Origin of the sequence: Alloalcanivorax marinus (assembly GCF_016906305.1) — a bacterium.
GTDB classification, from domain to species: domain Bacteria; phylum Pseudomonadota; class Gammaproteobacteria; order Pseudomonadales; family Alcanivoracaceae; genus Alloalcanivorax; species Alloalcanivorax marinus.
This window is the reverse complement of sequence record NZ_JADDOL010000021.1, coordinates 1-55,703: the sequence shown is the minus strand read 5'-3', so window position 1 is coordinate 55,703 and position 55,703 is coordinate 1. Positions and strand designations below refer to the sequence as shown.

55 protein-coding genes and 1 pseudogene (1 of these 56 running past the window's edge) are annotated in these 55,703 nt (G+C 65.0%); 27 read left to right on the top strand and 29 right to left on the bottom strand.

The window, feature by feature from the left end; translation table 11 throughout:
* The 4 genes from IM760_RS15590 to IM760_RS15575 all read right to left on the bottom strand — a co-directional run.
* Positions 1 to 621, bottom strand: partial view of a Bug family tripartite tricarboxylate transporter substrate binding protein gene (locus IM760_RS15590; protein WP_204431128.1) — the 5' portion only. It extends 342 nt beyond the left edge of the window; only the first 621 of its 963 coding nucleotides appear in the window; its start codon is at positions 619 to 621; its stop codon lies beyond the left edge, outside the window.
* A gap of 38 nt (positions 622 to 659) precedes the next feature.
* Positions 660 to 1,814, bottom strand: a complete 1,155-nt coding sequence (locus IM760_RS15585) for an acyl-CoA dehydrogenase family protein (RefSeq protein WP_204431127.1) — start codon at positions 1,812 to 1,814, stop codon at positions 660 to 662.
* A gap of 19 nt (positions 1,815 to 1,833) precedes the next feature.
* The gene (locus IM760_RS15580) at positions 1,834 to 2,811 is read right to left on the bottom strand and encodes an IclR family transcriptional regulator domain-containing protein (protein ID WP_204431126.1); all 978 of its coding nucleotides are present in this window, start codon (positions 2,809 to 2,811) and stop codon (positions 1,834 to 1,836) included.
* 226 nt (positions 2,812 to 3,037) lie between these two features.
* Positions 3,038 to 4,264, bottom strand: coding sequence for an ATP-grasp domain-containing protein (locus tag IM760_RS15575; RefSeq protein WP_204431125.1), 1,227 nt, complete (start codon positions 4,262 to 4,264; stop codon positions 3,038 to 3,040).
* Between the two features lie 212 nt (positions 4,265 to 4,476).
* On the opposite strand from IM760_RS15575, the gene IM760_RS15570 reads away from it, so the two are divergent.
* The gene (locus IM760_RS15570) at positions 4,477 to 6,450 is read left to right on the top strand and encodes a hypothetical protein (RefSeq protein ID WP_204431124.1); all 1,974 of its coding nucleotides are present in this window, start codon (positions 4,477 to 4,479) and stop codon (positions 6,448 to 6,450) included.
* On the opposite strand, the gene IM760_RS15565 is transcribed toward IM760_RS15570, so the two are convergent.
* Together IM760_RS15565 and cspE are read right to left on the bottom strand one after the other, a co-directional pair.
* Positions 6,447 to 7,544 (bottom strand): histone deacetylase family protein, encoded by a 1,098-nt coding sequence (locus IM760_RS15565; RefSeq protein ID WP_204431123.1) that lies wholly within the window; start codon positions 7,542 to 7,544, stop codon positions 6,447 to 6,449. The genes IM760_RS15570 and IM760_RS15565 overlap by 4 nt on opposite strands.
* Before the next feature lie 160 nt (positions 7,545 to 7,704).
* Positions 7,705 to 7,911, bottom strand: a complete 207-nt coding sequence (gene cspE, locus IM760_RS15560) for a transcription antiterminator/RNA stability regulator CspE (protein WP_204431122.1) — start codon at positions 7,909 to 7,911, stop codon at positions 7,705 to 7,707.
* A gap of 380 nt (positions 7,912 to 8,291) precedes the next feature.
* Between cspE and IM760_RS15555 the strand changes: the two genes are divergently transcribed.
* Positions 8,292 to 9,332: a cache domain-containing protein gene (locus tag IM760_RS15555; RefSeq protein WP_204431121.1), complete on the top strand. Its 1,041-nt coding sequence runs from the start codon at positions 8,292 to 8,294 to the stop codon at positions 9,330 to 9,332.
* Here the strand turns inward: IM760_RS15555 and IM760_RS15550 are convergent.
* Complete coding sequence (locus IM760_RS15550) at positions 9,319 to 10,626, bottom strand: short-chain fatty acid transporter (protein ID WP_204431120.1); 1,308 nt, start codon at positions 10,624 to 10,626, stop codon at positions 9,319 to 9,321. The two genes, IM760_RS15555 and IM760_RS15550, sit on opposite strands and share 14 nt — an antisense overlap.
* 191 nt (positions 10,627 to 10,817) lie before the next feature.
* Here IM760_RS15550 and IM760_RS15545 point away from each other — a divergent pair, with 191 nt between their 5' ends.
* The 3 genes from IM760_RS15545 to IM760_RS15535 all read left to right on the top strand — a co-directional run bounded on the left by IM760_RS15545 (position 10,818) and on the right by IM760_RS15535 (position 14,274).
* Positions 10,818 to 11,933: an AI-2E family transporter gene (locus tag IM760_RS15545; protein ID WP_204431119.1), complete on the top strand. Its 1,116-nt coding sequence runs from the start codon at positions 10,818 to 10,820 to the stop codon at positions 11,931 to 11,933.
* 93 nt (positions 11,934 to 12,026) lie between these two features.
* Positions 12,027 to 12,539, top strand: coding sequence for a methylated-DNA--[protein]-cysteine S-methyltransferase (locus IM760_RS15540; protein WP_204431117.1), 513 nt, complete (start codon positions 12,027 to 12,029; stop codon positions 12,537 to 12,539).
* Positions 12,540 to 12,615: 76 nt separating this feature from the next.
* The gene (locus tag IM760_RS15535; RefSeq protein WP_204431116.1) at positions 12,616 to 14,274 is read left to right on the top strand and encodes an FAD-binding dehydrogenase; all 1,659 of its coding nucleotides are present in this window, start codon (positions 12,616 to 12,618) and stop codon (positions 14,272 to 14,274) included.
* A 76-nt stretch (positions 14,275 to 14,350) separates the two neighbouring features.
* On the opposite strand, the gene IM760_RS15530 is transcribed toward IM760_RS15535, so the two are convergent.
* Positions 14,351 to 14,614 carry a DksA/TraR family C4-type zinc finger protein gene (locus tag IM760_RS15530; RefSeq protein ID WP_204431109.1) on the bottom strand — a complete coding sequence of 88 codons (264 nt, stop codon included), beginning with the start codon at positions 14,612 to 14,614 and terminating at the stop codon, positions 14,351 to 14,353.
* A 107-nt stretch (positions 14,615 to 14,721) separates the two neighbouring features.
* On the opposite strand from IM760_RS15530, the gene IM760_RS15525 reads away from it, so the two are divergent.
* The 7 genes from IM760_RS15525 (at position 14,722) to IM760_RS15495 (ending at position 22,501) form a co-directional block, all read left to right on the top strand.
* Complete coding sequence (locus IM760_RS15525) at positions 14,722 to 15,948, top strand: putative DNA modification/repair radical SAM protein (RefSeq protein WP_204431103.1); 1,227 nt, start codon at positions 14,722 to 14,724, stop codon at positions 15,946 to 15,948.
* 13 nt (positions 15,949 to 15,961) lie between these two features.
* Positions 15,962 to 16,825 carry a TIGR03915 family putative DNA repair protein gene (locus IM760_RS15520; RefSeq protein WP_204431101.1) on the top strand — a complete coding sequence of 288 codons (864 nt, stop codon included), beginning with the start codon at positions 15,962 to 15,964 and terminating at the stop codon, positions 16,823 to 16,825.
* 37 nt (positions 16,826 to 16,862) lie between these two features.
* Entirely contained in the window at positions 16,863 to 18,077 is a 1,215-nt protein-coding gene (locus IM760_RS15515) for an MFS transporter (RefSeq protein WP_204431098.1), read from the top strand.
* A 90-nt stretch (positions 18,078 to 18,167) separates the two neighbouring features.
* Positions 18,168 to 18,908 (top strand): DUF3348 family protein, encoded by a 741-nt coding sequence (locus tag IM760_RS15510; protein ID WP_204431097.1) that lies wholly within the window; start codon positions 18,168 to 18,170, stop codon positions 18,906 to 18,908.
* On the top strand, positions 18,905 to 21,196 hold the full coding sequence (locus IM760_RS15505) for a DUF802 domain-containing protein (protein WP_204431096.1): 2,292 nt from the start codon (positions 18,905 to 18,907) through the stop codon (positions 21,194 to 21,196). Before IM760_RS15510 ends, IM760_RS15505 begins: the two co-directional genes overlap by 4 nt.
* Complete coding sequence (locus IM760_RS15500) at positions 21,196 to 21,822, top strand: OmpA family protein (protein WP_204431095.1); 627 nt, start codon at positions 21,196 to 21,198, stop codon at positions 21,820 to 21,822. Before IM760_RS15505 ends, IM760_RS15500 begins: the two co-directional genes overlap by 1 nt.
* A complete protein-coding gene (locus IM760_RS15495) occupies positions 21,815 to 22,501 on the top strand; it encodes a DUF2894 domain-containing protein (protein ID WP_204431094.1) in 687 nt (228 codons plus the stop codon). The genes IM760_RS15500 and IM760_RS15495 overlap by 8 nt, the downstream gene beginning before the upstream one ends.
* Positions 22,502 to 22,534: 33 nt before the next feature.
* Here the strand turns inward: IM760_RS15495 and hxsA are convergent, their stop codons facing one another.
* The 8 genes from hxsA to IM760_RS15460 form a co-directional block, all read right to left on the bottom strand.
* Positions 22,535 to 23,095, bottom strand: a complete 561-nt coding sequence (gene hxsA, locus IM760_RS15490; protein WP_204431093.1) for a His-Xaa-Ser repeat protein HxsA — start codon at positions 23,093 to 23,095, stop codon at positions 22,535 to 22,537.
* Complete coding sequence (gene hxsC, locus IM760_RS15485) at positions 23,076 to 24,221, bottom strand: His-Xaa-Ser system radical SAM maturase HxsC (protein ID WP_204431091.1); 1,146 nt, start codon at positions 24,219 to 24,221, stop codon at positions 23,076 to 23,078. Before hxsC ends, hxsA begins: the two co-directional genes overlap by 20 nt.
* Positions 24,218 to 25,648: a His-Xaa-Ser system radical SAM maturase HxsB gene (gene hxsB, locus IM760_RS15480; protein ID WP_204431089.1), complete on the bottom strand. Its 1,431-nt coding sequence runs from the start codon at positions 25,646 to 25,648 to the stop codon at positions 24,218 to 24,220. Before hxsB ends, hxsC begins: the two co-directional genes overlap by 4 nt.
* Before the next feature lie 167 nt (positions 25,649 to 25,815).
* Positions 25,816 to 26,292, bottom strand: coding sequence for a nucleoside deaminase (locus tag IM760_RS15475; RefSeq protein WP_239549888.1), 477 nt, complete (start codon positions 26,290 to 26,292; stop codon positions 25,816 to 25,818).
* Between the two features lie 34 nt (positions 26,293 to 26,326).
* Complete coding sequence (locus IM760_RS18940) at positions 26,327 to 26,842, bottom strand: hypothetical protein (RefSeq protein ID WP_228234467.1); 516 nt, start codon at positions 26,840 to 26,842, stop codon at positions 26,327 to 26,329.
* 7 nt (positions 26,843 to 26,849) lie between these two features.
* Positions 26,850 to 27,719 carry a glutathione-dependent disulfide-bond oxidoreductase gene (gene yghU / locus IM760_RS15470; RefSeq protein WP_204431085.1) on the bottom strand — a complete coding sequence of 290 codons (870 nt, stop codon included), beginning with the start codon at positions 27,717 to 27,719 and terminating at the stop codon, positions 26,850 to 26,852.
* 144 nt (positions 27,720 to 27,863) lie between these two features.
* On the bottom strand, positions 27,864 to 28,202 hold the full coding sequence (locus tag IM760_RS15465; protein WP_204431083.1) for a zinc ribbon domain-containing protein YjdM: 339 nt from the start codon (positions 28,200 to 28,202) through the stop codon (positions 27,864 to 27,866).
* A 79-nt stretch (positions 28,203 to 28,281) separates the two neighbouring features.
* Positions 28,282 to 28,737: a nucleoside deaminase gene (locus IM760_RS15460; protein WP_204431081.1), complete on the bottom strand. Its 456-nt coding sequence runs from the start codon at positions 28,735 to 28,737 to the stop codon at positions 28,282 to 28,284.
* Positions 28,738 to 29,032: 295 nt separating this feature from the next.
* Here IM760_RS15460 and IM760_RS15455 point away from each other — a divergent pair, with 295 nt between their 5' ends.
* The 4 genes from IM760_RS15455 (at position 29,033) to IM760_RS15440 (ending at position 32,079) form a co-directional block, all read left to right on the top strand.
* Positions 29,033 to 30,145, top strand: coding sequence for a ferredoxin reductase (locus tag IM760_RS15455; RefSeq protein ID WP_204431079.1), 1,113 nt, complete (start codon positions 29,033 to 29,035; stop codon positions 30,143 to 30,145).
* A gap of 10 nt (positions 30,146 to 30,155) precedes the next feature.
* Positions 30,156 to 31,343 (top strand): fatty acid desaturase family protein, encoded by a 1,188-nt coding sequence (locus IM760_RS15450; RefSeq protein WP_204431077.1) that lies wholly within the window; start codon positions 30,156 to 30,158, stop codon positions 31,341 to 31,343.
* Between the two features lie 74 nt (positions 31,344 to 31,417).
* A complete protein-coding gene (locus IM760_RS15445; RefSeq protein ID WP_204431075.1) occupies positions 31,418 to 31,663 on the top strand; it encodes a FitA-like ribbon-helix-helix domain-containing protein in 246 nt (81 codons plus the stop codon).
* A complete protein-coding gene (locus IM760_RS15440) occupies positions 31,660 to 32,079 on the top strand; it encodes a PIN domain-containing protein (protein WP_204431073.1) in 420 nt (139 codons plus the stop codon). Before IM760_RS15445 ends, IM760_RS15440 begins: the two co-directional genes overlap by 4 nt.
* An 8-nt stretch (positions 32,080 to 32,087) precedes the next feature.
* Here the strand turns inward: IM760_RS15440 and IM760_RS15435 are convergent, their stop codons facing one another.
* From IM760_RS15435 to katG, 4 genes are read right to left on the bottom strand one after another with little or no spacing between them, the layout of a single operon-like run.
* Positions 32,088 to 32,789, bottom strand: a complete 702-nt coding sequence (locus IM760_RS15435) for a HipA domain-containing protein (protein WP_204431071.1) — start codon at positions 32,787 to 32,789, stop codon at positions 32,088 to 32,090.
* Positions 32,746 to 33,171 (bottom strand): HipA N-terminal domain-containing protein, encoded by a 426-nt coding sequence (locus IM760_RS15430; protein WP_204431069.1) that lies wholly within the window; start codon positions 33,169 to 33,171, stop codon positions 32,746 to 32,748. Before IM760_RS15430 ends, IM760_RS15435 begins: the two co-directional genes overlap by 44 nt.
* A complete protein-coding gene (locus IM760_RS15425; RefSeq protein WP_204431067.1) occupies positions 33,164 to 33,484 on the bottom strand; it encodes a helix-turn-helix domain-containing protein in 321 nt (106 codons plus the stop codon). Before IM760_RS15425 ends, IM760_RS15430 begins: the two co-directional genes overlap by 8 nt.
* A gap of 24 nt (positions 33,485 to 33,508) precedes the next feature.
* On the bottom strand, positions 33,509 to 35,677 hold the full coding sequence (katG, locus tag IM760_RS15420) for a catalase/peroxidase HPI (RefSeq protein ID WP_204431065.1): 2,169 nt from the start codon (positions 35,675 to 35,677) through the stop codon (positions 33,509 to 33,511).
* Between the two features lie 207 nt (positions 35,678 to 35,884).
* Between katG and IM760_RS15415 the strand changes: the two genes are divergently transcribed.
* A complete protein-coding gene (locus tag IM760_RS15415; RefSeq protein WP_204431057.1) occupies positions 35,885 to 37,522 on the top strand; it encodes an FAD/NAD(P)-binding protein in 1,638 nt (545 codons plus the stop codon).
* Here IM760_RS15415 and IM760_RS15410 read toward each other — a convergent pair.
* Positions 37,502 to 37,786 (bottom strand): hypothetical protein, encoded by a 285-nt coding sequence (locus IM760_RS15410; protein ID WP_204431056.1) that lies wholly within the window; start codon positions 37,784 to 37,786, stop codon positions 37,502 to 37,504. The genes IM760_RS15415 and IM760_RS15410 overlap by 21 nt on opposite strands.
* Before the next feature lie 93 nt (positions 37,787 to 37,879).
* Between IM760_RS15410 and IM760_RS19035 the strand changes: the two genes are divergently transcribed.
* Positions 37,880 to 38,455: a TetR/AcrR family transcriptional regulator gene (locus tag IM760_RS19035; RefSeq protein WP_204431055.1), complete on the top strand. Its 576-nt coding sequence runs from the start codon at positions 37,880 to 37,882 to the stop codon at positions 38,453 to 38,455.
* 75 nt (positions 38,456 to 38,530) lie between these two features.
* The gene (locus IM760_RS15400; RefSeq protein ID WP_204431054.1) at positions 38,531 to 38,935 is read left to right on the top strand and encodes a PaaI family thioesterase; all 405 of its coding nucleotides are present in this window, start codon (positions 38,531 to 38,533) and stop codon (positions 38,933 to 38,935) included.
* A gap of 34 nt (positions 38,936 to 38,969) precedes the next feature.
* Here the strand turns inward: IM760_RS15400 and IM760_RS15395 are convergent, their stop codons facing one another.
* Positions 38,970 to 41,156: an OsmC domain/YcaO domain-containing protein gene (locus IM760_RS15395; RefSeq protein WP_204431053.1), complete on the bottom strand. Its 2,187-nt coding sequence runs from the start codon at positions 41,154 to 41,156 to the stop codon at positions 38,970 to 38,972.
* Positions 41,157 to 41,615: 459 nt separating this feature from the next.
* Between IM760_RS15395 and IM760_RS15390 the strand changes: the two genes are divergently transcribed.
* Both IM760_RS15390 and IM760_RS15385 read left to right on the top strand, forming a co-directional pair.
* A complete protein-coding gene (locus IM760_RS15390; protein WP_204431052.1) occupies positions 41,616 to 42,044 on the top strand; it encodes a DUF2231 domain-containing protein in 429 nt (142 codons plus the stop codon).
* Position 42,045: 1 nt separating this feature from the next.
* Positions 42,046 to 43,350, top strand: a complete 1,305-nt coding sequence (locus tag IM760_RS15385) for a PQQ-dependent sugar dehydrogenase (protein WP_204431051.1) — start codon at positions 42,046 to 42,048, stop codon at positions 43,348 to 43,350.
* 268 nt (positions 43,351 to 43,618) lie between these two features.
* Here the strand turns inward: IM760_RS15385 and IM760_RS15380 are convergent, their stop codons facing one another.
* From IM760_RS15380 to IM760_RS15370, 3 genes are all read right to left on the bottom strand, one after another.
* Complete coding sequence (locus IM760_RS15380; protein ID WP_204431049.1) at positions 43,619 to 43,960, bottom strand: hypothetical protein; 342 nt, start codon at positions 43,958 to 43,960, stop codon at positions 43,619 to 43,621.
* Between the two features lie 58 nt (positions 43,961 to 44,018).
* Entirely contained in the window at positions 44,019 to 44,453 is a 435-nt protein-coding gene (locus tag IM760_RS15375) for a hypothetical protein (protein ID WP_204431047.1), read from the bottom strand.
* Positions 44,454 to 44,666: 213 nt separating this feature from the next.
* A complete protein-coding gene (locus tag IM760_RS15370; RefSeq protein WP_204431045.1) occupies positions 44,667 to 44,945 on the bottom strand; it encodes a DUF3601 domain-containing protein in 279 nt (92 codons plus the stop codon).
* A 366-nt stretch (positions 44,946 to 45,311) separates the two neighbouring features.
* On the opposite strand from IM760_RS15370, the gene IM760_RS15365 reads away from it, so the two are divergent.
* The 4 genes from IM760_RS15365 to IM760_RS15350 all read left to right on the top strand — a co-directional run bounded on the left by IM760_RS15365 (position 45,312) and on the right by IM760_RS15350 (position 50,557).
* Positions 45,312 to 45,878 (top strand): sigma-70 family RNA polymerase sigma factor, encoded by a 567-nt coding sequence (locus IM760_RS15365; RefSeq protein WP_239549887.1) that lies wholly within the window; start codon positions 45,312 to 45,314, stop codon positions 45,876 to 45,878.
* Positions 45,866 to 46,783, top strand: coding sequence for a FecR domain-containing protein (locus IM760_RS15360; protein ID WP_204431043.1), 918 nt, complete (start codon positions 45,866 to 45,868; stop codon positions 46,781 to 46,783). Before IM760_RS15365 ends, IM760_RS15360 begins: the two co-directional genes overlap by 13 nt.
* A 242-nt stretch (positions 46,784 to 47,025) precedes the next feature.
* Entirely contained in the window at positions 47,026 to 49,353 is a 2,328-nt protein-coding gene (locus IM760_RS15355) for a TonB-dependent siderophore receptor (protein WP_204431041.1), read from the top strand.
* Between the two features lie 13 nt (positions 49,354 to 49,366).
* Positions 49,367 to 50,557, top strand: a complete 1,191-nt coding sequence (locus tag IM760_RS15350; RefSeq protein WP_204431039.1) for a PepSY-associated TM helix domain-containing protein — start codon at positions 49,367 to 49,369, stop codon at positions 50,555 to 50,557.
* Here IM760_RS15350 and IM760_RS15345 read toward each other — a convergent pair.
* The gene (locus tag IM760_RS15345) at positions 50,554 to 51,111 is read right to left on the bottom strand and encodes a hypothetical protein (RefSeq protein ID WP_204431037.1); all 558 of its coding nucleotides are present in this window, start codon (positions 51,109 to 51,111) and stop codon (positions 50,554 to 50,556) included. The two genes, IM760_RS15350 and IM760_RS15345, sit on opposite strands and share 4 nt — an antisense overlap.
* A gap of 120 nt (positions 51,112 to 51,231) precedes the next feature.
* On the opposite strand from IM760_RS15345, the pseudogene IM760_RS18930 reads away from it, so the two are divergent.
* A pseudogene (locus tag IM760_RS18930) lies at positions 51,232 to 51,760 on the top strand (helix-turn-helix domain-containing protein); the annotation flags it as partial.
* A gap of 74 nt (positions 51,761 to 51,834) precedes the next feature.
* Here the strand turns inward: IM760_RS18930 and IM760_RS15340 are convergent.
* The 3 genes from IM760_RS15340 to IM760_RS15330 form a co-directional block, all read right to left on the bottom strand.
* Positions 51,835 to 53,064: a hypothetical protein gene (locus IM760_RS15340; protein ID WP_204431035.1), complete on the bottom strand. Its 1,230-nt coding sequence runs from the start codon at positions 53,062 to 53,064 to the stop codon at positions 51,835 to 51,837.
* Between the two features lie 446 nt (positions 53,065 to 53,510).
* Positions 53,511 to 54,215, bottom strand: coding sequence for a toll/interleukin-1 receptor domain-containing protein (locus IM760_RS19130; protein ID WP_204431033.1), 705 nt, complete (start codon positions 54,213 to 54,215; stop codon positions 53,511 to 53,513).
* A gap of 580 nt (positions 54,216 to 54,795) precedes the next feature.
* Positions 54,796 to 55,101, bottom strand: a complete 306-nt coding sequence (locus tag IM760_RS15330) for a hypothetical protein (protein ID WP_204431031.1) — start codon at positions 55,099 to 55,101, stop codon at positions 54,796 to 54,798.
* A 376-nt stretch (positions 55,102 to 55,477) separates the two neighbouring features.
* Between IM760_RS15330 and IM760_RS15325 the strand changes: the two genes are divergently transcribed.
* Complete coding sequence (locus IM760_RS15325; protein ID WP_204431029.1) at positions 55,478 to 55,651, top strand: SymE family type I addiction module toxin; 174 nt, start codon at positions 55,478 to 55,480, stop codon at positions 55,649 to 55,651.
* Positions 55,652 to 55,703: the final 52 nt, after the last annotated feature.

The following is a 55,703-nucleotide window of genomic DNA, read 5'->3' as shown; positions in this document are numbered from 1 at the left end:
CATGGTCATGTAGAGGTCTACGTGGCCGCCCATCAGCGCGGTCACGCCCGGGCCGTCACCGGCGAAAGGCACGTGGGTGATGTCCACCTTGGCTTTTTCCAGAAACTGTTCCATGGCCAGGTTGGGCAGGGAGCCCGGGCCGGGGCTGCCGTAGGTAAGCTCACCCGGGTGCGCCTGGGCGTAGTCCACCAGTTCCTTCAGGTTGGAGAACGGGGAACCCGATTTTACCGCCAGGGCCTGGGGGCTTTCGAAGAACTGGCAGACGTAGTCGAACGCATCCAGGTCATAGGGTGTGCGGTGCATGTGCGGCTGGTTGACCAGCGGCGCCGCCGGCACCACGCCGATGGTGTAGCCGTCGGCGCGGGCGCGGGCCAGAGCCGCCAGCCCCACCGTGCCGGCGCCGCCGGAGCGGTTGTCCACCACCACATTGGTGTTCAGGCTGTCGGTGAGCTCCTGGGCGATGGCCCGGGCCATCAGGTCGGTGCTGCCGCCGGCCGGGAACGGCACCATGGCGGTGACCGGACGCTCCGGGTAATCGGCCGCCCAGGCCGGGTTGAGACAGACCAGGGCCGCGCCGATCACGGCCAGACCACGGATACGACGGGTGATTGTTGTAAGCATGTCGTCTTTCCTCTTGGTTTCAGGGAGAACGGCGGCGTTCAGGACGCCTGCCGAAGAGTGAGCTTGGCGATATTGAGCTGATGGATCTGACTGGTGCCTTCATAGAGGCGGAACAAACGCACGTCGCGGTAGAGCCGCTCGATGCAGCTGTAGTCCGCCACGTAACCGGCGCCCCCGAAAATCTGCACCGCCCGGTCGGCCACCCGGCCGCACATCTCCGAGGCGAAGTACTTGCACATGGAAGCGTCCAGTTTCACGTCGCCGCCGGCGTCCCGCTTGCGCGCGGTTTCCAGAATCAGGGCGCGCGCGGCATGAATCTCGGTCTGCATGTCGGCGATCATCGCCTGCACCAGCTGGAACTCCGCCACCGGCCGGCCGAACTGGCGACGCTGGCTGGCATGGGCCAGGGCCTCGTCGCGCATGCGCATGGCCGGGCCGGTGCACAGGGCGCTCAGGTGCAGCCGCTGCTTGTTGAGCACCTTCATGGCGGTGGCGAAGCCCTGCCCTTCCACGCCGCCGATCAGGTTGGCGGCGGGCACCCGGCAATCCTCGAAATAGACTTCCGACACCGGTGAACCGGCCTGGCCCATCTTTTTGTAGGCCGCCCCCACGCTCAGCCCCGGCGTGCCCGCTTCCACCAGAAAGGCGCTGATGCCGCCGGCGGTCCGGTTGTCCGGGTCGGTGCGCGCCATCACCGTGAACAGGCCGGCGATGGGGGCATTGGTGATGTAGCACTTGGTGCCGTTGAGCACGTAATGGTCGCCGTCCCGGCGCGCGCTGGTGGTGAGCGCGGTGGCGTCGGAACCGGCCTCCGGTTCGGTGAGCGCGAAGCAGCCGGTGATCTCGCCCCGGGCGAGGGCCGGCAGATAGCGGTTTTTCTGTTCCTCGGTGCCGTCCGCCACCAGGGCCTCGGAACCGATGCCGGTGTTGGTGCCGACCCGGGCGCGGAAGGCGGTGGCGGCCTGGGACAGCTCCATGGCGCCCAGCACCAGTTCTTCACAGGTCAGGCCGGCGCCGCCGTACTGCTCGGGGATGCTCCAGCCGAAATAGCCCCGGCGGCGCATGTCCTCGACCAGTTCCTCCGGCACTTCGTCCCGGGCTTCCACCGTGTCCTCGGCGGGAATCGCCACCTCGCGGACCCAGCCCCGAACCTCTTCCAGCAGTGCCGTCAGGCCCTCCTGATCACGAATCATGGTGTTCTCCTTATTAATGTCAGGCGCCGCGACCGCGCTCGCCGGCGGGCAGGTACAGCGATCGCAGCGCTTCGGAAAGTCGTTCGCCGAGCCGCTGCAGCTCGGCATCGGAGGTGCGGAAGCTGGGCATCATCAGCCCCAGCACCGCCGCCGGCCGCCCGTCCTCCCGCAGGATCGGCAGTGCCACCGCGCTGGCGCCTTCCACCCGCTCGCCGTTGGAAATGGCGAAGCCACGCTGACGGATCAGCGCCAGCTCCTTGCGCAGTACGGAGACCTTGGGGACATAGCGGGTCAGGGCATCGAGATGGCCGGCCTTGATCAGGGATTCCCGTTCCGCCTCGGGCAGAAACGCCAGCATCGCCTTGCCGCCGGCACCCAGGTACAGCGGGAAGGCACTGCCCACCTCCAGGGCGTAACGCACCGGATGCGGGCTGGGCAGCGCCGCGGTGACGATCTGCTGGTTACCGGCGCGATGGAACAGGGACACGGTCTCGCCGGTTTCCGCGTGCCATTGCTCCATCAGCGGCCGCACGCGCACCAGCACGTCGTCACTGTTCAGGAAGGGGCGGGCCAGTTCCATGACCGCATGGGACAGGTGCCAGCGCTCGCTGTCGGCGTCCCGGCGCATCAGACCCTTTTCGCTGAGCGGCACCAGAATCTCCTCGGCGATGCGCGGGTCCAGGCCCACGCCGGCGGCCAGCCGCTCCAGGGAAGCGCCCTCCGGTACCGCCGCCGAGGCCGCCTGCAGCACGTCCACGGCCCGGCTCACGGCGCCGGCGCCGGTGGACCGCCCGGTGTAGCTGTAGCGCTTGTCCTGGGGCCGCCGATACAGGTAACCCCGGGCCTCCAGGGTGTGCAGGATGCGATAGACGATGGCCGTGGCTTCGCCCATGGCATCGGCGATCTCGGTCAGGGACATGGGCTCGGGGGTGCGTTCCATCAATTCCAGAACGTCGAGAGCACGGGCCAATGTTTGTAATTGGTAGCTGCTGGCCATTTTTTCTTTCTCCGAAACTGTTATCTATTTAAGAAAAAGCGCGGGAAGCTGTCAACCCCACGCCCGCCCGGCGCACAGCATGACGCGGCGGCACCGGAAGGGCACGCCTGGAGCGAACGAAAAAGCACGGCGAGGCGCACCGGCGGGAAGCCGGTGGAGGGCGGGCGGGTCGGGAGCGGTGCCGGGCGGGCGCGCCGGTCAGGTCGGCGCGCCCGGGTTCAGCGGATCAGACGTAGAAGTCCAGTTCTTCCTGGTGCTTGAGCAGGTCGCGCAGGCGGTAGGGGTCGTCGCCGTGGAAGTACACCAGCCCCCAGTGGGTGCCGAAGGCGGTGCGCTTGGTGACGGTTTCCTCCAGGGGCGCGGTGAGCTCGTGGAAATCGAAGTAGGGGTGGTCCAGCGTTTCTTCCGGAATCTCCAGCTGGCTCACCACCCGGCGGCGCGGGTACACCCCGAAGCAACCGGCGTGGCCCTTGGCGTCCACCACTTCCCGGGGGAAAAAGGCCGTGATTTCCTCTTCCGTGGTCTTCGGGTCGAACACCAGCACCATGGCCTGGTAGGCGTTGAAGCCGTAGACCTTCTCCAGCAGTTCGAACACCTTGAAGCCCGGGGGCCGGTAGGCCACCTCGCCGAAGTACATGGTGCCGTCGCTGGTGACGAAGTATTCCGGATGGATAAAGCCGGACTTCAGGTCGAAGGTTTTGATCAGCTTCTCGATTTCCTGCTCGATGCGCGGCCGCCAGTTTTCCAGCTCGGGGCTGGCGGGGACGAACACCGAATACCCCAGGGTCACGTACTCGGAGATGTTCAGGAAGCGGATCTTGCCGTCATGGATCCAGGCCTCGACGGCGAACTCCCAGCCGTCCAGATGGCTTTCCATCAGCACCGGAAATTCCTCGTCGGGAATGGTATCCACCTCGTCCGGCGTGCGGATGACCCGGTGCCCCAGGCAGCCGGCCTTGTCGAAGGCCTTCAGGTGGATCGGGTCATTGGGGTCGCCGTCCAGTTTCAGCAGGGTCTGGTTGACCCGCTTGAGGAAACGGATCACGTCGTCCCGGTCGTGGGCTTCCTCGAAAATACCCACGCGGATGCCGCCCAGCTGGGCGCGCCGTTTCATCAGCGCCTTGTCGCGAAACAGCACCGACTGGCCGTACAGGCGCGGGTTGTCCATCAACACGGAATTCACCGCCCCGGCCCATTCGACGGTTTCCTCGAACAGGGGAATCGCCACGTCCACGCCTTCGTCCTTCAGCTTGACGGCGATTTCCATGGATCGGTCATTGAGCCGCTCGAAGTCCCAGCTCATGAAGGGAATCTCGTGTTCCTCGGCGAACGCCCGGGCCCAGTCCGGCGCCACCACGATAAAACGCCGGTCAAATTTCTCCAGGGCCTCGATGGCGTTGAGACTCCATCCCAGCAGGGCCACATAACCTTTTTGCGGATCTTTCGCCGTCATCATCGTCTCCTTGCTTCGGGCCGACCGTGGAGGAGGGAGAGCGGCATGCCACCGCGGGGTTCGGCGTGGCGTCCTTGCACACCGGGTCGCTGACCCGAACTTCAGCCTAACAGAACACAGCGCTTGCCGCGTCAAGGGCCGAGGGTTCATCTTGGGGTATAGTGTCCTGCGGGTCGCCCTGTCGGCGGCCGCCAGCGGCACCCGGGGAGAGCATGAGCAGCAGCGACACGCAGCACAACGACGCCACGCCGGATCTGGTGACACGCTTCGACGACGCGCTGGCCCAGGTGGGCGCGGCCAGCCGGCTCGCCAAGCCCCGGCACGTGGGTAAGGTGCTGCAACTGGCCGGGCGCCTGCTGTGCCAGCCGGACGGCCCCGACCAGCTTTACCGGCGCGCCACCGCCCTCGAACAGGCCGGCCTGTTCGACGGTACCGACTGGGCGCACCCGGAAATCCTGCAGGCCGATATCACCGTGCAGACCCTGCGCCTGGGCGGCGCCGACGACATCGCCCTGGAAAGCCTGAGCGAGCTGCGCCTGCTGGCGGTGGCCCGGGGCGAACTGTCCCATCCGGCGCTGTCCGCCGAGCAGGCCCACCACTATCTGGCCCAGGTGCTGGCCCTGAACCTGGACCTGCTGTTCGAAACCGGCGGCGAGGCGATCCGCGTGCGCCAGGGGCGCATGGCGGCGGCGGTGCGCGGCGTGCTGCATACGCTGGTCTCGCACATCGGCTACGACCAGATCATCGACCGGCTGATCGAGGAAATCTGGCGCATCCTGGCCCAGCGCCCGGTGCGCGTGGACCACATCAAGGCGATGATCACGCAGATCGCCGCCTGCCTGTACAACCCGGCCATCACCGTCTCCAACAGCCGTGGCGCGGACCGGCTGGTGAGCGCCCTGTTCGGCCCCACCCAGGCGTCCGTGGAAGACCCGGGCCTGGAGCTCTACGCCGAGCGCCTGGCGACCATGGACACCCAGGCCCTGCAGCAGGAAGCCGGCGGCTTCGCCCGGGCCATGCACGACACCGGACTGGTGTCCGCCTATCAGCCGGTATTTCTGCGTTTCGCGCTGACCCAGTCCAGTGAGCTGGTGAGCGCCGCCCTGGGGCTCAGCGCCACCGGCCGCGACGCCCTGCTCTGCTATCAGGAGCTGGTCTACGCACTGATCGAAGCCGCGGTGTTTCCGGAAACCGCCCAGGCCGCCTACGGCCTGGCGCTGATGCTGGAGCGCGGCGTTCTGTTCGCGCCGCCGGTGGCGCCGGCCCTGTGGCGGCAGCTCGGCCAGACCCTGAGCCCCAGCGCCGACGCCGCCATCGTCCAGGCCCTGGGCGATGCCCTGCCGGCCAAGGTGCAGCTGATCGCCGGCGTGCTCACGGTGCTGGGCCTGCCGCTGGGCGTGGGCCAGGGCAACAATCCCACCTGCCAGTCGGCGCGGGCGATCTCCATGTGGGCCTACAACGATCCGGATTACCTGCTGCAGATGATCGTCTGGGCCACCCGGGACGACGACCTGGTGATGCATTTCGAGGGCCAGCGGCTGTCGTCCAAGGAGCTGGCGCCGAGCTGGCCGGCGGTGGCGCCCCAGGATGTGGACGCGGTGTCGGCGGTGCTGGTGCCGCATCTGGACCGCATCTACCACGCCATGGGCGCGCTGTGCGCCGACCGGGACGACGACCCGCACCGCTGGATCAATCCGGAGTTTCACGGCTGGTGGGTGGGGCGCGGCTTCCGGCTGGCGGTGGACCTGGCCACCGGCAAGCTGCACGACTACGCGGCTTTCGTGCGCCATTTCTATGCCTGCTACCACCCGCTGCACAACGGCAACCAGCCGCTGATCTACCCGCAGCCGGCGGGGCTGGCGGTCACCGACAGCGCCGCCCGCTTCGTGGGCTGGCACGCCATCACCATCCAGCGCCTCACCCTGGACCAGGACGAGGTCATGCGGGTGTATTTCTACAATCCCAACAACGATTCGGGGCAGGATCTGGGCAACGGGGTGAAGGTGTCCACCGAGGGGCGCGGCGAGCGCTACGGCGAGTCCTCGCTGCCGGTGGCGGAATTCGTCTCGCGGCTCTACATCTTCCACTTCGATCCGCTGGAGCACCTGGACCCGGCCCGGGTGCCCGACGACGACGTGGCCGAGGTGGAAACCCTGGCGCGCGGCAGCTGGGCGCTGGAACGCTAGGGCCCGTTGAAGGCATCGCGGTGAAAGGCCACCGCCTCGTCCACGGCGCCGAGCCCCGGCGCCCAGGGGTCCTCCGGGTCGGCCCCGGCCATCACCTCCAGGGTGGCGTGCACGCCCCGGGCCAGTGACTCGGTGTGGTAGCCGCCCTCCAGCACCATGGCCAGCCGCCCCTGGCAATGGCGGTCGGCGATGTCCCGGACGATGCGCGTCATCGACGCGAAACCCTCGTAGCTCACGTTCAGCGCCAGATCGAAACGATGGGCATCGAAGCCGGCGGACACCAGCACCAGATCGGGCCGGAAGGCGTCCGCCGCCGGCACCAGTATCTCCCGGAACGCCTTCAGCAGGGCCATATCACCGGCGCCGCCGGGCAGCGGCACATTCACCGTGTAGCCCTCGCCGAGGCCGCCGCCCACGTCCTCGAGCGCGCCGGAGCCGGGGTAGAAGGGCGCCGCCCGGTGCGTGTCGAAAAACAGCACGTCCGGGTCGGCCCAGAAGATTTCCTGGGTGCCGTTGCCGTGGTGGGCGTCCCAATCCACGATCAGCACCCGCCGGCACCCCAGCGCGGCCTGGGCGTGGGCCGCCGCCACCGCCACGTTGTTGAACAGGCAAAAGCCCCGGGCGCGCACCGATTCCGCATGGTGGCCCGGCGGCCGCACCGCGGCGAAGGCGCCCCGGGCACCGCCGGTCATCACCGCTTCCACGGCGGCGATGGCGGTGCCGGCGGCCACCTCGGCGGCCTCCACGCTGCCCGGCGATACCGCCGTGGTGTCCACATCCAGCCAGGCGTTCTCGCCGCGCAGGGCCTGGATGCCATCGAGATAGGAGGTGGTGTGCACCCGGGCCAGCTGTTCCCGGGTGGCGGCCACGCCGGGCGCCAGGCGCAGGCCGGGCACCGGCTCCCGCTCCAGCAGCTCCAGCACCGCGCGCAGGCGGCCGGGGTGCTCCGGGTAGCTCCATTTGGCCCCCAGGCCGGACAGGATTTCCCGCACCCGGCGGTCCAGCCGCCCGGGCAGAAAGGCGGCGTCCGCGTCCGGCTGGTGGGCCAGGGTGCGCGGATCGTGGAACAGGATCACTTCACGGTCGCCGATCATGGCACCCCCGTCCGACTCGAGTTCTCCCCTTATACCGCTAACCGGACAGGGAAAACACGCCTGACGGGCACAAAAAAAGCGGAGCCAGAAGGCTCCGCTTTTCGGGCCGCGCAAGCGCGGCGGCGAGGTCCGGCCCGCGGGCCGGTCCGCGCGGGTCGTCTTAGAGAGCGACCACGTTCTCGGCCTGGGGACCTTTCTGGCCCTGAGTCACGGTGAACTCAACGCGCTGGCCTTCGGCCAGGGTTTTGAAGCCGGAGCCGGTGATGGCGCTGAAGTGTACAAACACGTCGGGGCCACCGCTCTGCTCGATAAAGCCAAAACCTTTGGATTCGTTGAACCACTTAACGGTACCGGTGGTGGTAGACATAATGATCTCCTGATCAATCATAAAATTTCAGATCCGTTACCGGATCCTGGGGGCGCTGGAAATCTACTGTTACTTATGAAGGTCAGGACGAACACTAAGGAAGGGTATCGAACGGGGATTCATAAATACTGCCGTACTTTCTAGCTACTGGCGAGGATACACCCGTTGTCGTCCCGGTCAACCTCTTTTGTGTTGCAATGCGAACCTCTTGCGCCGGCGTCCGCCGCTAAAGTTTCTCCCTGCCTCCGCCGATAACACTGAACAGGCGTATTTTTTCCATAAAAAACAACAACTAAGCAGCCTCTCCGAGGCCCGTTTATTGCAAGGCCAGGACCAGGGAGGGTCCGCCTTCCCGGTCCACGACGAACCGGAGAATGCCCATGCAGGACAACACCATTCTGAACCTGGCCTATGACATTTCCGAGATGACCCGCGACAAGGTGGGCGCCATCGAGGACATCATGCAAACCACCCGGATCCTGGCGCTCAACGCGCGCATCGAAGCGGCCCGCGCCGGCGTCGCCGGGGCCGCCTTTGGCGTGGTCGCGGAGGAGATCGGCAAGGTGTCCGAGGAGATCAACCACATCGCCTCCGATTTCCGCGACGCGGTGGAAGGCCACACCCAGCGCATCGAGGAAGCGGGCGGGCGCATGTTGACGGAGTTTCGGGGCCAGCGGCTGACCGACCTGTCTTTGAACGCCATCGAGATCATCGACCGCAACCTGTTCGAGCGCTCCTGCGATGTGCGCTGGTGGGCCACCGACTCGGCGGTGGTGGCCGCCGTGGACGGCGACGACCCGGCGGTGCGGGACCATGCCAGCGACCGCCTGGCCACCATCCTGCGCTCCTATGTGGTGTACCTGGACCTGTGGATCGCCGACGCCGAGGGGCGGGTGGTGGCCAACGGGCGCCCGGACCGCTATCCCAATGCCGTGGGCCTCAACGTGGCGCGCAGCGCCTGGTTTCAGCAGGCCATGAACACCGCCAGCGGCGACGAGTTCACGGTCACCGACATCGCCCGCAACCCCGCCCTGGACGACGCGGCCGTGGCCACCTACGCCACCGCCATCCGCGCCGGCGGCGACGCCCGGGGCGCGCCGCTGGGCGTGCTCGGCATCTTCTTCGACTGGACGCCCCAGGCGGAAGACGTGGTCAAGGGCGTGGGGCTCAGCGACGAAGAACGGGCCCAATGCCGGGTCATGCTGCTCGACGGGGAGCACCGCATCATCGCCGACGCCACCGGCCGGGGCGAGCTGGGCGGCGCCTATCCGCTCAATACCGAAGGCCGCGAACGCGGCTACTACCAGGACGGCGACAGGCTGGTGGCCTTCGCCCTGACCCCGGGCTACGAAACCTACCGGGGCCTGGGCTGGTACGGGGTGATCGAGTGCGACCCGGGGGCCGCCGCTACAGGAAGGTGAGCCCCAGGCTGATGATCACGCCGGTGACGATCAGCAGCATCAGGCAGTAGCCCATGATGTCCTTGGCCTTGAGGCCGGCGATGGCCAGCACCGGCAGCGCCCAGAACGGCTGCAGCAGGTTGGTCCAGGCGTCGCCCCAGGCCACCGCCATGGCCACCCGCGGCACGTCGGCGCCCAGCGCCGCGGCGGCGGGCAGCATCACCGGTGCCTGCACCGCCCACTGGCCGCCACCGGAGGGCACGAAGATGTTCACCACCCCGGCGCTGATAAAGCTCCAGAACGGCAGCGTCTGGTCGGTGGCGATGGAGGCGAAGCCGTTGGAGATGGTGCCGGCCAGGCCGGAGTCGGTCATGATCGCCATGATGCCGGCGTAGAACGGAAACTGGATGACGATGCCGGCGCCGCCCTTGACCGCCTCGTTGAGGCTGATCAGCAGCCGGCGCGGGGTTTGATGCAGCACGATGGCCAGGAACAGGAACATGAAGTTGACGATGTTCAGGTTCAGGCCACCGCCCTGGCTGAAATAGTAGACCGCGTAGGCCACGCCGCTGAAGCCGATCAGCCAGGCCAGCACGCGGCTGTTCTCCAGGTGCTCCGCCGGGCGCGAGGGGGTGACGTCCGGCACCTCCGGGTCCTGGATGGCATTGGGGTCGGCGAACACGCTGTCGCGCTCCGGCGGCAGCATCAACCGGTTGATCACCGGCACCACGAGGAACAGGGCCGCCACGATGGCCAGATTGAAGAACGCGAAGATGGTGTCGCCGGTACCGATCACGCCGATCTGGTTCTCGGTGAAATGCCCCGGCGTGGCGATGGTCAGCGGAATGGAGCCCGCCAGGCCGCCGTGCCAGACCACGAAACCGCCATAGGCGCTGGCGATCAGCAGCGGGTAGTGCACCTGGATACGGCGCGCCAGGGCCTTGGCGAACAGCGCCCCCACCACCAGGCCGAAGCCCCAGTTGATCCAGCTCGCCGCCAGGGACACATAGGTCACCAGCAGAATCGCCTGGCCCGGCGTGCGCGCCAGCGCCGCCAGCTTGTCGAGGATCCCCTTGACCAACGGCGTGCTGGCCAGCATGAACCCGGTGACCAGCACCAGCAGCATCTGCATGGAGAAGGTGAGCAGGCCCCAGAAGCCCTTGCCCCACATGTCCATCACCGCCACCGGCGAACGGCCTTCCACCAGCATGGCGGCCACCGCCGCCACCAGGGTCAGGATCAGCACGAAGATATAGGGGTCCGGCAAATAGCGTTCCACCAGACGCACCAGGGGTTGGGACGCGCGATTCAACATGGCCGGACCTCCGTGTAATTTTTATTCAACGTGCGAGGAATTATCCCGACCGGTACCGGCCGGGGCAATCAAAGGGCCCGGCCTTACGACTAAAGTCGAACGCCGACAGGCTGTTTACCGCTTTTTACGGTCCGCTGTGCGAGACCGCGTGAAGACCGTAGTAGGCTGTGTCTTCACGGAATCCCAACAACATGACGGTTGCCTTCATGGACGACTCGCAGGCCTCGGACACTCTCTCCGAGGAGGAAACCCGGAAATGGGTGGAATCGGTGACGGTGCGCTCGGCGATGCTCACCGGCATCTTCATTTTGCTGGTGATGTACACGCTCTATGCCGCCGCCACCCTGTTCGCGCCTCTGGTGGTGGCCTTCCTGACCAGCCTGATCTTCACCCCCCTGGTGCGGGCGCTGCGGCCCCTGCGCATTCCGCCGCCGGTGAGCGCGGCGGCGGTGGTGCTGCTGGTGTTCTCGATCGTGGTCAGCGCCCTGTACGGGCTCAGCGAGCCGGCCATGGAATGGCTCGACAAGGCGCCCCGGGATCTGCGACAGCTTGAGCTGGAGTTTCGGGAGCTGGCCGCCCCCATGGAGAAACTGCGCCAGGCCCGGGAGCAGTTCGAACTGATCACCGCCGGCAACCAAAGCGGCGGCGGCCAGAACAAGGCCGACGTGCCGTGGAGCCCGGTGGACTGGATGCTGTCCGGCACCTGGTCGGCGCTGTACGGCATCGCCATCAGCTTTATTCTTCTGTACTTCATGCTCGCCTCCGGCGACACCTTCCTGCGCAAGCTGGTGCGGGTGATTCCCCAGTTCGAGAACAAGCGGGCCGCGGTGGAGACGGTGCGTGAAATCCAGAACAGCATCGCCGTCTATCTGGGCACCATCACCATCATTAATCTGTGCCTGGCGGCGGCCGCATCCCTGGTGCTGTATCTGCTCGATGTGCCCAACCCGATTCTGTTCGGGGTGATGGTGGGGCTGTTCAATTACGCCCCCTATATCGGACCGGTGGCCAGCCTGGTGGTGATCACCCTGATCAGCGTCCTGGAATTCAACGGCCTGTACGAAGCTCTGCTGCCGGCGGCGCTGATCCTCGGGCTGAACGTGCTGGAAGGGCAATTCATCACGCCCACCATCGCCGGCCACCGTCTGGCGCTGAGCCCGGTGATGGTGTTCCTCTCCATTCTGCTGTGGGGCTGGATGTGGGGCGTGGTCGGCATTCTCATCGCGGTGCCGCTGCTGGTGTGCATCAAGCTGGTGTGCGACAACATCGAATCCCTGAGCCTGGTGTCCGAGTTCATGGGCCGCTGACGCGAACGCCCGGACACCAGGTCCGAAAAGGGCGAGAACGGCGCCGCCGCCCCGGTTAGTCTGACACTCCCGGACACTGATCGCGGAGTCGCCATGACCGCCCTTCTCTACAGCGAAACCGATTCCCCGCTGGGCCCGTTGTTGCTGCTGGGCGACGGCGAGGCACTCAGCGGCCTGTACATGAACGCGCAGAAGCACCGCCCGGCGCTGGAACGGGACCGGCGCCGCGACGACGCCCCCTTCCGCGCCGCCCGCGAGCAACTGGCCGCCTACTTCGCCGGCGAACTGCGCGTCTTCGACCTGCCCCTGGCCCCCTCGGGCAGCGCCTTCCAGCAGTCGGTGTGGCGGGCGCTGCTGGACATCCCCTACGGCGACACCGCCAGCTACGGCGAGCTGGCGCAACGGCTCGGCAAACCCGGCGCCGCCCGGGCGGTGGGCCTGGCCAATGGCCGCAACCCGCTGGGCATCATCGTGCCCTGCCACCGGGTGATCGGTGCCAGCGGCACCCTCACCGGCTACGGCGGCGGGCTGGAGCGCAAACAATGGCTGCTCGATCACGAACGCCGCCTGGCCGGGGGCCAGGGCGCCCTGCCCGGCTTTGGCTGAAGCCCTGACGGCAAACCCTGACGATGGTGCCAGAAACCTGCTAGGTTTAAGACTTCACCACCTCCGGGGCATCATCATGAACAACAACAGCGATGCAATCGTCGTGGGCGCCGGCCTGGCGGGATTGGTGGCGGCGGCGGAACTGGCCGACGCCGGCAAGACCGTGACCCTGGTCGACCAGGAAGGCGAGAATTCCCTGGGCGGTCAGGCGCACTGGTCCCTGGGCGGCCTGTTCCTGGTGGACAGTCCGGAACAGCGACGCATGCGCATCAAGGACAGCGCCGAGCTGGCCCTGCAGGACTGGCTCGGCAGCGCCGGCTTCGACCGCGCCGAGGACCACTGGCCGCGCAAAACCGCCGAAGCCTTTATCGAGTTCGCCGCCGGCGAAATGCGCGCCTGGCTGCACGGCCAGGGCATGCGCTGGTTTCCGGTGGTGGGCTGGGCGGAACGGGGCGGTTCCACCGCCACCGGCCACGGCAATTCGGTGCCCCGTTTTCACATTACCTGGGGCACCGGCCCCGGCGTGGTGGCACCGTTCGAGCGGCGCGTGCGCGACCACATGGACAAAGGCCGCATCACGCTCAAGACCCGCCACCGGGTCAGCCGGGTGCTGACCACCGACGGCCGTGTCACCGGCGTGGCCGGCGAGGTGCTGGCGCCGAGCACGGTGGCCCGGGGCGAACGGTCCTCCCGGGACGTGACCGGCGACTTCGAACTGCGGGCCGGCGCCGTGCTGGTGACCTCCGGCGGCATCGGCGGCAACCACGATCTGGTGCGCGAATACTGGCCCCGGGACCGCCTGGGCGAGCCGCCGGCCAGCATGGTCTCCGGCGTGCCCCACCATGTGGACGGCCGCATGATCGCCATCACCAGGGAAGCCGGCGCGGCGGTGATCAACAGCGACCGCATGTGGCACTACACCGAGGGGCTGAAGAACTGGAACCCGATCTGGCCCAACCACGGCATCCGCATCATCCCCGGGCCCTCGTCCATGTGGTTCGACGCCAACGGCCGCCGCCTGCCGGCGCCCTGCCTGCCCGGCTACGACACCCTGGCCACGCTCAAGGAAATCCTGCGCAGCGGCCACGACTACTCCTGGTTCGTGCTCGACCAGTCGATTATCGAAAAGGAATTCGCCCTGTCCGGCTCGGAACAGAATCCGGACATGACCTCCGGACAATGGAAGGAAGTGCTCAAGAGCCGCCTGGGCAAGGGCGCGCCGCCGCCGGTGGAAGCGTTCAAGCGGCACGGCGAGGACTTCGTGGTGGCCGACGATCTCAAGACCCTGGTGGACGGCATGAACCGGCTCACCGGCGAGCACCGCATCGACTATCAAAGACTGCACGCGGAACTGGCCGCCCGCGATCGCCAAATGGACAATCCCTACGCCAAGGACGCGCAGATCACCGCCATCCACGGCGCCCGTCATTACCTGGGCGACAAGCTGTTCCGCGCCGCCAAACCGCACAAGATGCTCGACCCCGCCCACGGCCCTTTGATCGCCGTGCGTCTGCACATTCTTACCCGCAAGACCCTGGGCGGCCTGCACACCAACGTGGACGGCCAGGTGCTGGGCACCGACGGCCAGCCGGTACCGGGCCTGTACGCCGCCGGCGAAGTGGCCGGCTTCGGCGGAGGCGGCTACCACGGCTACAACGCGCTGGAGGGCACCTTCCTGGGCGGCTGTATTTTCTCCGGCCGCAACGCCGGCCGCCACGCCGCCACCGTGGTGTAGGCGTAGCCGCTCTTAGCCGTGCCGGAGATGCCCGGGTGATCGCGGCTGAAGCCGCTCCTACAGCCAGTCAGGGGGCTCAGCGCAGCTGGCTGTCCTTGCTGCCGCGCCGGTTGTAGCCCTCGGAACGCAGGTCGTCGTCGTGCTCGCTCTGGCAGGGCACGCACAGGCGCACGCCGGGCAGGGCCTGGCGGCGGGCCTCGGGAATCGGCGCGCCGCATTCCTCGCAGTGGGTGAGGCTCTCGCCCGCCGGCAAACGGCTGCGGGCGTACTGCACCGAGGAATCCACGGTGCTGTCGATCTGATCCTGTACCGCGCCTTCCGGCGCCCATCCTGTGGCCATGGTGTCCTCCGTCGCGTCCGTTCAGAACACACCTTCCCGGTCACGAATGCAAGCGTTCGCTGGCTTCCGTATACTGTCCTTATGAACAGTATTCAGAGGCCCGTTTCATGGACGTGACCCGCAAGCTCGCCGTGCTCGCCGACGCCGCCAAATACGACGCCTCCTGCGCCAGCAGCGGCGCGCCCCGGCGCGGCTCCCGGGGCAAGGCCGGCCTCGGCAACAGCAACGGCACCGGCATCTGCCACAGCTACACGCCGGACGGGCGCTGCGTGTCGCTGCTCAAGATCCTGCTCACCAATTTCTGCCTCTATGACTGCCAGTACTGCGTGAACCGGCGCTCCAGCGACGTGCCCCGGGCGCGCTTCACCCCGGAGGAAGTGGCGCGCCTGACGCTGGACTTCTACGAGCGCAACTACGTGAGCGGCCTGTTTCTCAGTTCCGGCATCATCCGCTCGCCGGACTACACCATGGAGCAACTGGTGCGGGTGGCGCGGCTGCTGCGGGAAGAGCACGGCTTTCGCGGCTACATCCACCTGAAAACCATTCCCGAGGCGGACCCGGCGCTGATCGATCAAGCCGCCCGGTTCGCCGACCGGCTGAGCGTGAACATCGAGCTGCCCAGCGAGCGGGGGCTGCGCGATCTGGCGCCGGAGAAACAGCTGGGCGGCATCCGCCGCGCCATGGGCACCATCCACGCCGGCACCGAGGCGGACCAGGCGGATAAAAGCCGCTCGCCAAAGCGGCCCCGCTACGCCCCCGGCGGCCAGAGCACGCAGATGATCGTCGGCGCCGACGCCAGCAGCGACCGGCTGATCCTGGACACCGCCGACCAGCTGTACCGCCGCTTCCGCCTCAAGCGGGTCTACTATTCCGCGTTCAGCCCCATCCCCAACAGCCCCGGCACGGTGCCGCTGCGGCCGCCGCCGCTGCTGCGCGAGCACCGCCTGTACCAGGCCGACTTCCTGCTGCGCGGCTACGGCTTTCAGCCAGCCGAACTGCTCGCCGACAACGAACAGCTGCCGCTGGACATCGACCCCAAGCTGGCCTGGGCGCTGCGCCACCGGGATCTGTTTCCCCTGGACCTGAACCGGGCGCCCCGGGAACTGATCGGCCGGGTGCCGGGCATCGGCCTGCGCAGCGCCGAGCGGCTGGTGGACCTGCGCCGGCACCGGCGGGTGCGCTTCGAGGATCTGGTGCGGCTGCGCTGCGTGGTGGCCAAGGCGCGGCCGTTCGTGGTCACCGCCGACCATCGCCCGCGCGACGCCGGCCTGGACTCCGGGGCCCTGCGCCGGCAGCTGGTGGACGCGCCGGTGCAGGCGAGCCTGTGGGACTGATCGGGGGGCCGCCGTGCGCATTCTGTCCGACGCCCTGACCTTCGACGCCTGGCGCGATCAGGCCCGGGCGCTGCTGCGGCAGGGCGCCGCGCCGGAAACGGTGAGCTGGGAGGCGCCGGACCGCCCTTCCCTGTTCGGCCTGTCACCGCCGCCGGACGCCGGCGAGGGCCCGGCGCCACGGGTACCGGCGGCGCTGGTGGCGGCCCTGCGGCAGGCCGCGCCCTACCGGGTGGCCGGCCGCTGGAACCTGCTCTACCGGGTGCTGTGGCGCGGCGCCCACGGCGAGCGACAGGCCCATCTGCCCGGCGACCGGGACGGCAGCGCGCTGCAGCGGCGCATCAAGGCGGTGCGGCGGGAGGCGCATCACCTGCACGCCTTTCTGCGCTTTCAGCCGGTGGCCGACGACGACCCGCAACGGCCCCTGGACCTGCTGGCCTGGTTCGAGCCGGCCCACGACATCCTGCCCTGGGCCAGCGAGCACTTCGCCGATCGCCTGGGCCGCCGGCGCTGGCTGATCGCCACGCCCCTGGACGGGGTCTGGTACGACGGCGAACACAGCCACTACCACGCCCCCTGCCCGGAGAGTTGGCGGGCCCTGGCCCGGGAGGCGCGCCGGCAGGATGACCCGTTATGGCGCACCTACTACCGCAGCCTGTTCAACCCGGCCCGGCTTAACCCCACCGCCATGCAGGGGCACATGCCGGCGCGCTTCCGCGCCCACACTCCGGAAGGCCGGGACATCCCCGGCCTGGTGGCGGACGCCCGGCGCGGCGCCCGCCGCCACGGCCAGGCCGCCGCCGTCGGCGCCCTGCCCGGCAAGGCGCTGCGGGCGCCGAAATCGCCGGATGCGCCGCCACCGCCCGGTGCGCTAAAGTAGCGCACCCGTTCGACCCGCCACCCTGCCGGAAGCCTCCATGTCGCTCGTTACGCCACCGCCGCACCGCCCCAACGCCATCGTCATGGTGACCGGCGGCATTCTGACGGCGCTGGTGGCCATCGTGTTCGCGCGGCTCGCCTATGGCGTGATTCTGCCGCCCATGCGCGAGGACCTGGCGCTGAGCTATCGGCAGGCGGGCAATCTGGGCACGGTGACCGCCCTGGGCTATCTGCTGTTCGTGCTGGTGGGCGGCGTGGCCGCCGGCCGCTGGGGCGCCCGCCGGGCGGTGGCCCTGGGCCTGTTTATTCTGACCCTGGCGTTCACCGGCCTGGCCCTGGCCTCGGACTACCGGCTGATCATCGCGCTGATGGGGCTGCTGGGGCTGGGCACCGCGTTCTGCTTCGCCCCCATGGTGTCGCTGCTGGCCACCTGGTACCCGGACAAGCGCGGCCTGGTGATCGGCTGCATGAGCGCCGGAGTGGGCGCCGGCCTGTTCGCCACCGGCCTGCTGGTGCCCTGGCTGTCCGCCGCCTTCGGCGAGCACGGCTGGCGGCTGGCCTGGGGCCTGTTCGGGGCGACCGCGGCGCTCACCGTGGTGCTGGTGCTGGTGGCGGTGCGCGACCCGCAACCGGTGGCGGTGGACGACCCGCAGCGGCCGGCGCCGGCGGACAAATGGCGCATCTACCGTCATCCCCGGGTGATCACCATGGCCACCGTCTACGGGGTGATCGGCATGGTCTACATCATCCAGTCAATCTTCATGGTCAGCTATGTGGTGGAGGCCGGTCACGGCGACGACGTGGCCGGCTGGCTGCTGGCCATGTCCGGGCTGCTGTCGGTGGCCAGCGGCCCGCTGTGGGGTTCGCTGTCCGACATCTGGGGGCGCGGCAACGCCCTGGCCCTGGCCATCGCCGTGGTCTCGGTGGCCATGGGGCTGCCGCTGCTGAGCCAGAGCCTGCTCATTTTCTTCCTGCACTTCCTGCTGATGGGCTGCGCCATGAACGGCGCCTTCACCATGATCCAGGCCGCCAGCACCGATCAGGTGGCGCCGCGTTTCATCCCCATCGCCTTCAGCTACGTCACCGTGTTCTTCGCCGGCGGCCAGTTTCTGGGGCCGGCCATCGCCGGCTGGCTGATCGAGTTCAGCGGCGGTTTTCATCTGGCGGTGGGCTTCACCTGCGCCGCGCTGCTGGTGGCGCTGCTGCTGGCTTTGCGGATCCGTGCCTTCCCGCGCACGCCGGCGGTGGCCTGAGCCCGGAACAGGCCCTAGAATGTGCCGCTTCGCCCGGCCGGGCCCCCGAACCGGCGCCGCCGGGCCCGTGATCCGGCCAGGGTGGCAAGCATGAGCAACGGCGTGCACAGCGTTTCGCAAACCTCCGTTCCGGGCGGCCGGCTGGCCCGCCTGCTGGCCGAATTGAAGCTGCTGAACGGCGCGCCGGACACCGACTTCGCGGAACGGCTGGGGCGCCTGTTCGACCTGTCCGACACGGTGGCCCTGGACGCCGCCAACGGCCATCGCGCCAGCGGCCCCTTCTTCGCCGGCCTCAAGGATTACCAACGCCTGCGCGGCGATCTGGACAAGGCCCGCGACAAGCTGGTGGCGGCTCTCACCCGCGCCTTCGAGCCGGAGCAACAGGGCACCCGCAACGGCCTGCCGGCGCCGGTGGCCGACTACGAGCCCTATCAGCAGTTCTACGTGGCCCGTCAGCGCCAGCTCACCGCCGGCCTGCAGCCGGTGCGCGTGCGGCTGCGCGGCGCCCTTGCCGACGCCGGCCCGGCGGCGGCGCAGCTGGCCGAGCTGGATACCGTGTTCGAGGCCACCCTGACCGCCTATGCCCGCCGCGCCTTCGGCGCCATCCCCCGCCTGCTGGCGCGCCGTTTCGACGCGCTCAAACCGGACGGCCAGCGCCGGCTGCTGGAGGACGACACCGACGACCCGGCGGCCTGGATGGCGCCGGGGGGCTGGCTGCACCGTTTTACCGGTGAAATGCAGCTGCTGCTGCTCGCCGAACTGGAGGCCCGCCTGGAACCCCCGCGCGGCCTGCTGGACGCTTTGTACAACGAGGTACGCGACCGCACATGACACGTTTTCTGTTTGCACTCGCTTTCTTTCTGGGCGCCGCCGCGGTGCTCTGGGTAGGGCTGGGCTTTGTCGCCGGCCCGCCGGTGGCGCTGCTGGCCACCGCGCTGATCGCCCTGGTCTACGGCTTCGGCTTTCTGGAGCTGCTGCGCTTCCGCCGCGCCACCGACCAGCTGCGCGACACCCTGCGCTCCACGCCCTGCGACGAACAGAGCCTGGGCGGCTGGCTGGCCAGCCTGCCGGCGGACCTGCGCGGCCCGGTGCGGCGCCGGGTGGAAGGCGAGCCGGCGGCGCTGCCCGGCCCGATGCTGACGCCCTATCTGTCCGGCTTGCTGGTGATGCTCGGCCTGCTGGGCACCTTCGTGGGCATGACCGTGACCCTGCAGGGCGCGGTCACCGCCCTGGACGGCGGCAGCGACCTGCAGGCGATCCAGAGCGCCCTGGCGGCGCCCATCGCCGGCCTCAGCCTGGCGTTCGGCACCTCCATCGCCGGCGTGGCCGCCTCCGCCATGCTGGGGCTGGGCGCCACCCTTTGCCGCCGGGAGCGGCTGCTGGTGGGCCGCGACCTGGACGGCAAAATCAGCCGCGATCTGCGCCCCTTCTCCCTGAAACAGCAGCAACGCGACGCCTTCCAGGCCCTGCGCGACCAGTCCCAGGCGTTCCCCGCCGTGGTCGAGCAACTGCGCGCCCTGACCGAGCGCCTGGACGGCCAGAGCGAGCGGCTGGCCGGCACCCTCACCGACAACCAGCGTGACTTCCACGAGCGCATCGGCGGCGAATACCAGACCCTGGCCCGGGCGGTGGGCGACAGCCTGCAGCGGCACCTGGCCGACGGTGCCCGCCAGGCCGCCGAGGGCATGCGTCCGGTGATGGAAGACGCCATGGCCGGGCTGCGGGAGCAGGCCGAGCGCACCCACCAGCGCCTGGGCGAGCTCACCGAACAGCAACTGGCCGGCCTGGCCGAGCACTTCCAGGCCACCACCGAGGGCGCCGCCGAGCACTGGCAAAAAGGCCTGGCCGACGCCCGCGACGCCCAGGACCGGCAACTGGCCCGGCTGGCGGAGCGCTTCGAGCAGGTCACCGCCGGCCTCGGCGACACCTGGCGGGACGGCCTGGCGGAACAGAATCAACGCCACAGCGAACAGGGCGAGCGCCTGACCCGGGCCCTGGAGGCCACCGCCGCTCAGTTGCGCCAGGACAACGAGGCCCTGGTGAGCCACGCCCGGGAACAACAGGCGCGCTTCACCGAGCAGCACCGCGAACAGCTGCAAAGCACCGCCGAGCACTTCGCCGCCCGCACCGATGAGGCCGCCGGGCATTGGCGCGCGGCCCTGGAGGAACAGCAACGCCAGGGCAGCGCCCTGATCGCCGAACTGGCCGCCGCCCTGGAAGCCCACGACCGGCGCTTCCAGGACAGCGCCGAGCACTGGCAGGCCGCGCAACGGGACGGCCTGGAAGGCCAGCGCCGGCAGCAGGACGCTCTGCTCCAGGCCCTGGACACCGGCCTGCAACGTCATCAGGACGCCTTCCAGCGCACCACCGGCGAGCTGCTGGATGGCCAGCGCCAGGGCCTGGACGCCCTGATGGCGGACACCAGCGAGGCCCTGGCGGCGCTGCGCGACCAGGAGGCCCAACGCGCCGAGGCGGCCACGCAACGGCTGGCCGATCTGGAAGCCACCGCCGCCCGCCATCTCACCGACCTGGGCACCGCCCTGGAAGCCCCCCTGGCGCGGCTGATCGAAACCGCCTCGGAAACCCCCAAGGCCGCCGCCGAGGTGATCGCCCGGCTGCGCGAGGAAATGGCGCGCAGCGGCGAGCGCGACAATGAACTGCTGGAAGAACGGCACCGCCTGATGCACGAGCTGGACGCCCTGCTCACCACCCAGCGAGAGACCTCGGAAGCCCAGCGCCAGGCGGTGGAAGCGCTGATCCAGGACGCCGGCGGCGCCCTGCGCGATGTCAGCGACACCTTCGGCGCCCAGGTGGAACGGCAGAGCGCGCGGCTGGACAGCCTGGCCGGCGACCTGGGCGAAGGCGCCCGGGACGTGGCCAGCCTGAGCGACGCCTTCGGCACCGCCGTGAACCTGTTCGGCGAGTCCAACGACAAGCTGCTGGACACCCTGCAGCGCATCGAGACCGCCCTGGAGCAGTCCGCCAGCCGCCACGACGAGCAACTCGCCTACTACGTGGAGCAGGCCCGGGAAGTGATCGACCTGAGCCTGGCCGCGCAGAAGGACGTGATCGAGGCACTGGGCCAGGCCAGGTCCGATGACGGCGACGGGGCGCGCTGATGGAACGGGACGGCGACGTACAGACCACGCCGGTCTGGGCGATCTTCTCGGACCTGATGGCGGCCCTGGTGGGGATCTTCGTGCTGATGCTGGTGTGGGTGATCGGCATCCAGCTGGATCTCAGCCAGTCGCTGCGCGAGGAACGGGCCAAGCTGGAAACCGAGCAGCAACGCCGCGCCGCCCTGGAGGAAGCGCTGGCCGACCCGCTGGCCAGCGGCCGCATTTCGTTCCAGAACGGTCGCATCGGCATCAACGGCAGCGTGCTGTTTTCGCTCAATTCCGACCGGCTGCAGAACGACGGCGAAGAGCTGCTGCAAAGCCTGGTGACGCCGCTGAAAAAATACCTGGCCGCCCACGATGATCTGCTGATGGTCAGCGGCTTCACCGACGACCTGCCGATCCAGAAAGGCAACGCCCGCTACACGGACAACTGGGGCCTGTCGGCGCAGCGGGCGCTCACCGTCACCCGTACCCTGATCGCCCAGGGTCTGCCCGAGGAACGCATCTTCGCCGCCGCCTTCGGCGACAACCAGCCGGTGGCGCCGAACACCGACGACGACGCCCGGGCCCGCAACCGCCGGGTGGAAATCACCACCGTGCCGCGCCAGGATGCCGCCGGTGAGTGATGCTCATTGGAGTGAAGCCAGTCAGCGCCTGGACGCCCTGCGCGACCAGGGTGCGGCGCACTACGACCCGGTGCGCTTCCACTACCTGGAAAGCCTGGCCCGCCGGGGCGCCGGCGCCACCCTGTCGGATCGCCTGCCGGCCTTCGAACGGGCTTTTCACCAGGCCAGGGACGAGGCGGAAAGACTGCTCGCCCAGGCGAAAGACGACACCCGCCAAGCACGCCTTCAGGCCCTGTACGACGCCGGCGACTACAAAGGCGTGCGCCGACTGGCCGGACAACCGGAACCGGCCCTTGCCTCGCTGGCCGACCTGACCCACCGCCTGCGCGACCACGGCGAAATCGCCGCCGCCGGCGCGGACGGCGACGCCCTGGAGGCGCTGCTGGACACCCAGCACCGGCGCCTGCGCGCCGACCAGCGCGGCGACCAGAACGCCCCGCGCCGGGAACTGAAAACCCTGGCCACCCTGCAAGCCAGCCGCGCCCGCCAGCACACCGCCCGGCGCATCCGCCATGCGGTGGACCACCCCACCGGCGACGCCGGCCCCCTCAACGCCCACCGTCAGGTGGTGCGCGCCCTGGAGCGCCTGCAGGGCATCGCCCCCGGCTACCTGGAACGGTTCGTGGGCTACGTGGACACGCTCATGGCCCTGGAAAAAGCCGCGCCGAAGAAAGAGTAGGCCACACCCAAAGGCGCCGCTGAAAACGAGCGATCAATTGACCGCAGGAATACCGAGCATATTCATCGTCTCGGTCGTCATACGGCCAGTTACCGCCAGGCTGTTTTGCTGCTGATATTTCTCCAGAGCCGCGCGGGTGGCAGGACCGAGGATTCCGTCAATCCGACCGCTATAAAGACCGATGCTTGTTAACTTGATCTGCACACGCATCACCTGCATCTGCAGCTTGCTGTAGTGGGTTTCGGTGCCGCCTGACGCACCGTGTGAAGAATATGTCGATCCGGAGGATGACGAGGATCCGCTGCCACTGTATGCCGGAGCACTGTAGGTCGGAGACGGGCTTCTATAGCTGGAGCTCGAATAGTGAGAGGAATGAGAGCGATGACTGGAGTGCGAACGGTGGCTTGAATGGGACCGGTGCCCGGCAAAAAGATTGTCGTACACATCATTCAGGGGCCTTAATGAAACGGGCCCTTTATCCTGCCCATCCGGCAATGCTGAACCATCGAATGATGTGGAGGCCAGCGCGGTCTTTCCACTCAAGACCGGAACACTGGCGATAAAAAGCGCCAAGCTAGTTACAAACTTCTTCACTGTACACCTCCTTGATTGCCTGTATTTTTGTCGGCTGCCAGCCCTTTTCGTACCAAGCGAACAAACCACAGCACCGGTTTTTCATTGAGCAACTCTGACATTCCTGGTCGTATACGTTCTTCCAGTCAGAGATGCTTCGATGTGCCGCCGGTTGAAGCTCTGCAGGCAACGAACAAAGCGGTGCGTTCATGAACACATAAGGCACATGGTAGTTATCCAGTTCCTCGGCCGCCTCTAACAGCTGTCCATGCCAATCTTTCAAATCCACTTCACAAATCGCTCTGTTAGCGAGGGCGAATCCGATTGGCTCACAGGCCATCAGAGCCACCTCGGAAACAAAGGGAAGATTCTTACCAATAAAACGGCAGAGCGCCGAAAGCGCCTCCAACACTGGCCTGATGAGCACAATTCTTAGCTGGATCGGCTGGTTCCGGCGCTGAAGCTCAAGAAGCCCACATAAAGTTTCCTCGAACGCACCTGCCGACTGCACAACATAGTCGTGCAGATAGTCACAATGCCCATACAGCGGAATAAGCCAACGAACCCCATCCAATTGGCCCTGCAAGGCCGCGTCGACGATTGCCCCATGATAAAAACCGCGGCCATTGCTCAAGACTTCTATGAGAGTATCCGGCCTTTTCGAATGCGCCAGGTCAATCAGTCGCCGCAACCCCTTCGCATTGAGCAGTGGCTCACCACCGCTTATGCCGAGCACATCGGGCATCTTCCGAATGGTATTCACGGCCATATAGGCCTCTTCCAGCATCCAATCGTCGTTCTGAGTCGTCGGCGGTTGAGAGCACATCAGGCACTTACTGTTGCATCGATTGGTGACCTGAAGCGCGTGGTGCCTGTCTCCCTCCCGGTAAATAACCGGACTTTGCAGCTTGCCGTGCGCTGGAACAATCAGGTCGCCATCTTCGAAGTCGGGGCCATCCTGAATCCAGCCAATATTGTTTAAACCCGAGCGGGAGAGGTGCTCGATTGTCTCTCTTTCGTGCTGGTCATGGGCTCTGGCAAGAAAGTGAAGCTCCGGCGCCCACTCCGACATCAGATCGCCGAAGTCGACCACTCTGTGAGGCACGGTCGCCGTATTCCTCTGAATCGACGCGGCTGTTTTTCTCATGTATCTCCCCCGGAGAAGGCCCATTCGTGAAATACTTTACGCGTCTTCATATCAGCGTCTTTTATCTTTTCCATGTAGAAATCGAACAACATGGTGTGTCGCTGGCAATGCTCCGTTTGCGGCGGGAAGGCGTAAAGGTCGCCATGCTGGGCATAGGCGTCCACTGGATTGGGTGCGCAATAAGCACTGTAGGCACAATCCAGACAACCGGCGGTCTCCTCCACCAGGCTGGCTTGTATAAGGTCTTTCTGTACAGACGTACCGAGAAGCTGGTCGAGAGGCTCGCCGATAGGTCCCAGCCTCAGCCCATGATCCCCGGACTCGGCCAACATGCGAGCCTCATCACTTGGATACACAAAGCCATCATAGTTATAGACCAGTGTCGCCAACCCCGCGCCCGTGGGGCTTTGCAAATCCACGTACCCTGAATCAAAAGGTGACAGAATCTTGTTCAGGAGAATGGCTCCGTAAACCTCTCTGATGGGGACGCCCTGGTCATTCCAATACAGAACTCGCTCAAAGGACCTTTGGTAAAATTCCATGAACTCTGAAAGAGAATAGCCCAACCTTTTCTGATTTCTTTTGGCGAATCCGTAGGAGCTTAGAGGTCGAATGAAAATCTCGCCAAAACCCAACCTCACATACTCGTCCACTATCTGCTCTGGAAATTCGAGCGATGCCTTCGTCGTAGTCATCAAGGCCGCGACGGAATCCTCACCCATGATCGAACGCGCCAACGTCACACCCGCCATGGTTCTTTCATAGGCGTTACCGGTCGGAATCGGTCGGTTCCGCTGATGCAGAAGAGCTTGACCATCGATGCTAGTTGATAGATAGGCGCCAAATGCCTTCAGTATATGACACATGTCCGGCGTCAGCTGATGCAGGGTACTTGCGACAACGAATCGTATATTCCGATTTTCGCTTTTATTGATGTCGCTGATTTGCTGCATGGCGCTCAAAACCAGATCAAAGCGCAACAGCGGATCCCCTCCCTGAAACTCCACGGTCAGGTTCTGGCTCTCACTCTGAAAAATTGTTCGGCATGCCAACTGCAGATTGTCCTTGGACATGACATGAGTGTCGTCGTCCAGGGCACGGCTGACCTGGCAGTACTGGCATGAGTGCTCACATTGAAGTGTCGGGACAATGATATGCAGGGAGGGACCGCCGGCGACCGTCTCGCGCCCCGCCGCCTTCCTTGATTTCAGTAACCAGTCGGTGCCTGGGGAGAATTTTGACTTTAGGAAAAACCGCGCCTTCAAATCCGACCGAAGATTGAGCGGAAGCTGGTCAGGGCTTTCCGTTAGCAGATCGAGCTCTCGCCGGGAAAGAAATATATGGTCACCCGACTCAGAGACGGCCACAACGGATTCGTCGGACAAACTTCGGTATTTAAACGGGAGACCAATGGAATCGTAGCTCACCCTCCCACCCCCAAAAGTTCATTTCAGTATTTCTAGGTCTATTTATTTTTTGTTTTATTATCACAAACAGAACATGTGACGCAAATCACATTATGCCCCCCCCCCGGAGCGCCAACATCTGTCCTTTTTGTCGATCACCAGGTTTTAAACGCCAAGAAGGTCGTTTCCTACCCGTGGCAGCGCTCGTGCAGCCGCCGTACCCGCTCGGCCAGGTCCGGCACCGGGCCGGTGACCGGCACGTTCGGGGCCACCTGACGGATCGACAGACCGGCCACCGGCGACGGCGGCAGGCCCATCTCCATGCGCCAGCCGCGCAGCTGCTCGCCGGAGCTGGCGTAAACGATGGCGCCCAGGCCCACCCAGGCGTGGGCGGCGGCGCACATGGGGCAGTGCTCGCCGGAGGTGTAGACGGTGGCGCGGGCGCGCTGTTCCGCCGGCAGGTTTTGCGCCGCCCAGCGGGCGATCTCGAATTCCGGATGCTGGGTGTGGTCGCCGTCGCCGACACGGTTGCGGGCGGCCAGCAGCACGGTGCCGTCTTCGTCCACCAGCAGCGAGCCGAACGGCTGGTCGCCGGCTTCCAGGGCCTGCTCGGCCAGGTCCAGGCAGTATTCCAGATGGGCACGGTCAGTGTGGGTAATGGCCAAGGGGAGCTCCTGTTCCCGGGTTTGAAAAGCGGCGCTAGGGGTTGTCCCAATAGCCTTCGGAGAACACCGCGATCTGCTGGAAAAAGGTGGCCCGGGCCAGGGCCTGACGCAGGGCGCGCCGTTCCTTTTCGTTGCCGCTGGCGGCCAGGGCTTCCTGCAGCACGCGCGGGTCGTCCGGGCGCCACAGGGACAGCTGCAGGGAGGGGAACACATAGGCGCGGCCCGGTTCCTGGTCGTCTTCTTCCAGGGTGCCGAACTGCATCAGGTGCACCAGCACCGTGTCGGCGGCGGCCTGGAACAGGTCCAGGCCCTCGTGGCGCAGCGGCAGGCCGTCGCCGGCGGCGATCCATTCGGCCCGCTGATGCTCGTCGTAATGCACCACCAGGGCGCCGTCGAAGAACAGGTCCCGGGCCGGGAAATCGATGCCGAACTGCTGCCGCGCCGGCCAGTGCTCCGGCGTTTCCCCCACCGCGGCGCGCACCGCCTCCGGCGAGTCGCCCAGGCGGATGTCGTTGATGCCGCTGCGCGGACGCAGCAGAAACCGGTCCATGGTCGCGTCAGTCCCCGCCGCCGATCTTGTCCTGGGTGCGGGTGTCGAAGTCGGACGCGTCGTGCCGCTCGCGCAATTGCGTGGACGGCTCGCCAAAGGTGCGGTTGACCATGCGGCCGCGCTGCACTGCCGGGCGCGCGTCGATGGCCTCGGCCCAGCGCAGCACGTTCTTGTAGGACGTCACGTCCAGGAACTCGGCGGCGCTGTAGAGCCGGCCCAGCACCAGTTGCCCGTACCAGGGCCAGGTGGCGATGTCGGCGATGGAATACTCGTCACCGGCCAGCCAGGTCTGTTCGGCGAGGTGCCGGTCCAGCACATCCAGCTGGCGCTTCACTTCCATGGTGTAGCGGTCGATGGGGTACTGGTATTTTTCCGGCGCGTAGGCATAGAAGTGGCCGAAGCCACCGCCCAGGAAGGGCGCCGCGCCCTGTTGCCAGAACAGCCAGTTGAAGCATTCGGTGCGGGCCGCGCCCTCGGGAATCAGGGCGCCGAATTTTTCCGCCAGGTAGAGCACGATGGAGGCGGTTTCGAACACCCGGCGGGGCGGTTCCACGCTGTGGTCCACCATCGCCGGAATCTTGGAGTTGGGATTGATCTCCACGAAGCCGCTGCCGAACTGGTCGCCGTCACCGATGTTGATCAGCCAGGCATCGTACTCGGCGCCGGCGTGCCCCAGGGCCAGCAGTTCCTCCAGCATCACCGTGACCTTGACGCCGTTGGGGGTGGCCAGGGAATAGAGCTGCAGCGGGTGCTCACCCACCGGCAGCGCCTTGTCGTGGGTGGGGCCGGCGATCGGGCGGTTGATGCTGGCGAAGCGCCCGCCGTTGCCCGGTTCCCATTTCCAGACCTTCGGCGGCGTGTAGGTGTCGTCGGACATGAAACTTCTCTCCCGTGCAGAAACGAAGACGGCGCTGGGCCGGTCCCGGCACCTTAAAACGTCCCGGCCAGGGTTGGAACGGGCAGCGCCGCAAAGCTTCTCTATCATGGCGAAAGGCCGGGCCGATGGCGAGCGGCCCCGGGGTCAGACCTTCTTCACGAACTCCGACTTCAGTTTCATGGCGCCGATGCCGTCGATGCGGCAGTCGATGTCATGGTCACCGCCCACCAGGCGGATGCCCTTGACCTTGGTGCCGACCTTGACCACCGAGGAGGAGCCTTTGACCTTCAGGTCCTTGATCACGGTGACGGTGTCGCCGTCGCTGAGCACATTGCCGTTGGCGTCGCGGATCAGGTCCGCCTCGGCGGCGGCCTGCTGGTCGGCGGCGTTCCATTCATGGGCGCATTCCGGGCACACGAACTGGGCGCCATCTTCGTAGGTGTAGGGGGAGCTGCACCGGGGGCAGGCAGGCAAATCACTCATGGGCATTCTCTGGCGGATGGACGGCCCCGGCGGGCCGGGGCGCAAATCATAGCATAGCAACGGGCCGATCCGGCGGCGCTCAGTCCTCGCCGATGTCCTCGTGCCAGACGTCCGGGTGGGCGCGGATGTAGTCGGCCAGCAGGGTCTTGCAGTCCGGGTCGTCCAGTTCGATCACGCGCACGCCGTGGGCGCGCAGCTCGTCCAGGCCACCGGGGAAATTCTCGGACTCGCCCACCACCACGGTGCCGATGCGAAACTGGCGCACCAGGCCGCTGCAGTACAGACAAGGCGCCAGGGTGGTGACCATGATCTTGTCGCCGTAGCCGCGCTGGCGGCCGGCCTTGCGGAAGGCATCGGTCTCGGCGTGCACCGAGGGGTCGTCTTCCTGAATGCGCCGGTTGTGGCCGGCGCCCAGCAGGGTGCCGTCGGCGTCGAACAGGGCGGCGCCGATGGGGATGCCGCCTTCGGCCAGCCCCTGGCGGGCCTCGCCCAGGGCCACCGCCAGCATCGCCGCGTAATCCAAAGTGTCAGCCATGGTCATTGCTCCTTCCGGCCGTTAGGGAAACGGGCGGGACTATACCGTATCCGTTCGCTCGGGGCCGCACCCCATCAGTTCGCTCGGGGCCGCACTCCGTCAGTTCGCTCGGGGCCGCCCCGGATCACGCCGCCCGCGCCCATTGACCTTCACGCCGGGGCCATGGGCGCCGGCGCAACCTTGAACAAATTTGCCGTCTTCCCAAAGGGCGACTTTGCCGTTATTGTGAACACCTGTACACAGTGTTGTCCGTACGACGTTACCTGTACCTATAAGCCAATAACAGGAGGGCGGCATGACCACCCCGGTACCTCAAGGCAAGGCACCCAGGCGTTGGCTGGCGCGGCTGTCCGCGATCAGCGACATGTTCGCGTTCCCGCTGCGCACCTCCCACTACGTGGAGCTGGTGAACCCGCTGTGGACCACCCACCGCATGCACGCCCGGGTGGTGGACGTGTGGGACGAAACCCGCGATGCCCGCACCGTGACCCTGAAGCCCGGCGCCAACTGGCGGCTGCACCGGCCGGGCCAGCACATTCGCGTGGGCATTCCGGTGGACGGCCGTCACTACACCCGCACTTATACCATCTCGTCGCCGCCGGAGCGCGACGACGGCTGCTTTACCATCACGGTCAAGAAGATCGACGGCGGGCGCCTGTCCCATCACATCGTCCGTAATCTGAAGGTGGGCGATTTCATTCCGGTGGGGCTGCCCCAGGGCGAGTTCTATCTGCCGGACGCCTCGCCGGTGCAGCCGCTGTTCATTACCGCCGGCAGCGGCATCACCCCGGCCATGAGCATGGTGCGCAGCCTGATCGCCCAGGAGCGGCTGCCGGACACGGTGCACATCCACTACGCGCCCCACGAGTTCGACACCATCTTCGGCCGCGAGCTGCGCCGGCTGGACGAGACGCAGCCGCACTACCATCTGCACGAGGTACACACTCGCCAGGCCCCGGCCGACGAGAACCATTTCACCGAGGCGCAGCTGGAGCGGCTGTGCCCGGACTGGCGCGAGCGCGACTGCTACGCCTGCGGCCCGCCGGCGCTGCTGGCCGCCCTGGAGCGTACCTGGGACGCCGCCGGGCTCACCCAGCGGCTGCACATCGAGCGCTTCCGGGCGGACTTCGCGCCGATTCCCGACGACGCCGTGGGCGGCCGGGTGCGCTTCGCCGACAGCGACCTGGACGTGGACGCGGACGGCGAGACCAACCTGCTGCGCGTGGCCGAGGACGCCGGGCTCAACCCGCCCCACGGCTGCCGCATGGGCATCTGCCATACCTGCAACACCACGCTCACAGCCGGCTGCGTGCGCGACCTGCGCAGCGGCGACTTCATCAACGAACCCGGCGCCATCGTACAGGTGTGCGTGTGCGCGGCCGCCGGGGACTGCGAACTGGCACTTTAGGGAGAACGTCATGAGCACGAAACGACCCTTGCCGGTGGACCTCACCGACGAACAGATCGACGAGTTCGGTCGCGAGATGGACGCCATCTATTACGAGACCCTGGAATCCCGGGGCGAGAAGGACCGGCTCTATATCCTGCGCCTGATCCGCACCCAACGCAGCATGGCGCTGCTGGGCCGGCTGGTGATCTACGCCAGCCTGTTCCTGCTGCCGGCCTGGGGCCACGCCCTGGCGGGCTGGCCGTCCACGCTGATCGTCATGGCCCTGGGCGTGATCCTGCTGGGGCTGGCCAAGATCCTGGAAAACATGGAAATCGCCCATAACGTGCTGCACGCCCAGTGGGACTGGATGAAGGACCCGGAGATCCAGTCCAACACCTGGGAGTGGGACACCATGAGTCCCTCGGACCGCTGGATGCACTCCCACAATGTGGTGCACCACACCTGGACCAATGTGCTGGAAAAGGACCTGGACGTGGGCTACGGCATCATGCGCGTGACTCCGCACCAGCCCTGGAAGCCGGCCTACCTGCTGCAGCCGGTGTACTTCGTGCTGCTGATGCTGCTGTTCGAGGAAGGCGTGGCGCTGCACGAGCAGGCGCTGATCGACGTGGCCGAGCGCAAGAAGAAGCCCAAGGAAATCCTGCCGCTAATGAAACACATCGGCCGCAAGGTGTGGGGCCAGGTGCGCAAGGACTACATCATGTGGCCGGGCCTGGCCGCCCTGGTGGCGCTGCCGATTTCCCTGGTGGTGCCGGAATCGCCGCTCATCGTGTTCCTGCTGGTGGCCGGCGCCAACTTCGTGGCCAACATCATGCGCAATATCTGGGCGTTCGTGATCATCTTCTGCGGGCACTTCCCCGCCGGCGTTTATCACTTCACCCAGGAGCAGACCGAAGGGGAATCCCGTGGCCAGTGGTACCTGCGCCAGCTGCTGGGCTCCGCCAACATCACCGGCGGCCCGCTGTTCCATGTGATGTCCGGCAACCTGAGCCACCAGATCGAGCACCACCTGTTCCCGGACCTGTGCAGCAACCGCTACCCGGAGGTGGCACCGCGGGTGAAAGCCCTGGCGGACCGCTACGGCCTGCCCTACAACTCCGCGCCGCTGTGGCGGCAGTTCGGCACCACCTGGCTGAACAACCTGCGGCTGTCGCTGCCCGGCGGCACCACGCCGCCGGAACCGGCGCGGGCCTGAGGGTCGGCGGGCGGTGGCTTTCCTCCGGGTGACAGCAGTGCTAGCATTGCTGTCACCCATTGAGGAGAACGCCGATGAGCACCCTGACCGTCCGCAATCTCGATGACGACCTGAAACAGCGCCTGCGGCTGGAAGCCGCCCGGCACGGCCATTCCATGGAAGAGGAAGTGCGCCGGATCCTGCGCCGGGCCCTCAGCGAGCCGGCGCCGGAACAGGGCCTGGGCAGCCGCATCCGTGACCGCTTCGCCGCCTATGACGGCCAGGAGCTGGAGCTGCCCGAGCGCCGCGACCCGCCGCGACCCGCGGACCTGGAACCGTGATCGTCCTCGACACCAATGTTTTGTCGGAGCTGATGCGGCCGGCGCCGAACCCGGTGGTGGTGCACTGGCTGGACCGGCAATCGGCCCGGGACGTGGGCACCACCAGCATCACCGTGGCGGAGATCCTGTACGGCATCGAGCGGCTACCCGCCGGCCGTCGGCAGCGCACTCTGGCGATGCTCGCCGCCGAACTGTTCGACCAGGAATTCAGCGGGCGCCTGCTCACCTTCGATGCCCTGGCCGCCAGCCACTACGCGCAGAAGATGGCCGAAGCGGAACGCAACGGCACCCCGGTGAGCATGGCCGACGGCCAGATCGCCGCCATCTGCGAGACCCACGGCGCCACCCTGGCCACCCGCAACACCAAGGACTTCGAGCCCCTCGGCGTGCCCCTGATCAACCCCTGGATCTCGTAACACCGCTTCTACAAACGGCTGGCAGTGGCCAGGTCCTCATGTTCGAAGGCGCTTTCCATGCGCTTGATTTCAGCAGCGGGAGCGCCGCGCTTTCTCGCCGCATCACGCCACCCCTTACAGGCTTTGGCCACTTCCCGAATGCACGCATCCGCTTCCGCCGGTTTGAGGGAAAATTCGTCCGCCACGGAGCGCAGCAGTTCGATGGAGCAGGTGCCGTCATCCAGATCGATGTTGGTGGCCAATACGCGGGCTTTCATATCCTGGGGCGTGGGGTTGAGGTCATAGGCCGGCGACAGGGACCAGCCGGCCCTGCCTTGCCACAAGAATCCGTGATTGCGCAGATGATCGTCCACATTGGAAACCAGGATGGAAAACGCCACTCGCCGGAACAGTTCCTGGCGATCCTCGCGGGCGCTCGCCCCTTGCTCGGCAAGAGCATCGACGATCTCCAGATAGCTGCCCCGTTCGCCATCCCGGTGCTCGGTCATCGACATGGCCGACAGGAAAGGAATCCGCTCATCGCCGTCGCGGTCGAATCGGCGGGACAACAACACAGGCCGCCCGGCCACTTCATACAATTCGTGGTCGGCCGCGCGGATCCCCGCCCGAGCCGCGAGGTCCAGGGCGATGGCTTCCCAGCGTTCCAGGGAATATTCGTCGGTTTCCTTAGGGAATTTGGCGATCGCCAGCCGGCCGTGCTGATCGACCACGGACGCCTTGGGGCGGGCGCCCCCCAGCGAAGAGCCGGGTCAGATCCGAGACACCGAGCAAAAAGTCGGTCTCGTGAAGGGGGCGCACCGCCCGGCCTTCCCGTTCCGCCGCGCGCCGTTCCCGGCGGCGCATCAGCATGCGGCCCCAAGTGTCCGGCGCGGAATCGCCCAGGGTGCCGAACATTTCCGCGCCCGCCGGCGGGCGGAACAGGCCCGGCCCCACCTGCAGCGCCGGGTCCATGGAAAAGCGGTCGTCCGCCGCCAACCATTCCGGCGCGTACTCGAAGGTCACCGTTTCCCGGCCCCGGCTGGCATGGCGGCGCAGCAACCCCACTCGACGATTCCGGCGCCGCCAATCCAGAAACACCTCGACGTTACTCATCCCGGCCCACCCTCGGGCGCGGCGATGAGGCCCGCTGGCGCAGCGATTCCCGGCTGATCTCAAGCCCTTGGGGGTCCCCGGCGCTGTCGGCCAGGTCCGCCAGCCGGGGCAGCATGCCCAGGGCCTGCAGCACACCGGCCAGAATCGCGACGCTCACCGCCGTATCCCCCTTCTCCAAACGGGTCAGAGTGGCGCGGAAAGTCGCGGCGCGCTCGGCCACGATTTCCATGGACAGGTTACGGCGCAGGCGCGCTTCGCGGATATCCTCGCCCAGTTTCCGCAAGGCTCGGCGGGCCGCCGGGGGTGATGTCACTCCCGGGGTCCCGCCGGGGATGGATCAGAACCGGCCCAGGTCCATGACCTTGGCCCAGGCGGCCACGAAGTCCTTCACGAACTTGCCTTCCGCGTCGTCGGCGCCGTACACCTCCGAGAGGGCACGGAGCTGGGAGTTGGCGCCGAAGATCAGGTCGAGCCGGGTGGCGGTCCACTTGAGCTTGCCGGTGGACCGGTCGCGGCCTTCGAACAGGTAGTCGTCGTCCTCGGACACCGGCGCCCAGGCGATGCTCATGTCCACGACGGTCTTGAAGAAGTCGTTGCTGAGCGTTTCCGGGCGGTCGGTGAAGACGCCGTGCTCGGAACCGTCGTAGTTGGCATTGAGCGCGCGCATGCCGCCCACCAGCACGGTCAGTTCCGGGGCGGTGACGGTAAGCAGCTGGGCGCGGTCGATCATCAGATGCTCCGCGTCCACGGTGGCTTTCGCCTTGCGGTAGTTGCGCATGGCGTCCACGAACGGCTCCAGGTACTTGAAGGAGTCCACGTCGGTCTGCTCCAGGGAGGCGTCGGTGCGGCCCGGGGTGAACGGCACCGTCACCTTATGGCCGCCGCTCTCCGCGGCTTTCTCCACCGCCGCCGCGCCGGCCAGCACGATCAGGTCCGCCAGCGACACTTTCTTGCCACCGGAGGCGGCGCCGTTGAACTCGCTCTGGATGCCTTCCAGCGTGTTCAGCACTCTGGCCAGATTGTTGGGGTCGTTCACCGCCCAGTCCTTCTGCGGTGCCAGTCGCACCCGGGCGCCGTTGGCGCCGCCGCGCATGTCGGAACCGCGATAGGTGGACGCGGACGCCCAGGCGGCTTTCACCAGATCGGAAATGGACAGGCCGCTGTCCAGGATCCTGGCCTTGAGGGCGGCGATGTCCTGGTCGTCGATCAGGGCGTGGTCCACCTTGGGCACCGGGTCCTGCCAGATCAGTTCTTCGTTCGGCACTTCCGGGCCCAGGTAGCGTTCGATGGGGCCCATGTCCCGGTGGGTGAGCTTGTACCAGGCGCGGGCGAAGGCGTCGGCGAAAGCTTCCGGGTTCTCGTAAAAGCGCCGGGAAATTTTCTCGTAGGCCGGGTCGAAGCGCAGCGACAGGTCGGTGGTGAGCATGGTGGGCTTGCGCTTTTTGCTCTTGTCGTGGGCGTAGGGAATGTCCGCCACGGCGTCCTTGGCCACCCACTGGTAAGCACCGGCCGGGCTCTTCTCCAGCTCCCATTCGTGGCCGAACAGGTTCTCGAAAAACAGATGGGACCATTGCGTGGGTTTTTGCGTCCAGGTCACTTCCGGGCCGCCGGTGATGGTGTCGTCGCCGAACCCGCTGCCGTGGCGGCTGTGCCAGCCCAGGCCCATGGACTCGATGGGCGCCGCTTCCGGCTCCGGCCCGATCAGCCCCGGGTCACCGGCGCCGTGGGTCTTGCCGAAGGTGTGGCCGCCGGCGATCAGGGCCACGGTTTCCTCGTCGTCCATGGCCATGCGGCCGAAGGTCTCGCGGATGTCGTGGGCGGCTTTCACCGGATCCGGCTCGCCCTCCGGGCCCTCCGGGTTCACGTAGATCAGCCCCATGGTGGTGGCACCCAGCGGGTCCTCCAGGTCGCGTTCGCCGGAGTAGCGCTTGTCGGTGCCCAGCCAGTCGCTTTCCTGGCCCCAGTAGATGTCGGTCTCCGGCTCGTACAGGTCCTCACGACCGCCGGCGAAACCGAAGGTTTTAAAACCCATGGATTCCAGCGCCACGTTGCCGGTGAGCACGATCAGATCGGCCCAGGAAATCTTGTTGCCGTATTTTTTCTTGATCGGCCACAGCAGCCGCCGGGCCTTGTCCAGGTTGACGTTATCCGGCCAGCTGTTGAGCGGCGCGAAGCGCTGGGTGCCGGTGCCAGCGCCACCCCGACCGTCGCCCAGCCGGTAGGTGCCGGCGCTGTGCCAGGCCATGCGGATAAACAGCGGCCCGTAATGGCCGAAATCCGCCGGCCACCAGTCCTGGGAATCAGTCATCAGGTCGGTCAGGTCTTTTTTCAGCGCCGCCAGATCCAGGCTCTTGAACGCCTCGGCGTAGTCGAAGTCCGCGTCCATGGGGCTGGTCACCGGCGCGTGCTGGTGAAGGATGTCGAGGCGCAGCTGGTTCGGCCACCAATCCTGGTTGGTGGTGCCGCCGCCAGCGGTCTGATGAAAGGGGCACTTGCTCTCGGTCATGATTATTCTCCCTGTTTGGTGGCCGTTGCAGTACGGCGAAGCCTTTATAAGAAGTACCGCTTTGCTCCCTATCGATCCAATACACGCTATCAACGAAAGTGATAGCTTTTGTCAGCGGCTGTTGCTTGACGTAAATGCGGACCCGCCGCTTGGCCCGGGAAGGTAAAATCCTTGGTAACCGTCTGGACAGCGCCAGGCGGCGCACCCATGCTCATTCACCCGATGGTCAGCGAGACGGAACTCATGCGGCGCATCGCCCTGATTGGCGCGGGACCGACCGGCCTGTATACCCTGGCAACGCTGATCCACGGCGACGCCCCGCTTTGCATCACCCTGTTCGAACAAGGCGACCAGGCCGGCGTGGGCATGCCCTACGACGAGCACGCCAACCACCGGGCCATGCTCGCCAATATCGCCAGCATCGAGATCCCGCCACTGACGCGGAGCTATCTCGAGTGGCTGCGCGCACAATCCTCCGGCTTTCTCGCCGACTATGGCGTGGACAAGACCGGTCTCCATGAGCGGCAGTTTCTGCCCCGGGTGCTGCTCGGCCATTACTTTCGCGACCAGTGCCTGGCGCTGGTGCGCGCCGGCCGGCACCGTGGCCACCGGATCACCGTGGAGGAACGATGCCGGGTGCTGGATCTGGCCGCCGAGGCCGATGGCCTGCGTCTTTGGACCGATCGCCACCGGGCGCCGCTGGCGTTTGATCGCGCGGTGATCGCCACCGGCCATGTGTGGCCGTCGCCGGCGTCCGGCAACCGCGCCTACTTTCCCAGCCCCTGGACCGGCCTGATCGACGCCGACCTGCCCGCCGCCGAGGTGGGCGTGCTGGGCACCTCGCTCAGCGGCATCGACGCCGCCCTGGCGGTGGCGGTGCAGCACGGTCATTTCGAGGAACAGCCGGACCACCCGGAGCACAGCCTGCGCTTCCGGGTGAACGCCGGCAGCGAAGGCCTGCGCATCACCCTGATGTCGCGGACCGGCCTGCTGCCGGAAGCGGACTTCTACTGCCCGATCCCCCATGAGCCCCTGCAGGTGGCCACCGAGGCCCGCCTGGACCAGGAAATCGAAGCCGGCGCCGAGGGGCTGCTGGACCGGGCTTTCGACCTGATGGTCCAGGAACTGCAGCGGCAGGACCCGGCCTGGAGCGCGCGCCTGGGGCTGGAGGAACAGAACGCGGACACCTTCGCGGGCGCGTATTTCGAGGAGCGGGCACAGCGCAATCCGTTCCACTGGGCGCGCCACAATCTGGAGGAAGTGGAACGCAACAAGCGGGCCCGGCACACGGTGCCCTGGCGCTATGCGCTGTTGCGGCTGCATGAGGTGATGGAGCCGATCGCGCCGCATCTTACGGAAGCGGACCGCCAGCGATTCGACGCCGGCCTGCGCAAGGTCTTCGTGGACAACTACGCGGCGGTGCCGCCGGAATCGATCCGCCGCCTGCTGGCCCTGCGCGCCGCCGGCGTGCTCGACCTGCGGGCCCTGGGCCGGGACTATCGGATGGACGTGGGCGAGGAAAGCACCCGGCTGTGCACCGACCAGGGTGAATACCGCTTCGCCGTGGTGATCAACGCCCGTGGCCAGAAACCGAAGGACCTGACCGACCTGCCGTTGCCCACCCTGCGGCGGCAGCTGCTCGACCACGGCGGCCCGCTGCCGCCCCTGGCGGAGGATTACAGCCTGCGGGTGCCCGCCATCGGCGGCCACCGCATCGCGCTGGCGGCGCTGCCGTTTCTGATGCACCACCGCCCGTTCGTGCAGGGCATCGAGGCCTGCGCGGAGATCGGCCGCGCCGTGGGCCGTTCGGTGATCGAGGCGCCGCTAGTTCAGCATCCCCTGTGACAGGCCGTACCAGATCGCGGAGATGATCAGGCCACCCACATAGCAATTGATCACCACGGCGTACTTCGGCAACTGAAAGAAGCCGAAGTGGTCCTTCACGTTGCGCAGGAAGAAGCTGCCCACCAGCACCGTGCCGATCACAATTCCCAACGGAAAGGAGCGGTGCAGAAACGCCGGCACCAGGGCAAAGGCGAAACCGCCGTAGAGCAGCAGCGCGCCCAACAGGTCGGTTTTCCAAAGGTGAAAATCGTCGTGCTGTTTCATGGAGGGGGTACTCACGGACGGGAAAGGGCCTTCCGGGGCCGCCGGATTGTGTCACCATACAGACTGGTCTACCGCTTTTCGATGGAGTGCGTCATGGCAGCCCGCCCCAAGCACCGGGACAACCTGGTCCACACCGCCGCCCGCCTGTTCCGCCAGCGCGGCTACGCGGCCACCGGCGTCAACGACATCCTCAAGGAGGCCGGGGCGCCCAAGGGCTCCTTCTACCACTATTTTCCCGGCGGCAAGGAAGAGCTGGGCGCGGCGGCCATCCGCCACGCCGGCGCCCTGGTCACCGGCACCCTGGAGCGGCTGGCCCTCGCCCACGGCGGCCCCGGCGAGACCCTGCGTGCCTACGGCGTGCTGCTGGCCGGCTGGCTGGCGGACTCGGAGTACCGGGACGGCTGCCCGCTGGCCACCACGGTGCTGGAGGTGACGCCGCAATCAGCGCCGATCACCGCCGCCGCCGAGGAAGCCTACGACCACTGGCGCGGGACCCTGGCGGCGATCATCGCCCCGGAGGACGCCCACTCGGCGGCCGCGCTCCGCCTCGCTTCCCTGACCGTTTCCGCCCTGGAGGGCGCCCTGATCCAGGCCCGGGTGGCGCGCAGCCCGGCGCCGATCCGGGAAGCCTGTGATCAGCTCGCCGCCCTGATCGATACGAACCGCTGAGGCGGCCCGCCGACGGGGCTGGACCCGGCCGCAAAATTATATAGACTGGTCTACATCAAATTATGGGAGCTTGTTATGTCCGCCGTCCCCGAAGGCTTTCAGCCGCACCCGCGCAAAAGCGGATTCACCGCCCCGTGGGAACCGATCTATCAACGCCCCCATGAACAGGGCCTCAGCCTGGGCCTGCGCGCCGGTGACGCCCACGCCAACAGCCGGGGCTTTGTCCACGGCGGCCTGATCTCCACGCTCTGCGATAACGCCATGGGGCTGAGCTGCGCCGGCGCGCTGGGCGGCATCAAGGGGCTGGTGACGGTGAACCTGAGTATGGATTTTCTCGGCACCGCCCGGGTGGGTCAGTGGCTGGAGGTGCGGGCGTCGGTCACCCGCACCGGGCGCACGCTCAGCTTCGCCGAGGCGCGGGTGTTCGCCGACGACACGCTGTGCGCCCGGGGCAGCGGGGTGTTCAAGGCACAGCTCTAGGCCGGGGCGATTGCCCGGCCGATGGCTCGCCGGGTCAGCCCGCCACCGCCGCGGCGCGGGCGGCGTGGAGTTTTTTGTAGCTCTCGATCAGGCGCAGGTGGCGGTCCAGGCCCTCGAGCTGCAGGTTGGTGGGGGTGAGGCCCGGGAAGCGGACGGAGCCGTCCACCGCGCCGACCACCTCCGCCATGGTGTCGTCGCCGTACATCCGACGCAGGTTGGTGAGGTAATCGTTCAGGTCCAGTTCATCGTCCAGGGTGATTTCCAGCACCGCGCTGACCGCGCGGTAGAACAGGTTGCGTTCCACCGTGTTGTCGTTGAACTGCAGGAACGCCTCGGTGCGCTCCAGGGCCTCGTCGTGCTGGCCCAGGGCCAGATTGATCAGCAGTTTCAGCTCCAGCACGGTGAGCTGGCCCCAGACCGTGTTTTCGTCGAACTCGATGCCGATCAGGGTGATGATGTCGGTGTAGTCGTCGATCTGGCTTTCTTCGAGACGTTCGAGCAAATCCGTTAACTGGCCGTCGTCGAGACGGTGCAGATTGAGGATGTCCTCGCGGTAGTCCAGCGCCTTGTTGGTGTTGTCCCAGACCAGGTCCTCCACCGGGTAGACCTCGGAATAGCCCGGCACCAGGATGCGGCAGGCCGGCGCGCCCAGCTCGTGGTAAGCGGCGGTGTAGACCTCCTTGCCCAGGTCCTCGAGGATGCCGAACAGGCGCTCCGCTTCTTCTTCAGTAGTGCCGGAGAAATCCCACTCGTGGAACGCCACGTCCGCCTTGGCGCTGAAGAAGCGCCAGGACACCAGGCCGCTGGAGTCGATAAAGTGCTCCACGAAATTGTTCGGCTCGGTCACCGCCAGGCTGTTGAAGGTGGGCGCCGGGAAATCGTTGAGCCCCTCGAAACTGCGGCCCTGCAACAGCTCGGTGAGGCTGCGCTCCAGGGCCACCGCCATGCTCGGGTGGGCGCCGAACGACACGAACACGCCCCCGGTGCGCGGGTTCATCAGTGCCACGCAGGCCACCGGGAATTGCCCGCCCAGGGAGGCGTCCTTGACCAGCACCGGGAAGCCCTGGGCCTCCAGGGCCTGCACGCCTTCCACCAGCTTCGGGTATTTCGCCAGCACTTCTTTCGGCACGTCCGGCAGCGCCAGCTCTTCTTCGATGATCTGTTTTTTCACCGCCCGTTCGAAGATTTCGGACAGGCACTGCACCTGGGCCTCGGCCAGGGTGTTGCCGGCGCTCATGCCGTTGCTGAGAAACAGGTTCTCGATCAGGTTGGAGGGGAACCACACGGTCTCGCCGTCGGAGCGGCGCTGGAACGGCAGGGCGCAGATACCGCGATCCACCCGGCCGGAATTGGTGTCGATCAGGTTCGAGCCTTGCAGCTCGCCGTCCGGGTCGTAGATCGCCCGGCAGTGGTCGTCCAGGATCTCCGCCGGCAGCGCGTCCCCGGGGCCGGGCCGGAACCATTGTTCGTTGGGGTAATGCACGAAGTCGGCGTTGGCGATCTCTTCGCCGAAGAACTGATCATTGTAGAAGAAGTTGCAGTTCAGCCGCTCGATGAACTCGCCCAGAGCGGAGCACAGGGCGCTTTCCTTGGTGGCGCCCTTGCCGTTGGTGAAGCACATGGGCGAGGCCGCGTCGCGGATGTGCAGCGACCAGACGTGCGGCACGATGTTGCGCCAGGAGGCGATCTCGATCTTCATGCCCAGGGCTTCCAGCGCCCGGGTCATGGTGGCGATGGTCTCCTCCAGCGGCCGGTCCTTGCCCTCGATGAACGTGCGCGCCTCGCCGTCCACGCCGGCCATCAGCAGGGCCTGGGCGTCCTCGTCCAGATTGTCCACGGTCTCGATCCGGAACTCCGGCCCGGTCTGCACCACCTTCTTCACCGTGCAGCGGTCGATGGAACGCAGGATGCCCTGGCGGTCCTTGTCGGACAGGCCCTCGGGCAACTCCACCTGGATGCGGAAGATCTGGTTGTAGCGATTCTCCGGGTCGACGATGTTGTTCTGCGAGAGGCGGATGTTGTCGGTGGGAATGTCCCGCGCCTTGCAGTACACCTTCACGAAATAGGCCGCGCACAACGCCGACGACGCCAGGAAATAATCGAACGGACTGGGCGCCGACCCGTCGCCCTTGTAGCGAATCGGCTGGTCGGTGACCACGGTGAAGTCGTCGAATTTGGCCTCCAGGCGGAGGTTGTCGAGGAAGTTGACCTTGATTTCCATGGGGGCACAGCCAGTCGGGGAAGCGAATGCGCGCCATTATCCAGATTTTCCCCCCAACCGTCGCCCACCGGGGTCGGACCACGGTTACCCACTGATTCCTAAGGATTTACCGCTTTTTTCAGGGGGCTCCCGGTCCTCAAAAGGCGTTTTTCCAGGTCATAAATGGAGGTTTAGAGAAGGAGGGAGCCCCGTGCCAGCGGCCTGGGTTAAGGGGCGAATTTGACCCAAGAAAATGCCCCGCCAAGGCGTTAAAAGCTGCTTTTTCAGGCCGCTTAAGCCCAGGAAACAACGAGTTAGCGTGGTCCGACCCCGGAGTGGGTAACCCCGGAGTGGGTCACCCGGATGAATGTAAAGATTGGTCAAAATGGTTGGGGTTGGCCGGTCCGGTTCTTTTCGCGTTCACGACGGGTCTGGAAGATGCGGGGCATCGGGTAATCTTCAAAGGACTTGAGAACCGCCATGGTCGACACACATCGAACGACGCACGGGCGTGCGCTGCATCCGCTGCACGCCATTTTGCTTGCCTTCCCCTTGCCGTTGTTTCTGGGTGCGCTGCTCAGCGATTGGGCCTACTCCACCAGCTATCAGGTGCAGTGGACCAATTTTGCCTCCTGGCTGATCGCCGGCGCCCTGCTGGGCGGTGGCTTGGCGCTGCTGTGGGCGCTGATCGAATGGGTGATCAGCGGGCCGGCCCGCACCGCCAGGCACGCGGTCTATTTCCTTGTGCTGCTGGCCATGTGGGTGCTCGGCTTTATCAATGCGCTGGTGCACGCCAAGGACGCCTGGGCGGCCATGCCCGCCGGATTGTGGCTGTCGGCGATTGTGACGGTGCTGGCCCTGGTGGCGAGCCTGGTCGGCTACTCAGGCCTGCGTGGAGGAGTGAAATAACATGCGTTACGCCATCCCCCTGCTGTCGCTTCCGTTGCTGTTCTCTCTGACCGCCTGCGGCGGTGAGAACCAGGTCGAGCCCGCCGAACAGCACGGCGCCAACCCCACGCTGCCGGAGCCTCGGCGCGGCCTGCTGCCGAACATGAACATCTCCGAGCCCGCGGAATGGGGCGATGAAAAACCCTCCGCGCCGGACGGCTATCAGATCGAGGCCATCGCCACCGATCTGAAAATTCCGCGCCAGACCTTGGTGCTGCCCAACGGCGATATCCTGGTGGCGGAAGGGTCCGGCGGCAACGCACCGGCCCTGCGCCCCAAGGACTTCATCGCCGGCTTCATCAAGAAGCAGGGCAAGAGCGAGGCGGACAGTGGCGATCGCCTGACGCTGCTGCGCGACGCCGACGGCGACGGCCGCTACGAACAGCAAGGCGTGTTCGCCGATAACCTGAACGCGCCCTACGGGCTGGCCCTGATCGACGACCGCCTGTACGTAGCCAACCAGGACGCGCTGGTGCGCTTCGACTACGAAGAAGGCCAGACCCGGGCCAGCGGCGCACCGGAGAAAGTCACCGACCTGCCGGCGGTGATCAATCACCACTGGACCAAGGCCATGACCGCGGGGCCGGAGGGTCGCTTCCTGTACGTCGGTATCGGCTCCAACAGCAACATCGGTGAGCGGGGCATGGAAGTGGAAGAAGACCGCGCCATGGTCTGGCAGATTGAAGCCGAAACCGGGCTGCACCGCCCCTTCGCCACCGGCCTGCGCAATCCCACCGCGCTGGCCATCCAGCCGGACACCGGCGAACTCTGGGCGGTGGCGAATGAACGGGACGAGATCGGCCCCAATCTTGTCCCGGATTATCTGACCTCGGTGAAGGAAGGGGCGTTCTATGGCTGGCCCTACAGCTACTGGGGCCAGAACGAGGACACCCGGGTTAAACCGCCGAAACCGGAGATGGTCGAGCGCGCCATCAAACCGGACTACGCCCTGGGCTCCCACGTGGCGGCGCTGGGCGTGGATTTCTCCAACTCGCGGATGGGCGAGCAGTTCGCCGAAGGCGCCTTCGTCGGTCAGCACGGCAGCTGGAACCGCAGCGATCCGGTGGGGTTCAAGGTGGTGTTCGTGCCCTTCCAGAACGGCGAGCCCGCCGGCGACCCGGTGGACTTCGCCACCGGCTTCCTGAGCGAAGACGGCAAGGCCCGCGGCCGCCCGGTGGGCGTCACCGTGGACCCGGAAGGCGCCGTGATCATCGCCGATGACCTCTCCAACACCATCTGGCGCGTCACCCCCACCGCCCAAAACTGACCCACCCCACCGGCCCCGGGGCGGCCCCGGGGTCGGACCACGGCAAGTAATTGATTTATATAAATTTCATTCGTTTTTTCAGAGATAAAAGGCCCTTAGCTGACGTTTCAGGCCACTCAAAACGGCCTCTAAGACAGCTGGAGCAACCGTAGAACGCCGGTTTATCGCCCTGAAATCACGCCTCTAAGGACTAATCCTGCCGTTTTTGGGCGCACTGAATTAATATTAATCAATGAGTTACGGTGGTCCGACCCCGACTAGTCCCCGACTAGTCTCCGATGCGGCTCCAGGATTCGAACGGGATCTCATGCTCCTCCAGGAAGCTCCGAAGCCCCGCCGCGTTGGCTCCGCTGAAGCGCTTCTTGAGCAGGGCCAGGAGATCGCCGCGGCTGCCGAGGGCCCGCCGCAGGCAGTCCACATCCGGCGCCTTGACCGTCCATACCCACTCGTATTCAGCGCATCCAAAGGCTTTGCGGACACTCTGGCCCAGGTCCTGGCCCTCGAAGACCAGGTCGCCATTTTTCTGGAGTGTCGCACCGAGAAAACGATAATCCTCCGGGGTACGCTCTTCGCGCAGCGTTACGCTGTTCTTTCTCGATCTGCCAAACATTGGCAACCATCCCAGACTGAAAAACCGGCAAGCTTTCCGCTACCCGCCGGGCCCCGCCCTAGGCGGCGGCGAAGCCCGCCAGCAGCACCAGGAAACCACCGATCTCGGCAATCACCAGAGCCCACATAAAGGTCATCATCATCCTCGGGGCCAGGGTCCAGCGGCCAAAAGCGTGCGGCTTTTGCAGCTGATTGCGCGTGTCCTTGAGCAGGCCGTGCAGAATATAGCTGCCCACCGCCAGCGCGAAAAACAGCACCGACGCCAGCACCGCCAGCACGTTTACCCATTCCGGCCACACACTGAGCGCGGCGAAACGTTCCAGCACCAGGCAGGCAAAGGCATACATCAGGCTGGCGCGGTGGGCCGTGTCCACGTAGTAATGCGCCCGGGCCCGCTCGCTGCCTTCGATCTGGACGTATTTCCAAACCCCGGTCAGCAAACCGGTCAGAAAGAACAGCCCGCAGCTCCACAGCGCCAACATGCTCGCGGTCATGGCATACCCCCGTTGTCATAAAGCACGCACTATGTCAGCAACGCCCAGGTGCCTCCATGGCCGCCGGGCGAAGCCCGGCGGGGGCCGGGGTCGGACCACCCTGCTAAGCCAACAAACATCGCACAATAAAACCCGAAACTCCGTTAAATCAAAAACTTATGGTGGTCCGACCCCAGCCTGCCCCTTACAGTGATCCGACCCCGGCCCAGGCCTTCACGATAAGGGGCTCAGGTAGGCCCCCAGTTGTTCGATGATATCCTGCTGCTCCTCAGGATGAAGTTGCAGGCGAATCTGTTCTTCGTGCCCTTCTCGTCTAACAAACAACGACAGGCCATCGTGATAGGGCACAAAGTTGGCGCCGAGGAACTCAAAGGTCTCTCCTTCCTCATGGCATTGGCCGTCGTAGTCCCGGAAAGCGCGCGCCACCCGGTAACTCTGCCCGGCCTTGAGATGCCGATACTCCCTATCCTGTTTATCGAGCCAATCATTCATCGAGCAGGCCCCTCGGGCCCCTCGGGTCGGACCATCGTTACTCATTGATTTCAAAGCATTCTCTTGGAATTTCGACGTCTTTACGAGCGTTAGCCCGCGTTTAATGACCCCATAAATCACTTCTAAGCAAAGTCTGTGGCCCGAAGCCCGCGTTAAAGGTATCGATTGACCCGTGAAAGTACCCTTTTAAGCCGTCCGAAACCGAGCCAGAGAGCACAAAGATCTATTAAATCAATTGGTTATCGTGGTCCGACCCGCGCCGCACCCGCGCCGCATCGGTTCCTTGGGTCCCTAGCAGCACGAGTTGCGCCCTTTCAGTCTTTAATTGATAATCACTCTCAACTATAAACACACCCTCCGAAACCTATGTCCGGCGCCGCCACCGACATTCAGCCGTTGTTGCCCGGCTCCCAGCGGGAGCTGGGCGAGCTGTATGCGGCGCATCATGGCTGGTTGACGCATTGGCTGCAGGGTCGGCTGCGTTGCCCCCACGACGCGGCGGACCTGAGCCAGGACACCTTCCTGCGGCTGATTCTGGGCGAGCAGTCGCTGGAGGCGCTGCGCGATCCGCGTGCCTATCTGATGGTTATCGCCAGCCGGCTGATGATCAATCGCCACCACCGCCGGCAGGTGGAAGAGGAAGCGCTGCGCCAGGTGGCGATCCTGGTGGAGACCCGGGACGATCGGGGCCCGGCGGAGATCGCCGCCGCCCAGAACCTGCTGGTGACGGTGCTCCGCCTGCTGGTGGACGAGCTGCCGGAGAAGCCGCGCCGGGCGTTTCTGATGGCACGGCTGGAGGGCCTGACCTACCGGCAGATCGCGCGCCGGCTGTCGGTGTCCGAGAGCAGCGTCAAACAGTACCTGGCCAAGGCCTTCGCCCACTGCCACGCGCGCCTCTACGACAGCCTGGCGGAGGCGCCGTGTCCGAGTTGAACCGCATCCGCCAACAGGCCGCCGAGTGGGTGGTCGCCCTGCAAACCGCCGGCGCCGACGAACGCGCCCGCCTGCAGACGGAGTGCGACACCTGGCAGGCCAAGGACCCGCGCCGCCGCCAGGTGCTGGAACAGATCCAACGGATGTGGCGAGCCACCGACGCCACCGCGGAACGGCGCCGCCGGCGCCGGCGGCAAGCCACCGGTCTCGGCGCCGTGCTGCTGCTGGTGCTGGCCGGCGCGCAATTGCCCTGGGCCTACTGGGGCGCCGACTACCGCACCGCCGCCGGGGAGATCCGCACCCTGACCCTGCCCGACGGCAGCCAGGTGGTGCTCAACAGCGGCAGCGCCATCGACCTGAATTACAGCGACACCCGTCGCACCGTAAAACTGATACGCGGCGAGCTGCTGGCCACCGTGGCCAAGGCTCCGGACCGCCCCTTCCAGGTCGCCACCCGGGACCTCACCGCCACCGCCCTGGGCACCCAATACAGCGTGCGCCTGGACGACGGCTTCACCCGGGTGGCGGTACAGGAATCCACCGTGGCGGTGGCGCCCCGGGACGGCGGCGACGAACTCAAGCTCACCGCCGGCCATCAGGCGGACCTGAACCGCCACGGCGTCCTGAACCGCGCCGGCACCCCACGCCAGCGCCCGGACTGGGCCGACGGCCGCCTGGGCTTCAGCAAGGCGCCCCTCACGGAAGTGGTCGACCGCCTGGCCCGCCACCGCTCCGGCCTGCTGACCCTGGACGACGCCCTCGCCGCCCCGGACGCACCCCGCTTCACCGGCGTGCTCCCCGCCAACGACAGCGATGCCGCCCTGGCCCTGCTCGCCGACACCCTCAACCTGGAGGTGCGCTACCTCACGCCCTGGTACGTCACCGTCCGCCGCCCGTCGCCGTAACCCCGCAACGGGAATCTCCCTGAAAACGCTTTGAACCCTCCGTAGGAGCGACTGGGCGGCACTCCGCTTCAGTCGCGATAAAGCCGCCCGAGGTGAACCCCTATCGCGACTGAAGTCGCTCCTACAGTTCGCTTCCGGCGCCACCTCGAAACGGAAAAAAATTTTTCCGCCACCACTGCCCGATGGGCTCCGCTGCTTTGTCTTCATAGGTAAAGACACCGCGCATCCCTGCTGGAGCCCCCATGATTCGCTCACAAAAACCGAACACCGCGAAGGCGCCAAAGGCGCTATTGCTGCTTGGCTTGCTGACCCCGCTGCTCACCGCGCCGCTGCTCACCCAGCCCGCCCGGGCGCAGACCGCAACCACGCAGACTATCAACCTCCCCGCCCAGCCCCTGGACCAGGCAGTGATCGATCTGGCCCGGCAGACCGGGCTGGCCATCGGCGGCGATGCTTCGCTGCTGGAGGGCAAGCAGGCGCCGGCGCTGAGCGGCGACTACACGCCGGCCCAGGCCCTGCGTGCCCTGCTGGCGGGCAGCGGCGTCACCGCCGTGCGGGTGGAGAATGGCTACCGGCTGGAAGCGGCGCCGCAGGAAACCAGCGAGAGCAATACCCTGGACGCGGTCTCCGTGTACGGCCGCCAGAAGAACGACACGGTGGAAGCCATCCCGCAAAGCGTCAGCGTCTACGACCGGGAAAACTTCGAGCTGGCCCAGGCCAACGCCGTGGGCGACATCGTGCGCCTCACCCCCAGCGCCAACCGGTCCGGCTCCGGCCGCGACATGTTCGCCGACGACTTCCTGATTCGCGGCTTCAACGCGGAGCAGTCCGTCAACGGCCTGGGCTTCCGCCAGACCGACCATCCCACCGACCTGGCCAACGTGGAGCGCCTGGAAATCCTCAAGGGCCCGGCCTCGGTGCTGTATGGCCAGATGGAGCCGGGCGGCACCATCAACGTGGTCACCAAGCAACCGCTGGATTACTACCAGGCGGAAGTGAGCGCCGAGTACGGCCGCTACGATTACCACCGCGCCACCCTGGATGTGACCGGCCCGCTCAACGACCGGGTGCGCGCCCGCCTCAACCTGGCCCACCAGGACAGCAACGCCTCCATGGACTACTGGGGCTACGAGCGCCTGTTCGTGGCGCCCAACGTGACCATGGACCTGAGCGACACCACCAACCTGACCGTAGAAGGCAGCTACTCCGCCAACGAGTGGACCGCCCTGCCCGGCGGCGCCCCGGCGCAAGGCGCCTTCGAGCCCAACCCCAACGGCGACTACAGCGACGACTTCAACGTAGCCTGGAAGGACGCCTCCACCGAGCGGGACTCCGTCTACCTGAACGCCCGCCTTACCCAGGCGCTCACCGACACCATCGACGCCCGCCTGAGCTACGCCTACACCCGCAACAGCGCGGAGTGGAAGGAATACGGCCCGCTCGGCCTGGCCGCGGACTTCCGCACCCTCAACCGTCTGGTCTTCGCCAGCGACGACGCCAAACAAACCGACCACGAAGTGATCCTGGATCTCAGCGGCGAAACCACCCTGGCCGGCCAGACCCATCGCTTTATCGCTGGCGTGAACTTCCGGGAATCCGACAGCACGCGGCCCACCCAGTTTTATCTGGTGACCCCTATCGACCTGTATGACCCGGTCTACGGCCCCATGGACCTGAGCACCAAAGCCCGCGACCGGGGCTTTATCCAGACCGACCGCATCCTCGCCGGCTTCGTCCAGGACCGCATCACCATCGCCGAGAAATGGACCCTGCTCGCCGGCCTGCGCTACACCGACGCGGAGCAATCCCAGAAAACCACCGACTTCATGGCCGGTGACGCCGTCACCCGCGCCGAACTCGGCGAAACCGCCTGGACCACCCAGCTCGGCCTGGTTTACGACCTCACCGACAGCACCTCGCTCTACGCCAGCCGCAACGAAGCCTTCGTGCCCAAACAAGGCACCACCTCCGGCCGCCAGCCCTTGAAAGCCGAGGAAAGCGTGCAATACGAAGCGGGCGTGCGCGTCACCGCCGGCCGACTCAACATCAACGCCGCCGGCTTCGTCATCGACAAGGACAACATGCCCATCAGCGACCCGCTCAACGCCGGCTTCCTGGTGGCCCAGGGCAGCGCCCGCTCCCAAGGCGCCGAGCTCACCGTGGACGGCTACGCCACCGCCAACCTCTACCTGAGCGCCGGCTACGGCTACACCGACACCGAAGTGCTGCGCACCGACGACAAGACCCTGGAAGGCAACCGCTTTATCAACGTGCCCCTGCACACCGCCGCCCTGCAAAGCCGCTACTACCTCAACGCCGTCACCGGCCTGAGCCTGGGCGGCACCGTCGCCTACGTGGACGAACGCCCCGCCAACGCGGACAACAGCGTCACCCTGCCCGCCTACACCCGCGTGGACCTGGGCGCCTACTACGCCGTCACCGACGCCCTGCAACTGGACCTGCTGCTCAACAACGTCACCGACGAGGAGATCTTCTCCCCCGGCTCCTTCGACGGCGTGATCCGCGAAGAAGGCCGCACCTACCTGGCGCGCGTGAAATACTTGTTTTAATGGGTCGCGCTGAATGAAGATGCGCCAGCGGCTGGTGCTCCTGCACCGCTACGTCGGGCTGGTGATGGCAGGCTTCCTGATCATCGCCGGCCTCACCGGCGCGCTGCTGGTGTGGTATTACGAGCTCGACGCCCTGATCAACCCGCACTGGCTGCAAATTGAGCCCCCGGCGGCGCACAGCGCACCGCTTTCGCCCTTCGCCCTGCGCGACCAGGTGGACGCCGCCTACCCGGACGCCAACGTCCACTGGATGATGCTCGCGCCCCCGGACGCCCACAGCCCGGTGCGCTTCTTCCTCAGCGCCAAACCGGGCGCGCCGGCGCTGCCGATCGACGAAGTGTTCGTGAACCCCTACACCGGCCAGATCCTCGGCGGCCGCCTGTGGGGCGACCTCAGCCAGGGCGTCAGCAACCTGATGCCCTTCGTCTACCGCCTGCACCACTCCCTGGCCCTGGGCACCATTGGCACCTGGATCTTCGGCGTCATCGCCCTGCTCTGGACCCTGGACTGCTTCGTCGGCGCCTGGCTCACCTTCCCCCCACCGCGCCGCCGCGACGCCCGGCACCGCCCCCGCCGCTTCTGGACACGCTGGGCCAAAGCCTGGCGCCTCCGCTGGCGCGCCGGCGGCCACAAACGCACCTTCGACCTGCACCGCGCCGGCGGCCTCTGGCCCTGGGCCCTGCTGCTCGTCTTCGCCTGGAGCGGCGTCGCCCTCACCCTCTACGACCAGGTCTACCGCCCCACCACCGGCCTGTTCCTCAGCTTCCAGGAAGACCCGCTCGACGCCGTGCCCGCCCAGGCCAACCCCAGCGAACAACCGCCCATCGGCTGGGAACCCGGCTACCACGCCGCCCGCCAACACCTGGAGGCCCTCGCCGAGGACCGCGACCTGACCATCCACGCCCTGGAACGCTTCGCCTACACCCCACACAAGAACGCCCTCAAACTGATGGCGCGCACCAGCAGCGACGTGAACGAGCGGTTCGGGGAAACCTGGGTGTATGTGGATGCGACGGACGGCGCACTGCTGGGCCACTACCTGCCCACTGGGGAAGCGGCGGGGAATACGGTGACGACCTGGCTGACCAGTTTGCATATCGCGGCGGTGGGTGGGGTGGGTTATCGGGTGGTTGCGACGGTGTTGGGGTTGGTTGTGATTGTGTTGAGTGTGACTGGGGTGATGGTTTGGTGGCGAAAAGTCTAGGCGTATAAAACAAGATATGCAGCCAAAGCTGCAGTTGTTACAAGCATAACACTGGCCAATCCTTTCCCATTAAAATCCCCATTGGATGACGCCAGAGAAGCGACCAAGAAATAGATCAAAACGCAACACAAACCAAAGACCACCACCGCCAACAAGAGAGCCAGCCCCTGATACTGGGAGAACAAGAGGGAATACAAAGCTGCGAGCACTCCGTATCCAAATAAAAAGCAGATCAAAACTGCGATTATCTGCCTACATCTGAATTCACATTCCAGCGCCCATCGACGCCAAAAACTCGCACCTTTTTCACCAACGAGAACAGCGACAGAACTGAAGAATCCCGTCACAACCATAAGAAAAGCAAGAAAATCAGCAGACAAAAAACCTGCAAAAACATTAACAACCCACGGTGATTGATTTTCCGCCTGAAGACCATAAAAGTAGTTTAACAACTGAAATAGGGCCACCACCGCACCAGAAAGAGCAAAAAACGGAAAGTTACTCCTTACTTCCACGTATAAATTACCCAACACCCTCAAATCGTAACCACGCATAGTCTTTCCCTTTTCTGTGTAGTGGTGGTATTCACCTGACAGTCCACCGCGCCTAGAAGCGGTACCCCCGGGTTAAAGAAAGCGTTGGCCGACGTTATCTACAACCTGAAAGGAGTGGATATGACCTCCGATGAGAAAGTAGCACGGCGCAAGCTCAGCCTGCTAGAACTGGCCCAGGATCTAGGCAATGTCTCCAGGGCCTGCAAGGTAATGGCTACTCCCGGCAGCAGTTCTATGAAATCCGGCGGAACGTCCAAACCTATGGCTCTGAGGAACTGATTGACCGCCGTCCTGGTGCTCCCGGCCCTCCCCCAACCGGGTCAGTGAGGAGATCGAGGAAGCCGTTCTGACGTATTGTCTGAAGGAGCCCACACACGGCTGCCTGAGGGTGGCTCAATCACTGGCACTGGAAGGCATTACGGTGTCTTCCATGGGCGTCCGCGGCGTCTGGACCCGGCAAAACCTTCAGACAAAACACGAGAGACTGATGCGCCTGGAACAGGCCACCCGGGAGAAGCGGGTGGAACTCACCGAACGCCAAGTCAGGCTCCTGGAACGCTTCAGCCCGGAGTTCAGGGAGCGACACATTATTACCAAGCACACCGGGGAGCTAGTGGCCGTGGACACCTTCTACGCCGGACAGCCCAAAGAGCTAAAACCCCAACAGCCAGACCAACCAGGACCGGAAGCCATAAAAGGCCAAACCAAATATTTAATCCGTCATCATTTTTTATCTTTACCGAGAGCATTCAGAATAGTAAACCCACTTCGCTCCTTCTCTGAATTCACCGCAGGATTAACCTTAAATGCATCCAAATTAATCTCTAGGAGCTTAAGCTTCATTGCCCCTGCACCATCCACACCCAAATTCTCAAGTTGTTCGATTTCTTCTTTATATCGCTCATACGACTTTGCCAAGGCCTCTTTATGCGAATATTCTTGTTCGAGCCGGGAAAACTTATTCAGATTCAAGTTCGCAATCGTAGCAACCCATATAAGAGGGGCATTAATCAAAAGTTTAAACAAGAAAGTATTCCAGGTAATATTTATAAAGTCAGATTTGTCAAACAAATATAAATTAATGAAAAATATAGAGGCCACTATAATAACGAAGACGGAAAGGCTAAAAAAACGCCCCTGTTTTGCTTCTTTTCCTTTAACAACGAAACCGCCGGCCAAACCCGCCTCGCTTGATAAATTTATAACAGACCTAGCCTTCCCTTCGATTTCCTTCAAACCATTTAAGCGGTCATCGAGGTCATCCTTTAACGACTTGATACTTTTCTTTTCGTTCCCATAAACCTTGTCATAAAACCCATCAATCTTCTTTATCTTGCTTTCGAACTCCTGCACTTTACTAACTTCCTCATCGCGCGAAACGAAATACTCGTTGTAGAGTTCCTCTATTTGGTCTATCTCTCTTTGCGCGGCTTCAAACTTATTATTGCCATCTTCATCTCGATCGACCAAGAGGTCGTCATGTGAGTCCAGGATGTCCTTGGCGGCATTTCTTACCTTTTCGACCAGCACTTCACCGGCTTCATCTTCAGAGAATAGGTCATTGTAAAACCCAACCAATTCCGCTATTTTTTTCTTAAGTGAACCAAGTGTTTCTTCATTTGCAATCGATAAAATTTTATTATAAATCGAACTTCCTTCTTCGTCGTCTTTTAGAATTCGATCTACTTCTGAAATAGCCGACAACGCGTATTCCAGTTTTTCCTTTATCTGCAAGGTGTCCTTAACACCCAATTCCAGCTCTTTCCTCTGATCATCAATCTTCCCCATTTCTTCCTGAAATAGGGCGTTGAGAGCGTATCGTCTATCATGAATATCGACTATGTCGTTCCGAAGCGAATACTTGCTGCTAAGACAATCATTCAGCTCCCTTAACTCCTTCAACCCCGCCTTAAGCTTTTGCGCATCTTTATCTTTCAATCCAAGAATCCCCATAGAGCACACTCATTTGTCAGGCCTGAAGGATAATATACATACTGATATAGCAGACACCAAGCCAACTGGCGGCACCAAACTTCAAAACTCTAATAACCCATTTATAGATTTAGCAACCAGCAACCTTCACCGATACGAGCGACGGACATTTATCGGCACCAGGGCCGCTCTGAGAGACATCTTTAGGTTTCGCTTCCCCATAACCGCGAAAGGAAGAGCCACGCAAGGCGATGAGAAATGAACACTCTTTCATCCCGCCGCCGACAAGATTTCGCCCCCCCCCCCTATAAAGCAACTAATCTAAAGACGCCCCACTTACTTGCAGCATACCCTACCCCAATATCATTGCTTATAGTCTTTCTTCTTTTATAAACTTTATTTACTTCCTTGAACAAGGAAGGTCGACTAAACAAGCGCATCTAAACGACGAACTATGGGCAATTGAACTAGAGCGCGACCAACTCGGCAATCTTGGTTGCAACGTCTGCCATCGGTTCTTCTTTAGTGCTTAGACCGCTTCGCGAGCCTAGCAGGGGACTAACCTCGCGGAGATCCTCGTAAGTCGTGTCATGTACGATGGGAACAAGCAAGTCACGCGCCAAGAGAGCTGAAAGCTCTTTGTCGGCGATACCCTCTCCTCGGAGGCGGCGCAGCAGCGCGGGGGTGACCAGCACAATTCCAACTCTAGAGTTAGCCAGCCCCTTGTCGATTTCGCGGAGCAGACTCGTACCGAGGGCTACGTCTTTCTCGCTAAACCAGACCGAAATATTGCGTGACTCGAGCAGATCGTGCAGTTCCTTGGCGGCCCCTCCTCGGTCGTCCCATGCATGACAGAGAAAGACATCTCGGCACACAGGCAGTGGCGCTCGGTTCTCCACGCTGCGGCGGACCGGCGAGAGAGCCCGAACTTCAGCCGGCGTGTACGACACGGACGATCCGGCTGGCGACCAACTCGGTCTTGCACTTCTGCTAGATCCACCGACACTGCTTCGCCCTCCGCCACTACTCCCCGATGAGAAATAGGACGACGGAGAGTACGACCCGTAGCCTCCATAACCACCATAGCTGCCGTACCGGCCACTGCATGCGGGGCAGGCAGCTGCACCGCTCGCCGTGCGATGTCCCTGTACTGGTGCTGTGCATCTAGCCATGTCGTTGTCCTCCGAGTCGTAATCGCTCTTCCCGAATAGAGGGAAAGCGCAGCGCGGCCTCTATTGTCTTGAATATTCGTTAAGCTAGCACTCGATCCCCAAAAATTAAAAACGTGATCGACATCACAGTCAACACTTGTTTACGGCTGTCGCGAAGGCACAAAAGAGGATCAAAGAAGTATTTTAGGGAGCCGGAATTCACTAACGCATAGAGCTGCGCTGTTCCAAATCAACCCCAACGCCTTAGAGCCGCCACCTCTTCCGGCCCACATATAGAGCCGAACGTCTCCAACAATCTCCGAATTGGCTCGGGACCAGACTTCCAAACCGCACGAAAACGCCAGGTACTCCCCGGCTCAGGGCCGCGACCTGCGAATCCACACCCTAAGCTGCCTCTCCTACCTCCCACATAAGAACGTCCTCAAAACTGATGGCGCGCACCAGCAGCGGATATGGACGAGCGGCTCGGGAAGACCTGAGTGCATGTGGATGCTACCTACGGGGAACCGCAGGGCTACTACCGGCCCACCGGGGGAAGCGGCGGAGGCCAAGCCACAAGATCAGCTGTCGAGCAACCGACCTAAAACAGCCAGGTCCCAACCGTATAGAGCCCGATCAGCATCAGCGCGACGGCGAGCACAACCATTACAACGAGGATACCAGTACCAAAGCTCGAACCGACCTCATCGGGCTTTTCGAAGAAGGCCGGGCTGAGACATTTCACGCCAAGGTAGTCCCCGAGATCTTCCCGTCGAGCCTCGCCATTCTCGATAGCCGCCTCGCAGGCGGCTATAAGGTTACGCAGCCCAGCCTCATCCCCGACGAGATACTCCTCATGCTCCGCCCAATCGCTACCATCTTTTAAGTACGGACTTCCTGCCTTCATCTTTATATTTCCCTCCTTCCCCTATCTATCGACCGAGCGGCGGCGATGAATGACGCCGCGAGCGCCATTAAGCGTAAGCAATAGTTTAAACATGTGTAAGAGAAAAACTCTCTAGGCTTTTAGGGAACTGGCCGCATTGACAGTACCGCAAATCGAAGTACACTTTCCCACAAGGAGCGTCGAAACTCCCACAAGCGGGCCTCACCGCACCCCGAACCAACCGCGGTATTTTTGTGCCTGAAAACCGGCCTGTAAGGGTCGGGAGGTCTGGGGAATACAACACCTTCGGGAAATACCCAGAGCAGTTCTTGTGGCTGTTTCGAACCTCCTGACCACCCATTGCTTTTAATTCGAAATAAGCACAAGGAGCAACACCATGAAACAACGCAAACTGAAAGTCCGCAAAGGTCACTGGGATTACACGCTGAAAAGCGAGCCTTATAGCGGCAACCGCATCACGCCATTCCTTCTTCTCAAAGGTACCTGGCTGGAGCAGGCCGGGTTCAACATCGATACGCCTGTGTCGGTATCCGTTGAAAATGGTCGGTGACCTTTCCCCCAAGTTAGCACCATCTGATCGATGAGATTTCATCAGATTACGC

Excerpts from the sequence above, each read along its gene's own strand:
- IM760_RS15575 (WP_204431125.1), bottom strand. The coding sequence starts at position 4,264 with ATGACGGCGAAAGATCCGCAAAAAGGTTATGTGGCCCTGCTGGGATGG.
- IM760_RS15565 (WP_204431123.1), bottom strand. The coding sequence starts at position 7,544 with ATGATCGGCGACCGTGAAGTGATCCTGTTCCACGATCCGCGCACCCTG.
- IM760_RS15325 (WP_204431029.1), top strand. The coding sequence starts at position 55,478 with ATGAAACAACGCAAACTGAAAGTCCGCAAAGGTCACTGGGATTACACG.
- IM760_RS15410 (WP_204431056.1), bottom strand. The coding sequence starts at position 37,786 with ATGAAACAGCACGACGATTTTCACCTTTGGAAAACCGACCTGTTGGGC.
- IM760_RS15540 (WP_204431117.1), top strand. The coding sequence starts at position 12,027 with ATGACCGCCCTTCTCTACAGCGAAACCGATTCCCCGCTGGGCCCGTTG.
- cspE (WP_204431122.1), bottom strand. The coding sequence starts at position 7,911 with ATGTCTACCACCACCGGTACCGTTAAGTGGTTCAACGAATCCAAAGGT.
- IM760_RS15510 (WP_204431097.1), top strand. The coding sequence starts at position 18,168 with ATGAGCAACGGCGTGCACAGCGTTTCGCAAACCTCCGTTCCGGGCGGC.
- IM760_RS15585 (WP_204431127.1), bottom strand. The coding sequence starts at position 1,814 with ATGATTCGTGATCAGGAGGGCCTGACGGCACTGCTGGAAGAGGTTCGG.
- IM760_RS15500 (WP_204431095.1), top strand. The coding sequence starts at position 21,196 with ATGGAACGGGACGGCGACGTACAGACCACGCCGGTCTGGGCGATCTTC.
- IM760_RS15525 (WP_204431103.1), top strand. The coding sequence starts at position 14,722 with ATGGACGTGACCCGCAAGCTCGCCGTGCTCGCCGACGCCGCCAAATAC.
- IM760_RS15380 (WP_204431049.1), bottom strand. The coding sequence starts at position 43,960 with ATGTTTGGCAGATCGAGAAAGAACAGCGTAACGCTGCGCGAAGAGCGT.
- IM760_RS15455 (WP_204431079.1), top strand. The coding sequence starts at position 29,033 with ATGACCACCCCGGTACCTCAAGGCAAGGCACCCAGGCGTTGGCTGGCG.
- IM760_RS18940 (WP_228234467.1), bottom strand. The coding sequence starts at position 26,842 with ATGGACCGGTTTCTGCTGCGTCCGCGCAGCGGCATCAACGACATCCGC.
- IM760_RS15400 (WP_204431054.1), top strand. The coding sequence starts at position 38,531 with ATGTCCGCCGTCCCCGAAGGCTTTCAGCCGCACCCGCGCAAAAGCGGA.
- IM760_RS15530 (WP_204431109.1), bottom strand. The coding sequence starts at position 14,614 with ATGGCCACAGGATGGGCGCCGGAAGGCGCGGTACAGGATCAGATCGAC.
- IM760_RS15545 (WP_204431119.1), top strand. The coding sequence starts at position 10,818 with ATGACGGTTGCCTTCATGGACGACTCGCAGGCCTCGGACACTCTCTCC.
- IM760_RS15415 (WP_204431057.1), top strand. The coding sequence starts at position 35,885 with ATGCTCATTCACCCGATGGTCAGCGAGACGGAACTCATGCGGCGCATC.
- IM760_RS19130 (WP_204431033.1), bottom strand. The coding sequence starts at position 54,215 with ATGGCTAGATGCACAGCACCAGTACAGGGACATCGCACGGCGAGCGGT.
- IM760_RS15550 (WP_204431120.1), bottom strand. The coding sequence starts at position 10,626 with ATGTTGAATCGCGCGTCCCAACCCCTGGTGCGTCTGGTGGAACGCTAT.
- IM760_RS15445 (WP_204431075.1), top strand. The coding sequence starts at position 31,418 with ATGAGCACCCTGACCGTCCGCAATCTCGATGACGACCTGAAACAGCGC.
- IM760_RS15465 (WP_204431083.1), bottom strand. The coding sequence starts at position 28,202 with ATGAGTGATTTGCCTGCCTGCCCCCGGTGCAGCTCCCCCTACACCTAC.
- IM760_RS15535 (WP_204431116.1), top strand. The coding sequence starts at position 12,616 with ATGAACAACAACAGCGATGCAATCGTCGTGGGCGCCGGCCTGGCGGGA.
- IM760_RS15330 (WP_204431031.1), bottom strand. The coding sequence starts at position 55,101 with ATGAAGGCAGGAAGTCCGTACTTAAAAGATGGTAGCGATTGGGCGGAG.
- IM760_RS15370 (WP_204431045.1), bottom strand. The coding sequence starts at position 44,945 with ATGAATGATTGGCTCGATAAACAGGATAGGGAGTATCGGCATCTCAAG.
- IM760_RS15570 (WP_204431124.1), top strand. The coding sequence starts at position 4,477 with ATGAGCAGCAGCGACACGCAGCACAACGACGCCACGCCGGATCTGGTG.
- IM760_RS15580 (WP_204431126.1), bottom strand. The coding sequence starts at position 2,811 with ATGGCCAGCAGCTACCAATTACAAACATTGGCCCGTGCTCTCGACGTT.
- IM760_RS19035 (WP_204431055.1), top strand. The coding sequence starts at position 37,880 with ATGGCAGCCCGCCCCAAGCACCGGGACAACCTGGTCCACACCGCCGCC.
- IM760_RS15375 (WP_204431047.1), bottom strand. The coding sequence starts at position 44,453 with ATGACCGCGAGCATGTTGGCGCTGTGGAGCTGCGGGCTGTTCTTTCTG.
- hxsC (WP_204431091.1), bottom strand. The coding sequence starts at position 24,221 with ATGAGAAAAACAGCCGCGTCGATTCAGAGGAATACGGCGACCGTGCCT.
- katG (WP_204431065.1), bottom strand. The coding sequence starts at position 35,677 with ATGACCGAGAGCAAGTGCCCCTTTCATCAGACCGCTGGCGGCGGCACC.
- IM760_RS15515 (WP_204431098.1), top strand. The coding sequence starts at position 16,863 with ATGTCGCTCGTTACGCCACCGCCGCACCGCCCCAACGCCATCGTCATG.
- IM760_RS15390 (WP_204431052.1), top strand. The coding sequence starts at position 41,616 with ATGGTCGACACACATCGAACGACGCACGGGCGTGCGCTGCATCCGCTG.
- IM760_RS15395 (WP_204431053.1), bottom strand. The coding sequence starts at position 41,156 with ATGGAAATCAAGGTCAACTTCCTCGACAACCTCCGCCTGGAGGCCAAA.
- IM760_RS15430 (WP_204431069.1), bottom strand. The coding sequence starts at position 33,171 with ATGAGTAACGTCGAGGTGTTTCTGGATTGGCGGCGCCGGAATCGTCGA.
- IM760_RS15345 (WP_204431037.1), bottom strand. The coding sequence starts at position 51,111 with ATGCGTGGTTACGATTTGAGGGTGTTGGGTAATTTATACGTGGAAGTA.
- IM760_RS15365 (WP_239549887.1), top strand. The coding sequence starts at position 45,312 with ATGTCCGGCGCCGCCACCGACATTCAGCCGTTGTTGCCCGGCTCCCAG.
- IM760_RS15350 (WP_204431039.1), top strand. The coding sequence starts at position 49,367 with ATGAAGATGCGCCAGCGGCTGGTGCTCCTGCACCGCTACGTCGGGCTG.
- IM760_RS15460 (WP_204431081.1), bottom strand. The coding sequence starts at position 28,737 with ATGGCTGACACTTTGGATTACGCGGCGATGCTGGCGGTGGCCCTGGGC.
- IM760_RS15340 (WP_204431035.1), bottom strand. The coding sequence starts at position 53,064 with ATGGGGATTCTTGGATTGAAAGATAAAGATGCGCAAAAGCTTAAGGCG.
- yghU (WP_204431085.1), bottom strand. The coding sequence starts at position 27,719 with ATGTCCGACGACACCTACACGCCGCCGAAGGTCTGGAAATGGGAACCG.
- IM760_RS15385 (WP_204431051.1), top strand. The coding sequence starts at position 42,046 with ATGCGTTACGCCATCCCCCTGCTGTCGCTTCCGTTGCTGTTCTCTCTG.
- IM760_RS15450 (WP_204431077.1), top strand. The coding sequence starts at position 30,156 with ATGAGCACGAAACGACCCTTGCCGGTGGACCTCACCGACGAACAGATC.
- IM760_RS15555 (WP_204431121.1), top strand. The coding sequence starts at position 8,292 with ATGCAGGACAACACCATTCTGAACCTGGCCTATGACATTTCCGAGATG.
- IM760_RS15505 (WP_204431096.1), top strand. The coding sequence starts at position 18,905 with ATGACACGTTTTCTGTTTGCACTCGCTTTCTTTCTGGGCGCCGCCGCG.
- IM760_RS15355 (WP_204431041.1), top strand. The coding sequence starts at position 47,026 with ATGATTCGCTCACAAAAACCGAACACCGCGAAGGCGCCAAAGGCGCTA.